This is a genomic window from Mucilaginibacter sp. NFR10, from assembly GCF_900100445.1.
GTDB classification, from domain to species: domain Bacteria; phylum Bacteroidota; class Bacteroidia; order Sphingobacteriales; family Sphingobacteriaceae; genus Mucilaginibacter; species Mucilaginibacter rubeus.
Genome location: NZ_FMTV01000004.1, coordinates 1 through 57671, shown reverse-complemented (window position 1 = coordinate 57671; position 57671 = coordinate 1). Strand labels below are relative to the sequence as shown.

Annotated in this window: 48 protein-coding genes (1 of these 48 running past the window's edge); 30 read left to right on the top strand and 18 right to left on the bottom strand. The window is 42.5% G+C overall.

All coding sequences use genetic code 11. The features are described from left to right. Nucleotides 1-896, bottom strand: the beginning of a protein-coding gene (locus BLP33_RS14605; protein WP_090529862.1) for an outer membrane beta-barrel family protein. Its footprint begins 1549 nt before the window's first position; only the first 896 of its 2445 coding nucleotides appear in the window; the start codon lies at nt 894-896; its stop codon lies beyond the left edge, outside the window. A 284-nt stretch (nt 897-1180) separates the two neighbouring features. Here BLP33_RS14605 and BLP33_RS14600 point away from each other — a divergent pair, with 284 nt between their 5' ends. After that, nucleotides 1181-2497 carry an alpha/beta fold hydrolase gene (locus BLP33_RS14600; protein WP_090529859.1) on the top strand — a complete coding sequence of 439 codons (1317 nt, stop codon included), beginning with the start codon at nt 1181-1183 and terminating at the stop codon, nt 2495-2497. Nucleotides 2498-2629: 132 nt separating this feature from the next. On the opposite strand, the gene BLP33_RS14595 is transcribed toward BLP33_RS14600, so the two are convergent. Then, entirely contained in the window at nt 2630-3100 is a 471-nt protein-coding gene (locus BLP33_RS14595) for a DinB family protein (RefSeq protein ID WP_090529857.1), read from the bottom strand. Between the two features lie 136 nt (nt 3101-3236). On the opposite strand from BLP33_RS14595, the gene BLP33_RS14590 reads away from it, so the two are divergent. Continuing rightward, on the top strand, nt 3237-5018 hold the full coding sequence (locus tag BLP33_RS14590) for a DUF885 domain-containing protein (protein ID WP_254780150.1): 1782 nt from the start codon (nt 3237-3239) through the stop codon (nt 5016-5018). Between the two features lie 84 nt (nt 5019-5102). Here the strand turns inward: BLP33_RS14590 and BLP33_RS14585 are convergent, their stop codons facing one another. Continuing rightward, a complete protein-coding gene (locus tag BLP33_RS14585; protein WP_090529851.1) occupies nt 5103-5345 on the bottom strand; it encodes a hypothetical protein in 243 nt (80 codons plus the stop codon). A gap of 153 nt (nt 5346-5498) precedes the next feature. On the opposite strand from BLP33_RS14585, the gene BLP33_RS14580 reads away from it, so the two are divergent. Continuing rightward, complete coding sequence (locus tag BLP33_RS14580; protein ID WP_090529847.1) at nt 5499-6419, top strand: DUF6263 family protein; 921 nt, start codon at nt 5499-5501, stop codon at nt 6417-6419. A gap of 67 nt (nt 6420-6486) precedes the next feature. Here the strand turns inward: BLP33_RS14580 and BLP33_RS14575 are convergent, their stop codons facing one another. Continuing rightward, nucleotides 6487-6822: a hypothetical protein gene (locus tag BLP33_RS14575; protein ID WP_090529844.1), complete on the bottom strand. Its 336-nt coding sequence runs from the start codon at nt 6820-6822 to the stop codon at nt 6487-6489. Between the two features lie 19 nt (nt 6823-6841). Then, nucleotides 6842-7456, bottom strand: a complete 615-nt coding sequence (locus BLP33_RS14570) for a TNT domain-containing protein (protein ID WP_090529841.1) — start codon at nt 7454-7456, stop codon at nt 6842-6844. A 199-nt stretch (nt 7457-7655) separates the two neighbouring features. On the opposite strand from BLP33_RS14570, the gene ligA reads away from it, so the two are divergent. From ligA to BLP33_RS14535, 7 genes are all read left to right on the top strand, one after another. Next, the gene (ligA, locus tag BLP33_RS14565) at nt 7656-9668 is read left to right on the top strand and encodes an NAD-dependent DNA ligase LigA (RefSeq protein ID WP_090531260.1); all 2013 of its coding nucleotides are present in this window, start codon (nt 7656-7658) and stop codon (nt 9666-9668) included. 128 nt (nt 9669-9796) lie between these two features. After that, the gene (locus BLP33_RS14560) at nt 9797-10027 is read left to right on the top strand and encodes a hypothetical protein (protein WP_090529838.1); all 231 of its coding nucleotides are present in this window, start codon (nt 9797-9799) and stop codon (nt 10025-10027) included. A gap of 83 nt (nt 10028-10110) precedes the next feature. Further along, nucleotides 10111-12561, top strand: coding sequence for a DUF5686 and carboxypeptidase regulatory-like domain-containing protein (locus BLP33_RS14555; RefSeq protein WP_090529834.1), 2451 nt, complete (start codon nt 10111-10113; stop codon nt 12559-12561). Between the two features lie 91 nt (nt 12562-12652). Beyond that, a complete protein-coding gene (locus BLP33_RS14550) occupies nt 12653-14596 on the top strand; it encodes a gliding motility-associated C-terminal domain-containing protein (protein ID WP_139159998.1) in 1944 nt (647 codons plus the stop codon). Nucleotides 14597-14783: 187 nt separating this feature from the next. Further along, on the top strand, nt 14784-15449 hold the full coding sequence (locus BLP33_RS14545) for a hypothetical protein (protein ID WP_139159997.1): 666 nt from the start codon (nt 14784-14786) through the stop codon (nt 15447-15449). 132 nt (nt 15450-15581) lie between these two features. After that, entirely contained in the window at nt 15582-16961 is a 1380-nt protein-coding gene (locus BLP33_RS14540) for a M16 family metallopeptidase (protein WP_254780148.1), read from the top strand. Between the two features lie 20 nt (nt 16962-16981). Continuing rightward, nucleotides 16982-18310 carry a M16 family metallopeptidase gene (locus BLP33_RS14535; protein ID WP_175490019.1) on the top strand — a complete coding sequence of 443 codons (1329 nt, stop codon included), beginning with the start codon at nt 16982-16984 and terminating at the stop codon, nt 18308-18310. A 92-nt stretch (nt 18311-18402) separates the two neighbouring features. Here BLP33_RS14535 and BLP33_RS14530 read toward each other — a convergent pair whose 3' ends face one another. Both BLP33_RS14530 and BLP33_RS14525 read right to left on the bottom strand, forming a co-directional pair. Then, a complete protein-coding gene (locus BLP33_RS14530; protein WP_090529820.1) occupies nt 18403-19524 on the bottom strand; it encodes an AI-2E family transporter in 1122 nt (373 codons plus the stop codon). A 201-nt stretch (nt 19525-19725) separates the two neighbouring features. Continuing rightward, on the bottom strand, nt 19726-21207 hold the full coding sequence (locus tag BLP33_RS14525) for a glycine--tRNA ligase (protein WP_090529816.1): 1482 nt from the start codon (nt 21205-21207) through the stop codon (nt 19726-19728). Between the two features lie 385 nt (nt 21208-21592). On the opposite strand from BLP33_RS14525, the gene BLP33_RS14520 reads away from it, so the two are divergent. Next, nucleotides 21593-22258: an FAD-binding oxidoreductase gene (locus BLP33_RS14520; protein ID WP_090529813.1), complete on the top strand. Its 666-nt coding sequence runs from the start codon at nt 21593-21595 to the stop codon at nt 22256-22258. 275 nt (nt 22259-22533) lie between these two features. On the opposite strand, the gene BLP33_RS27465 is transcribed toward BLP33_RS14520, so the two are convergent. After that, nucleotides 22534-22686: a hypothetical protein gene (locus BLP33_RS27465; RefSeq protein ID WP_175490018.1), complete on the bottom strand. Its 153-nt coding sequence runs from the start codon at nt 22684-22686 to the stop codon at nt 22534-22536. A 23-nt stretch (nt 22687-22709) separates the two neighbouring features. On the opposite strand from BLP33_RS27465, the gene BLP33_RS14515 reads away from it, so the two are divergent. The 9 genes from BLP33_RS14515 to BLP33_RS14475 all read left to right on the top strand — a co-directional run bounded on the left by BLP33_RS14515 (nt 22710) and on the right by BLP33_RS14475 (nt 31503). Beyond that, entirely contained in the window at nt 22710-23417 is a 708-nt protein-coding gene (locus tag BLP33_RS14515; protein WP_090529810.1) for an ATP-binding cassette domain-containing protein, read from the top strand. A gap of 178 nt (nt 23418-23595) precedes the next feature. Further along, nucleotides 23596-24102, top strand: a complete 507-nt coding sequence (locus BLP33_RS14510; RefSeq protein ID WP_090529807.1) for an outer membrane beta-barrel protein — start codon at nt 23596-23598, stop codon at nt 24100-24102. 100 nt (nt 24103-24202) lie between these two features. Next, nucleotides 24203-24712, top strand: coding sequence for a hypothetical protein (locus tag BLP33_RS14505; RefSeq protein ID WP_090529803.1), 510 nt, complete (start codon nt 24203-24205; stop codon nt 24710-24712). Between the two features lie 74 nt (nt 24713-24786). After that, nucleotides 24787-25377: a hypothetical protein gene (locus BLP33_RS14500; protein ID WP_090529800.1), complete on the top strand. Its 591-nt coding sequence runs from the start codon at nt 24787-24789 to the stop codon at nt 25375-25377. A 320-nt stretch (nt 25378-25697) separates the two neighbouring features. Continuing rightward, a complete protein-coding gene (gldG, locus tag BLP33_RS14495; protein ID WP_090529797.1) occupies nt 25698-28094 on the top strand; it encodes a gliding motility-associated ABC transporter substrate-binding protein GldG in 2397 nt (798 codons plus the stop codon). Between the two features lie 33 nt (nt 28095-28127). Next, a complete protein-coding gene (dnaN, locus tag BLP33_RS14490) occupies nt 28128-29252 on the top strand; it encodes a DNA polymerase III subunit beta (RefSeq protein WP_090529793.1) in 1125 nt (374 codons plus the stop codon). A gap of 113 nt (nt 29253-29365) precedes the next feature. Beyond that, nucleotides 29366-30052: a DUF4397 domain-containing protein gene (locus BLP33_RS14485; RefSeq protein WP_090529791.1), complete on the top strand. Its 687-nt coding sequence runs from the start codon at nt 29366-29368 to the stop codon at nt 30050-30052. Between the two features lie 8 nt (nt 30053-30060). Continuing rightward, nucleotides 30061-30801 carry a DUF4397 domain-containing protein gene (locus tag BLP33_RS14480; protein WP_175490017.1) on the top strand — a complete coding sequence of 247 codons (741 nt, stop codon included), beginning with the start codon at nt 30061-30063 and terminating at the stop codon, nt 30799-30801. Between the two features lie 45 nt (nt 30802-30846). Next, nucleotides 30847-31503, top strand: a complete 657-nt coding sequence (locus BLP33_RS14475) for a DedA family protein (RefSeq protein ID WP_090529785.1) — start codon at nt 30847-30849, stop codon at nt 31501-31503. Between the two features lie 91 nt (nt 31504-31594). On the opposite strand, the gene BLP33_RS14470 is transcribed toward BLP33_RS14475, so the two are convergent. The 5 genes from BLP33_RS14470 to BLP33_RS14450 all read right to left on the bottom strand — a co-directional run bounded on the left by BLP33_RS14470 (nt 31595) and on the right by BLP33_RS14450 (nt 38969). Then, nucleotides 31595-32956, bottom strand: coding sequence for a vWA domain-containing protein (locus BLP33_RS14470; protein WP_175490016.1), 1362 nt, complete (start codon nt 32954-32956; stop codon nt 31595-31597). A 4-nt stretch (nt 32957-32960) separates the two neighbouring features. Further along, complete coding sequence (locus BLP33_RS14465; RefSeq protein WP_090529778.1) at nt 32961-35072, bottom strand: LamG domain-containing protein; 2112 nt, start codon at nt 35070-35072, stop codon at nt 32961-32963. Nucleotides 35073-35462: 390 nt separating this feature from the next. Next, nucleotides 35463-36422 carry a zinc dependent phospholipase C family protein gene (locus tag BLP33_RS14460; RefSeq protein ID WP_139159996.1) on the bottom strand — a complete coding sequence of 320 codons (960 nt, stop codon included), beginning with the start codon at nt 36420-36422 and terminating at the stop codon, nt 35463-35465. Nucleotides 36423-36437: 15 nt separating this feature from the next. Further along, a complete protein-coding gene (locus BLP33_RS14455) occupies nt 36438-38123 on the bottom strand; it encodes a MutS-related protein (RefSeq protein WP_090529774.1) in 1686 nt (561 codons plus the stop codon). A gap of 87 nt (nt 38124-38210) precedes the next feature. Further along, entirely contained in the window at nt 38211-38969 is a 759-nt protein-coding gene (locus BLP33_RS14450; protein ID WP_090531254.1) for a class I SAM-dependent methyltransferase, read from the bottom strand. A 246-nt stretch (nt 38970-39215) separates the two neighbouring features. Here BLP33_RS14450 and rpsT point away from each other — a divergent pair, with 246 nt between their 5' ends. From rpsT to BLP33_RS14410, 8 genes are all read left to right on the top strand, one after another. Next, nucleotides 39216-39470: a 30S ribosomal protein S20 gene (gene rpsT, locus BLP33_RS14445; RefSeq protein ID WP_090529771.1), complete on the top strand. Its 255-nt coding sequence runs from the start codon at nt 39216-39218 to the stop codon at nt 39468-39470. A gap of 84 nt (nt 39471-39554) precedes the next feature. Next, a complete protein-coding gene (gene radC, locus BLP33_RS14440) occupies nt 39555-40253 on the top strand; it encodes a RadC family protein (protein ID WP_090531252.1) in 699 nt (232 codons plus the stop codon). 154 nt (nt 40254-40407) lie between these two features. After that, complete coding sequence (gene pheT, locus BLP33_RS14435) at nt 40408-42807, top strand: phenylalanine--tRNA ligase subunit beta (RefSeq protein ID WP_090529768.1); 2400 nt, start codon at nt 40408-40410, stop codon at nt 42805-42807. Nucleotides 42808-42885: 78 nt separating this feature from the next. After that, nucleotides 42886-43176 carry a hypothetical protein gene (locus BLP33_RS14430; RefSeq protein ID WP_090529765.1) on the top strand — a complete coding sequence of 97 codons (291 nt, stop codon included), beginning with the start codon at nt 42886-42888 and terminating at the stop codon, nt 43174-43176. 21 nt (nt 43177-43197) lie between these two features. Further along, nucleotides 43198-43488, top strand: coding sequence for a cell division protein ZapA (locus BLP33_RS14425; RefSeq protein ID WP_090529762.1), 291 nt, complete (start codon nt 43198-43200; stop codon nt 43486-43488). A 242-nt stretch (nt 43489-43730) separates the two neighbouring features. Then, nucleotides 43731-45296 carry a ribonuclease Y gene (gene rny, locus BLP33_RS14420; protein ID WP_090529759.1) on the top strand — a complete coding sequence of 522 codons (1566 nt, stop codon included), beginning with the start codon at nt 43731-43733 and terminating at the stop codon, nt 45294-45296. A 63-nt stretch (nt 45297-45359) separates the two neighbouring features. Beyond that, on the top strand, nt 45360-45905 hold the full coding sequence (locus BLP33_RS14415) for an Mpo1-like protein (RefSeq protein ID WP_090529756.1): 546 nt from the start codon (nt 45360-45362) through the stop codon (nt 45903-45905). A gap of 310 nt (nt 45906-46215) precedes the next feature. Then, entirely contained in the window at nt 46216-49527 is a 3312-nt protein-coding gene (locus tag BLP33_RS14410) for a TonB-dependent receptor (protein ID WP_090529753.1), read from the top strand. A 150-nt stretch (nt 49528-49677) separates the two neighbouring features. Here the strand turns inward: BLP33_RS14410 and BLP33_RS14405 are convergent, their stop codons facing one another. Next, nucleotides 49678-51432, bottom strand: a complete 1755-nt coding sequence (locus BLP33_RS14405; protein ID WP_090529750.1) for a lysophospholipid acyltransferase family protein — start codon at nt 51430-51432, stop codon at nt 49678-49680. 77 nt (nt 51433-51509) lie between these two features. On the opposite strand from BLP33_RS14405, the gene BLP33_RS14400 reads away from it, so the two are divergent. Together BLP33_RS14400 and BLP33_RS14395 are read left to right on the top strand one after the other, a co-directional pair. Beyond that, the gene (locus BLP33_RS14400; RefSeq protein WP_090529747.1) at nt 51510-52379 is read left to right on the top strand and encodes a ComEA family DNA-binding protein; all 870 of its coding nucleotides are present in this window, start codon (nt 51510-51512) and stop codon (nt 52377-52379) included. After that, nucleotides 52376-52903 (top strand): adenine phosphoribosyltransferase, encoded by a 528-nt coding sequence (locus tag BLP33_RS14395; protein ID WP_090529744.1) that lies wholly within the window; start codon nt 52376-52378, stop codon nt 52901-52903. The genes BLP33_RS14400 and BLP33_RS14395 overlap by 4 nt, the downstream gene beginning before the upstream one ends. Before the next feature lie 343 nt (nt 52904-53246). Here the strand turns inward: BLP33_RS14395 and BLP33_RS14390 are convergent, their stop codons facing one another. The 4 genes from BLP33_RS14390 to BLP33_RS14375 all read right to left on the bottom strand — a co-directional run bounded on the left by BLP33_RS14390 (nt 53247) and on the right by BLP33_RS14375 (nt 56751). Further along, nucleotides 53247-54140 carry a type IX secretion system protein PorD gene (locus BLP33_RS14390; RefSeq protein WP_090529741.1) on the bottom strand — a complete coding sequence of 298 codons (894 nt, stop codon included), beginning with the start codon at nt 54138-54140 and terminating at the stop codon, nt 53247-53249. Continuing rightward, nucleotides 54137-55339 carry a bifunctional phosphopantothenoylcysteine decarboxylase/phosphopantothenate--cysteine ligase CoaBC gene (coaBC, locus tag BLP33_RS14385; RefSeq protein ID WP_090529738.1) on the bottom strand — a complete coding sequence of 401 codons (1203 nt, stop codon included), beginning with the start codon at nt 55337-55339 and terminating at the stop codon, nt 54137-54139. The genes BLP33_RS14390 and coaBC overlap by 4 nt, the downstream gene beginning before the upstream one ends. 121 nt (nt 55340-55460) lie before the next feature. Continuing rightward, nucleotides 55461-55793 carry a DNA-directed RNA polymerase subunit omega gene (locus tag BLP33_RS14380; protein ID WP_090529735.1) on the bottom strand — a complete coding sequence of 111 codons (333 nt, stop codon included), beginning with the start codon at nt 55791-55793 and terminating at the stop codon, nt 55461-55463. A gap of 31 nt (nt 55794-55824) precedes the next feature. Next, nucleotides 55825-56751, bottom strand: coding sequence for an outer membrane protein assembly factor BamD (locus tag BLP33_RS14375; RefSeq protein ID WP_090529732.1), 927 nt, complete (start codon nt 56749-56751; stop codon nt 55825-55827). Nucleotides 56752-57671 lie beyond the last annotated feature (920 nt).

Sequence of the window (57671 nt, the reverse complement as noted above, 5' to 3'; positions counted from 1 at the left end):
TAATTACTCAGGGTTTCGTTATAAGTAATGTTACGGTTGGTTGTAATAGTGCGTGTGCCTTTATTATTATCGTAAGTGTAATTTCCAAAAATATTGAGCTTACTGGTGCGGTTGTTGAAAACAATGCCTGCTGTACTTTTGTAATACTTTCCATAACCCGCCATGGCAGTAACCGTACCGTTGGTGCCCAGGTTTTTACCCTTTTTTAAAATGATGTTGATGATACCTCCGCCCGAGGCGTCATATTTGGCCGACGGGCTGCTGATCATTTCAACCTGGTCGATAGTGCTGCTTTGCATACTGCGGAGCAAACTGGTAAGATCATCGCCGGTAAGGTTGGTAGGTTTACCGTCGATGGTTATTAATGCTGCTTGTCTGCCGTTAATACTTAAAGTTTCGTTACTGTTAACCCTTACCCCAGGCGATTGCCTTAGTATATCAAAGGCCGAATTTCCCTCGGCCAGGATGCTGTTTTGTACACTTAATACAATTTTGCCGGGCTTTACCTCTATGTAAGGCTTCCGGGCAACTACTTTAACTTCCTGCAGTTGGTTGTTTGAAAGTTTTAAAACAATATCATTGGCAGTTATTATTTGACCAGCGTTAACCTTATATGGCCCCGTATAAACTTTTACGTATCCTATTTTACTGATAAGTATTAAATAGCTGTCGGGCTGCAGGCCGGTAAATTCAAACTGCCCGTTTTTATTTACCAGGTTTGATTTTAATATAGATGAGTCGGCAGCCGCAAGGAGAATGGCTGTAGCTGCATCGGCGGGCTGGTTGTTTTCTGTTAAAACTTTACCCTGTATTATTGAAGATTTTGTTTGGGCGAACGAAATACAATACCCTCCCGCCAGGAATGCAAAAAATAAGCCTGCTATTAAAACCCTCATTAATCAGTAATGTAGAAATTTGCTATAGTTTAAAAGATTATAAAAATGTACCGCAATATAATACAATATATATAAAATTATATGTATTGTATTGGTATTTTAATTATATAATATAAAAGAATGTTGCAACATTAGTATGGATTATGCCGGGCAAAGGTTTTACATTAATGCCATTAAATATTGTTTGCAAAAACCATGCGACGGCATAAATAAACAAAACAACCTGATTTTTTCTTTATTTTCGGCCTCAATACATCATTGCACTGTATATTGACCATTATAACATGAAAAAACTTTGTCTGTTTATATTAGTTGCCTGTTTTGCAGGAAATTTATTTGCACAAACCCCTCCGGCCAATTATGCTACGGCCTTAAATAAATTTAAACAACTATACAATAACAATCAGCCGGATAGCATATACAGCTTGTTTGGGCCAGAAATGAAGAAGGCACTTTCACAAGCCGATTTCAAAAGTACAACTGTGCAGTTAAAAACACAATTGGGCTCATTGCTACAGGCTGATTTTGAAAGCTATGAAACCCCGATAGCGCATTATAAAGCTACATTTCAGAAAAGTGTTTTTTTATTAAATCTGTCGTTAAACGCCGATAATAAATTTACGGGCCTGTCATTGACACCGTACAAAGCGCCGGCTACAACTGCTGCGGCAAGTACCGCGGCGGGTACAACCATAGCTACCGATCCTTCTCTGGTCGAGTCGCCTGTAACGGTTAAAACTTTATTGGGTTCAATATCCGGAACATTAGCTATACCAAAGGGCGCTAGCGGAAAGGTGCCGTTGGTATTGATCATTGCCGGCTCTGGCCCTACAGACAGGGACGGTAACAGTCCAAAACTGGGCCTCCATGCCAATGTTTATAAGATGATAGCTAACGAGTTGGGAAAAAAAGGCATAGCATCCTTGCGTTATGATAAACGTTTGGTAGGGCAAAGCACTACATCCATTAAGGAAAACGAGATCAGGTTTGAGGATTATGTAGAAGATGCCGCCGCCTTGCTTAACATGCTTTCGTCAGATGAGCGTTTTTCACGGATAATTATTCTGGGACACAGCGAAGGTTCGTTGGTTGGCATGATGGCTTCGCTTGATGAGCCGATAAAAGGCTTCATATCAGTGGCCGGTGCCGGTGATTCGGCAGATAAGATTCTCACTGAACAGATGAAAGCGCAACCTGCTTTTATATCTGAAGGCTTTAACCGGATGCTTGATAGTTTGAAACGTGGTAAAACAACCGATAATATCGACCCCGCTTTGTATTTTATAGCCCGGCCGAGTATTCAAAAATATTTGATGTCATGGTTCAGGTATAATCCGCAACGCGAGATCAGGAAGGTAAAAGCACCAATATTGATCATCCAGGGAACCACCGATTTACAGGTAACTGTTGGTGACGCCGAAAAGTTGAAAAAAGCAAAGTCAGATGCTATACTTGATATTATCCCCAATATGAACCATGTGCTGAAAGAAGCCCCGGCAGATAAGGAAAAGAACAAGGCCACCTACAATGAGCCTGATTTACCATTGAAGCCAGAGTTTGTAACGGCGATAACAAATTTTGTGCTGAAAACAACGAGGTAACCTTATTAAACTTACGTCATTGCGAGGCACGAAGCAATCCCAAACTGTACAGAGAAACTTTACATAGCCGCTCTGCTAATTGGGGATTGCTTCGTTCCTCGCAATGACGGTTGTATATGGTTATCTTACATATCACCAAGCCCCCAATAACCTCCTGATCACGATGATCTCGGCAACGTGGTAAGCATTGTGATCGGCAGCCTGTAACGCTTCGCGGAGGATGGTTTGCCCATCACCATGGGGGATCTTTTTATAGATATCCCCGCTTTTCACCAGTTCTATTAGCTCTTCCAAATCGCTGTCAATCTGTTCAAGGCTGTTATCCCAGGCTGCATCATCTTTTGGTGCAAGCTCTTTTGGCCAGTAATCATCCGGCCAGTTTGGTGATTCGTGGCTGCCGTCTTTGCTAAATTCAAGCATATCCCACTGGGCTATCCGGATATGTTCAACCAGTTGCCATATAGTATAAGGAAGTTTATCAACTTTAACCCCGCGAAGATTGGGCGGTAAACCATCGAGCGCTTTTTTCAGATCTGCATGTGCGTTGCCACCTTGCAGCAAATGCACAATTTCATTTACTAAGATTTTATGTTCATTATTCATAGGTAATCCAAATTATAACGACTAATTCTCGCACCCCTTTAGGGGGCCGGGGGCTTAAAGTAACAAATTCGTCGCCGGTTTGATTTATTTGGCTTAAAAGTTTTAAGTTTATGCTTCATTGTAAAACTCATCAGTTGTGGTCAGAAACATATTCTTAAAATTAGCACTCGCCGTTGTTTTATTCATGGTTGCCTTTATCGGCTGTAAAAAAGATGGGGGCAGCGGCACCGGCCCATTGTTAGGGAAGGATGATGAAGCTTTTATTAAATACGAGAACACGTTTCTGGATAACTTCTGGAAGTTGAACCCCGATTGGGCAACTTCGGCAGGATATCACAAATACGATAGCTTGATGGTGTTGCCTAATGAGCAAAGCCGCGATAAACTGGTAACCTTTGCCAAATACCAGGTTGATTCGTTAAGCCGCTTTGAGGTAAACACTCTTTCTGAAGCCAATAAGATAGATTACAAGATTCTGCAAAATCAGCTTGAATACCTGCAATGGCAGGTGCGCCAGTTAAAACAATATGAGTGGGACCCATCGTCATATAACGTTATCGGCACCTTTGCTTACATCCTGAACGAGCACTATGAGCCTTTGCCTAAACGTTTGCGTCATTTTTATCAGCGTATGTCGTTTATTCCGCAGTATTACAAAGACGCCCAAAAACAGATTAAAAACCCGGTGGCCGAACTTACCAGCCTGGCTATTGAGCAAAACCTGGGTGGGCTTGATGTAATAGGAAAAGACTTCGCCGATTCGCTTAAGAAAACCAATATCCCCAAAGCTGAGCAAAAGTTAATGACCGACAGGGCTGCGCAGAGCGTGGTTGCCATTAAAGCCTATGCCGATTGGCTTAAAGCACTTAAAAATGATCACCCAAGAAGTTTCAGGCTGGGTAAGGATTTATATGAGGATAAGTTTAAATACGAAATTGTAGCTACCAACACTGCCGAGAAAATCTACAATGCTGCCGTTGAACGTAAAAAATACATTCACCGTGAGATGACTAAGATCAGCAAGCAACTTTGGCCAAAATACTTTGGTAAACAGGCTGCACCAGCCGATAGCCTGCTGATGATAAGCCAGCTGATAGATACCCTATCATCAAAGCATGTAAAGCCTGAAGATTTTCAGTCATCAATTGAACAAATCATACCAAAGCTTAATGCCTTTGTTAAAGCTAAAGACCTGTTAACGCTCGATCCGTCAAAACCATTGATCATTCGTAAAGAGCCTGGTTATATGGCGGGTGTGGCAGGCGCATCTATGAGCGGCCCTGGCCCGTACGATAAAAATGGTAATTCGTACTATAACGTAGGCAGCCTGGCCGGCTGGAGCAAGGAAAAGGCCGAAAGCTACCTGCGCGAGTACAACAATTATATTTTACAGATCCTGAGCATTCATGAAGCTGTGCCGGGGCATTATGTACAGGGCGTATACTCCAATAAAGCCCCAAGTATCATCAAAGCTGTATTTGGCAATGGTGCCATGGCCGAAGGCTGGGCCGTATACACCGAGCAAATGATGCTGGAGAACGGCTTTGGCAATAACGAGCCCGAAATGATGCTAATGTGGTATAAATGGAACCTGCGTTCGGTATGTAACACCATTTTGGATTATAGTGTTCATAGCGGCAGTATGACCAAAGATGAAGCAATTAAGTTATTAACCCGCGAAGCTTTCCAACAACAGGCCGAAGCTGATGGCAAATGGAAGCGCGTTAGCGTAACCAGTGTTCAGCTTACCAGTTATTATACTGGCTATAAAGAAATCATAGATTTGAGGGATGCCTATAAACAAAAAATGGGTGATAAATATAAACTGAAAGAGTTTAACGAAAAGTTCCTGAGTTACGGCAGTGCACCGGTTAAATTTATCAGAGAAGCCATGCTGGCTAAAACCAGCGGAAATTAATTGATAGTCCACGGGTATAAACTCATGGACTATGAACCATGGGTTTATCTCCCATGAACTATCAAATTCTTTTTTATTAACAGCTTACGCGTAATGATTTTTTATCTGGTGCTCAAGCTGGGCCATGACGTTTTTCTTTAGCTTACCCTTATAGCAGGTACAGCCGTCCTTATCCAGGTTAAGTTCGGCAATTGTCTTACCCTGGTAAATCACGCGGAAATTTCCTGCTTCGTTGGGTAAAATTGCCAAAATACGTTCATCTTCTCCCGAAAAATTGATCAGCACATGAAACTGGTGCTGTGGTATAAATGCTATCTGCTGTAACATAAAAACCTCTCTTTCCGCTAAATTAGGTGTGTGAAAAATTAAAGAGCCGAGCGCAGTATAAAGTTAACGAATTTGTTTTTAATTAATTGTTAGGAATTTTAAGTTTTTTGTAAGAGATATTATAATATATTTAGCGCTTACATATTACCAATCATGAAGAAAATTTTGATGGCCGGTTTACTGGTTATAGGAGCGGTAACCGGTTATGCGCAGAAGGTAAAACCGGCTTTAAAACTAATTAAAGGCAATAGTTATTACTTATCTACTACGGCACACTCTGTTGTAAAGCAAACTATAAATGGGCAGGTTAATAATATCGATATGACGATTGACGGCAAAATGTCATTCAAAGTATTAAATGCTAATGATTCTCTTTATTATATGGAGGTTAACTATACCAAAGTGGGTATGAAAATGCAGCTGCCTACGGGTAATGTAACTTTTGATTCTGATAATAAGGATACCACAAATATTATGGCCAGAATCATGTCGGGCATAACCAATAAACCATTTACGGCAACGCTAACCAAAAGCGGCCGGATTAGGTCGATAGAGAACGCCGAGAATATGATCACATCTATGATAGATGGCTTTAAGGAGGTGCCGGCCGAAAAGAAAGAGCAATTGAAAACGCAGCTAACCCAATCTTTTGGATCAGGGGCGCTTAAAAGCAACCTGGAAATGGCCATGTCGGTGCTGCCCGAAACGGCGGTGGCAAAAAATGATAAATGGACAATTAAAAATAACCTGGAAGGTGCTATGAGCGCGAAGGTCATATCTGTTTATCAACTGGTTGATATCACTCCGCAGAGCTACCTGATACACGGAAATGCCACACTTGAAACAGATAATACTGCCGGTTATAAAACCGTTAGTAATATGCCCATGAAATACAATATGAAAGGTACTATGGTAGCTGATGTTGTTGTTGACAAGGCTACCGGCTGGATCTCCAGTTCAAAATTAAAGCAAAACATTGACGGTACTGTCGAAATAAAAGATAACCCGCAAGTTCCGGGCGGTTTAACATTCCCTATGAGTGTTACCAGCGAAACATCAAGTACCGACCATTAATTAAAACAGATAGTAATAAAAAAACCTGCCGGTTACGGCAGGTTTTTTTATTGTATAAACAGTGGTATTACAATATCCAAAAGCCTTCAAAATAAAGTTTATACCTTGTTGGCTGAAACTCGCCATATGCGAAAACAGCAATAGAGTTCCCCTTTTTAGTATAATATAGCCTGAGCCTTTCGCTGCCCTTGTATAAATTAAGAAAGTCGGCATTAAAGCCGCCTGTTTTTACAATGGTTTTAAAGTCGTCGGGTGTAATTACCTTATGCAGATCTTCAAAATTATTATTGGCAAAATCACCGAACTTTATATCACCGGCAGGCAGTTTAAATGTTTTATGTATTACCTCGGCTTCGTCTCCATCAAACAACAATGATTTTGTTACTTCATATTTTGTGATCATATTTTAATATATCGCGTTTTTATTGTTTTACCTCTTCAATGTAACCGCCTGCTTTCAGGTCGTTAACAGTGGCTGGTACTTCATACTGGATACCCAAGCCCGGTTTGCCAAACCATGGAATAATTTTACCCTCCCTAACTTTGGCTATAGGCTTCAGGATCTTGTAAATTTTGTACGGCTTGCTAAGAGTATTGTCCGGCAAAGCACGCATTGGGAAAGGTACGCCTTTTGGCGATACAAAAGTGCCTTTATCCTGAAAAGTGCCGGTAGAATCGCTATAACCGCCATAGCGGTCAATCAACACACCCTTTTTTAGAGTAATGATGATAAGATTTACTGCGCCACGATTTGGAGGCCAGCCGCCATTAAGGTTGTTGGCGGTAAAGAATTTTTCAAGCGCGTCCCATTTTTCGGTTTTCCAGAGCAGCCAGGCCGAATCGGCAAGGGCTTTTTTACTGCTGGTGTCGGCAAAATCAGCAACCGAGCTTTTAAAGTCATCATAAGTAATGCCCCGTACCGGCAGTTTGTGATGGTTTGCAGCAGGGTTGTGGGCATGTTTTAGTGGTTTTGTTTGCGCGGTTGCCAAAAAAGGCATCAACCATACTGACAGGATCAGGATTTTTAGTGTTTTCATTCGATGTAGTTTTTTGTTTGATAAATCTACTATGTGCTCCGCGTTTATGAAAGAGATTTATCATATTTATTTTATTGGTATTATATGCAATATCATATGCTAATTATTGTTATTGCATGCCAAAAAAACATTATTGCCAAAAGCCGGTATTTACCGTGGTGAAAAGGATGAAATAAAGGAAATTATTACCTTCGTACCTATGTCATCAGCTGAAACAAAAAAACAAATAGAGGTATTAACCGCCGAACTTAAACAGCACAATTACAACTACTATGTGCTGGCTATGCCAACCATTTCTGATTTTGATTTTGATAAAAAACTGGAGTTGCTTAATAAACTCGAAAAAGAATACCCGGAGTTTGCTGACCCTGATTCGCCAACACAAAAGGTAGGCGGTGATATAACCAAGGAATTTGTAACCGTTAGGCACCGCTGGCCGATGTTATCGTTGGGCAATACCTATAATGAACAGGAGCTATTTGATTTTGATCAGCGGATCCGCAAAGCCATTGGTGATAACTTTGAGTACGTATGTGAGCTTAAGTTTGATGGTTTGAGCATGAGCCTCACTTATGAAGACGGCAAACTGGTGCGGGCCGTTACCCGCGGTGATGGTGTACAGGGTGACGAGGTTACCACCAATATTAAAACCATTCATACCATACCTAAGCGCCTGCATGGCGAAGGCTATCCCGGCTATTTTGACATCCGCGGTGAAGTGTTCATGCACCGCAAAGCTTTTGACAGGTTGAATAATGAACGTATCGAAAGTGGGGAGGTTCCTTATGCTAATCCCCGTAACTTTGCCTCAGGCACAGTAAAAATGCAGGATTCGGCCGAAGTAGCCAAACGCCCGCTTGATTGCTTCCTGTACTTTTTGTACACCGAAAAAACAGTATTTAAAACCCATTGGGAAAGCCTGCAGGCTGTTAAAACCTGGGGGTTTCATACCAATGAGCATAGTGAGCTTTGCGGGGATATTAATTGCGTTTTGGCATTTATTAATAAATGGGATAAGGAACGTTTTAACCTGAGCTATGATATTGACGGCATTGTTATTAAAGTAAATAATTACTCGCAGCAGCAGGAGCTTGGCTTTACCGCCAAATCGCCGCGCTGGGCTATATCTTACAAGTTTAAGGCCGAAAGGGTGGAGACCGAGCTCCTTGAAGTGACTTACCAGGTAGGCCGTACAGGTGCTGTAACCCCGGTGGCCAATTTAAAGCCTGTACTGCTTGCAGGCACTACGGTAAAACGCGCGACGCTGCATAACGCCAATGAGATCATCCGGCTTGACCTGCATGAGGGTGATACCGTTTTTGTTGAAAAGGGCGGTGAAATCATCCCAAAGATCATTAGTGTAAACCCTGAAAAACGTAAGGCCAACGCTGTGCCTGTTGTTTACCGCGTTACCTGCCCGGCCTGCGATACTCCGCTTGAGCGCAAGGAGGGCGAGGCTGCGTTTTATTGCCCCAATGATGAAGGCTGCCCGCCGCAGATTATTGGAAAGATGCAGCATTTCATTGGCCGTAAAGCAATGAATATTGATGGGCTGGGTGATGAAACTATCGAAACCTTATACAGCAAGGGCTTTATAAGCCACATCAGCGATATCTATGAGCTGCATACCCATGCTGCCGAATTGAAACAGTTAGGCCGCTTTGGCGAAAAATCGATCAATAATATGCTTGATGGTATTGAGGCATCCAAGAAAATGCCTTTCGAAAAAGTACTGTTTGGTTTGGGCATCCGTTATGTGGGCGAAACGGTGGCCCGCAAGCTGGCTTTCCATTTTAAATCGATAGATAGATTAATGGGAGCGTCGGCTGAAGAACTTACAGCTGCCGAAGAAATAGGCGAACGGATAGCCCAAAGTATAACCGAATATTTTGCAGGTGAAATCCACCGGCAGGAAATACAAAAACTAAGGGAGCAGGGCCTGCAATTTATTGCCGAAGAAAAAGAAGTTGTACTGGCCAGTGAAAAGCTTGCCGGGATGAACTTTATTATATCGGGAACATTCGGCAGCTTTTCGCGTGATGAGCTGAAAGATATCATTGAACAAAACGGTGGCAAGATATTGAGCAGTATCTCGGCTAAACTTAATTACCTGGTCGCGGGTGAAAATATGGGCCCTGCCAAGTTAGAAAAAGCTAATAAACTTAATATACCCATTATCAGCGATGACGATTTACTCGCATTGATAAAATAAGCATTCCCGTGTTGTTTATTTTGTTTATTAATGAGGAATTTTATTTTTTGAGCTCAGAAATTACGTTATTTGTATTACCGAAAGGACCCCATAATTAATTAAACGTACTAATGTTCGAATAATTTACTATGGAAAAATTTATACCTATACAAGAAAATATCTTTTGTGAACCCTGTAAGGAATGCGGCGAAAGGCCGGTTATAGAGCAGGTTAAAGGTAAATTTATTGTGAGGTGCCCTGAAAGCAAATCGCATTATCAAACAAAGCCAGGCCTGGTTGATATTAAGGATTGGAACATCAAAAATAAGCCACACCCGCCTCTTGGCAGCAAAGATACATCAAAGAAAAAGGCATCCTAACCGGGTGTCTTTTCACATTATTTAACAATTTGGCGCTGTAACAATCAATTAATAAGTTTCATCTTAGCATAAACATCTGCTTAATGAAGCCAGCCTTAGTTGCGTTATTTTTAATATTCAATTTTTCTTCATATGCCCAGCAATTCAGCATTAGCGGTAAAATAACCAACCAGGAAGGTAAGCCCGTCCCCTTTGCATCCGTTTTTATAAAAAATACTACTATAGGAGTATCTGCCAACAGCGAAGGAACCTACCTGCTGCGTTTAAATGGCGGCATGCGGGAAATTCAATATAAAGCAGTTGGCTATGCCCAGCAAAGCAAAATTGTTAACCTTACGGCTAACCAGGTTATCAACATCAGCCTGCAAACAGAAACTTACCAGCTTAAAGATGTTACTGTGCATGCAGGGGCTGAAGATCCAGCTTATGCAATTATGCGTAAGGCCATTAAAAAACGCAAAACCTATCTTAACGAAGTTAAAGCCTATACCTGCGATATCTACATCAAAGGCTTACAAAAACTATTGGCCGCACCAAAAACTTTTATGGGTTTTGATGTGCAAAAAGCTACCAGTGAAGCCGGCCTTGATTCAAATCGCCGCGGGATAGTTTACCTTTCTGAGTCGGAATCAAAATATAGCTTTATAAGGCCCGATAAGGTGCATGAGGAACAGGTGTCGTCAAAAGTGTCGGGCCGTAACCGGGCGTTCAGCTTTAACCGGGCATCGGATATGGCGGTTAATTTTTACCAGAACTATGAAACCTGGCGGGGTATGAGTAACCGCCCGCTGGTATCGCCGGTGGCTGATAACGCCATGTTTTACTATAACTATAGGTACATAGGTACCTCGGTTGAGAATGGCGAAACTATTAACAAGATCCAGGTAAGCCCTAAACGGGCACATGATCCATGTTTTGAGGGGTATATTTATATTTTGGATGATAGCTGGCGCATTTACGGGTTGCAGCTTTACATCACCAAAAAGGCTAACATCAATTTTGTTGATACTCTTAAAATTAACCAGCAGTTTTTCCCTGTTAGCGAAAAGATTTGGATGACATCCTCTGTTAAATTTGAATTTACAGGAGGTTTGTTTGGATTTAAATTAGGAGGTTACTTTATTTCGATCTATAAAAACTACAACCTCGACCCAGCATTAGACAAAGCCGATTTTAATGAAGTGCTCCGGATCGCCAAAGGCATCAGCAAAGATTCTGCTTACTGGAACCAGGCCCGGCCTATTCCGCTTACCGGCGAAGAGGTTACCGATTATACCAATAAAGATAAACTCGCCAAAAAGCGGGAATCAAAAGAGTACCTTGACTCATTGGATAAAGCCAACAATAAATTTAAACCAGTAAACCTGCTCTTCACCGGCATTGACACCCGTAACCGCTATAAAAAAGAATATTTTCACTACGACCCTATCGTTGGCTCCCTGCTTTATAACACGGTTGAGGGTTTAGCTATTGATTATGGTGCATCGTACAGCAAATTGATTGATACAGTCAATAACCGCTATTTTATGCTGAATGGCAAAGTGCGGTATGGCTTGTCCAATCACCTGTTAAATGGCTCGGGAGGTGTTGCCTTACCGGTAATGCAGCGTTTTACATTGAGTTTAAGCGGAGGTTCGGATGTGGTCGATCTGAATAGCCAGGCGCCTATGTCGACCTTTGTGAATACGGTTCATAGTCTGCTTTCGCAACAAAACTTTAAAAAACTATATCAAAAGCAGTTTGCTTTGGCTTCACTTTCGGGCAGGATAACAGGAGGGCTGCGCGGCAGCGCCTCCGTTGAATGGGCTAACCGTAAGGCACTGTTAAATACAGCTTCATTTAGTGTATTTGATCCGCACTCGCATCAGTTTACATCCAATAACCCGTTGGATCCTGATCATAATACGCTGTTATTCGCCGAAAATCAGTCGCTCACCGTAAACCTGCAGGCCAGTTATGATTTCAGCAATAAATACGAAACCTATCCTTCGGGTAGGCGTTATCTGCCATCCAAATATCCAACCATCAGTTTAAACTACGCTAAAGGCATCAGCAATGTATTGGGTTCGGATGTTAATTATGATAAAATCAGCGCTGAAATTTCAAGGGCAGATATTAGCATGGGTTTTTATGGCAGTAGCTCATTTTTTATAGGGGCCGGTAAATTCCTGAATGCTAAGAGCGTATTCTTCCCCGATTATTTCCACTTTGCAGGCAACGAGGTGCTTTCATACAAGCCAAGGTTAAACCGCTTCCTGTTATTGGATTACTACGATTTCAGTACGCCTGATAAATACGTTGAAGGACATTTTGAACACAACTTTTCGGGTTTCATCACCAATAAGATCCCGCTGATCCGCAAGTTTAAACTACAGGAGATCTTCGATGTAAATTACCTGTACACTCCCACGCTTAAAAACTATACTGAGCTGGGTTTCGGATTGCAATATCTTAATATCCGTTTGATGTATGGCGTATCATACAATGGGGGTAGCGAGGCAAAATCGGCAATAAGACTGGGGATAAGTTTGTAATATGCTAATTATTAATTGCACTTAATATGGTGTAGGTATTAGTAATACTGTATATTTGGTTTAAACTATTGTGCCTGAACATATCATCAACTTGAACCTTTTACTAAAAAGAGCTGCATTGCTGTTTGGTGTTATACTTTTAACTTTTGTTAAAGTGTATGGACAGCAATTTTATGCCGCTACCGACCAGGGAATTTTACAGCAAGTAACCATTACGCCTAACGGCGCTGTTTCAAAAAATGTTAACGGTTGTGGGTCGGGTTATTTTTCGATTGCGCTTTGGGGTAATAAGATCTATTATACCCTGGCTTTCGGTGGATTGAGTGTAGCTGATATAACCGGAGGTAATACCCCCCAGGTAACTAATTGCCAGTATTTGGCGTCGGTGCCCCCCGTAAGTTCAATGACGGTTGATAAAAACGGGATCTTGTACATGGCCAGCTCGAACTCGCTGTACAAACTCGATCCTAAAAATCCCGTGCTTGTTAACCTTGGAATTATGCCGTACGGGGCTTCAGGCGATCTTGTGTTTTATAACGATAAGCTATATATGGCAAGTTATAATGGCATCGTCGAAGTCTCTCTCGATGATCTCTCTCAAAGTAAATTAGTTATACCTATTACAGACCGGACTGTATATGGTTTAACATCGGTAGCTTCCAGGGGGGCCGTAACGGTATATGCTATTGGTGTAAACAATAACAGGTCGGAGCTTGTAGAACTCGACCTGAAAAATATGTTTATAAAAGGTATTGCCGGTTCACTGCCCTATATAGTTTATGATGCCGGCAGTACTGTTGAAACAGGTGAAGTACCGGTAATTAAGCTTCAAAGCATTAATGTGACCCGGGAGTGCAATGTGGTGAATAAAGGGCGGGCCGAAATTATTTGCGCCCCGCATGGAAATCAATACACTTACAAACTTAATACCGGAGAAAGTAACACAACGGGTATTTTTGATAACCTGCTTCCCGGTGATTACCGGGTTACTATTACCTCATTTGGTGGTGAAGAGCCTAAAACATATCCATTCACTGTTCCTGATTTTTCACTACAAGACCCTGTTGTTACTTTTAATAAAACGGATCCGGTTTGTGATATCGCGGGTTCAATTAAATTGGAAACAAATGCCGATAAAGCCTTATACCGGGTAAAATATAACAATGCGGTTTACCCCATTGACCATGTTTTTGCAAATTTAATCCCGGGTTTTTATCACTTTTCAATTATAACACCAAATGGCTGTTTGCTGTACGAAAAAGATTGTACCCTTGTACAGGAGGTATGCCCGCCAATTGTTGTAAATGATATTGTCATCAAGCCCGAATGCGACTTTTACGGCGAAGCAAGTGTTACCGTGCTCACAGCAGCTCATCCGGATAATTATACATATAGCTTAAACGGTATAAGCAATACTACCGGCGTTTTTAACAGGATGCTACCGGGTACTTATCAATTAGTAATCACTTCAGCTGGCGGGTCCCCGGTTGAAAAACAAGTTACTGTACCCGATTTTACCTTGACCAAACCCTACGTATCATATACCGCTAAAAACGCGATTTGTACATTAGCGGGACAGGTAAAGTTTAACACCTATGTAGAAGGGGTAGCTATCGGCGCTATTAAGCATGGCGACCAAAATTATACACCCGATGAAACAATAAGAGGTCTCAGCGCCGGCACCAACCACTTTGTCCTGCTGGACAAGCAAGGTTGTATCATTACCGAATTGGATATTATGATAACGCAGGATTCATGTGAGCCGGTTACGTTTTTTAATACTTTTACACCCAACGGCGATGGCGTAAACGACTTATTCAGGCCTAATCAAAGCAGCAATCCCATAGCGTATAAGCTTACGGTTTTTAACCGCCTGGGCCAGCGGCTATTTGAGTCGGAAAGTATATATGATGGTTGGAATGGCAATTATAACGGGAAACCTGTGCCTACAGGTGTTTACTACTGGTTGTGCAACTATACCATGGGCGATGGACAGGTTGAGGTTCAAAAAGGGCATGTAACCTTGCTGAGGTAGCTTAAATGTGTTTGTTTACAATAGGCGAGCTAAATGACAGGCTTAGTCTGTTTTTCCATGATCAGTGTTGCTGCAAATGGATATTATAACCGGGGCAAAAAAAATCAGCGAAATCAACGTCATCAAATTCAAACCAACGGTTTAACTTTGCCACATGATCAAGAATATCTTCGCTTGCTTAATAATCATGCTTGTAGCTTTTGGCTGCACTAAAAAAAATGTGCCGCATTACACCATATCAAGGGTTACCAAATCAGATACAGCCACCCGGTTAACCGTGAAAATAGATGACAGGCTTAAATGGACCGAACTGCTGAGCATTACCTCACAAATTAAAGCCGACAGCGCTAAGTTGAGCAACCTGCAGCTTAACTTTTTGCTTCCCGGTCATAATGATAAAAGTACTGGTGCTAATACCTTTTATGCTGTAGCCCGCTATCCTCAAGGAGATAAAGTTACTATGCAGGATACCACTAAAGATGCTGATGGCAATACCGTTAGGCTAAACATACTTGGCCTGTCGCCCGAAAAAGCAAAATACCTGCTTGATTTAAACCCTGCCGATCTCGACGGGAAAAATATCATAGGCAGGTTTATTGACGATAATAACCATACTGTTATTGTGCCGTTTACTGATATGGCAGGTGGAAAAAAAGAAACTTATATTATTGAGCTTGATACCACCGGCACAGTAGTATCCCGTACCATTCCCCTTATGGACAACCGCGATGGCATTGAAAAGCTGCATGTAAGCCAGGCCGGCGATTATATTACGATAAAAGACAGCGTGCTTACCCAATACGCCGCTCATGACATGGGTTTGCCTTATAATAGTATGAAAGCTGGTATTTAATTGCTGTTTGTAAATATGCCAAAATCACCACAGGCTTAATTTCGTTTGAAAAAATTAGGGATAAGCGGTTAAATCATTCATTTGTTTAAGATTATACCGATATATTTATAGTGTTAAAAATATTGTAAATATATGAACCGAAATTTTATCAAAATTTTTGCATTAAGCGTGGCCGCGGTTTTTAGCGCCGGCATGGCTACTGCCCAGGTGAGGTTGCCGGAAGGCTACTTCCTTAAAACATTGCCAAACGGCTTGGATGTGCTGGTGATTGAAAACAGCAAAGTACCTTTAACTACCATTGAAATAGCTGTTAAAAACGGCGCTTATACCGAAGGCCCGGAGTTTAGCGGCCTGTCGCACCTGTTTGAGCATATGTTTTTTAAAGCCAATAAAGATTATCCAACCCAGGAGAAGTTTTTAAAACGTACGCAGGAGCTTGGCGCCATCTGGAACGGTACCACCAATACTGAGCGCGTAAATTACTACTTCACTTTTGACAGGGACAGTCTTAAAGCAGGTTTAAAGTTCATGAACGCGGCTATCCGTTTCCCAATTTACCGCGAGGAGGATATGAAAAAAGAGCGCCCGGTGGTTGACGGCGAATTTCAGCGAGCAGAAAGCGATCCTGGTTTCCAGCTTTGGTATGGTATGCAGCAAAAGCTTTGGGGCGATCTCATCACCCGCAAAAATCCTATTGGTGTCCACGAAGTGATCAATACGGCTACGCCCGAAAAGATGATGATCATTAAGGATAAATATTATTTTCCTAACAATAGCTTGCTGACCATTTGCGGCGATGTTAAGCATGATAACGCTTTTGCCCTTGCCGAAAGCATTTTTGGCGACTGGGCCAACAGTGGTTTCGATCCTCAAACCAAATTCCCTATCCCGGCATTTAAGCCTTTAACCAAACCGGAATATTTTGTAAAGGAAGCCACCATTGCCCAAACACCTTATATGGAGTTTACCTGGCAGGGACCTTCATATCCAACGGATTCAGCTTCAACTGTTGCTGCCGACGTGTTTTCGACCATTGTGGGCTTAAACTCATCAAAACTGCAGCAGGCATTGGTTGATAAAGGTTTGGCCAGCGGCGTTTATGTAAACTATACTACCAGCCGTTATGTAGGCCCTATTGATATTTTTGTGGTGCCTAACCCTAACAAGCTGAAAGAGTGCTATACCGAGCTGATGAACCAAGTTAGCATGTGGAACAAGGACGACTATTTTACCGACGAGCAAATGGCTACCGCTAAAGCTATCCTGCACCGTAATGATATTAAAGCTAAAGAAAAACCATCATCGTTACCAAGCCAGATCAGCTACCAGTGGTGCAGCACCTCGTTTAATTTTTATACCGACCTGGATGCCAACTATCAAAAAGTTACCCGTGCCGATATTAAAAAGTACCTGGATACTTACGTAATTGGCAAGCCATATGCGGCTGGTATGATCATAGCGCCCGAGTTAAATAAAACAGTAAACGCGGCTTCATTTTTTGCAGCTAAGTAATTTAAAACTACCTCATCATGATGAAAAAATATATAATTGCCCTGCTGTTAGCAGCGGCTATAGGGAATACAGCCAAGGCGCAAAAACAGGCCTATGAAACCACGGTAGATGGCGTAAAGGTTATTGTACAGCCAAGCGGCAACGATATTGTGGAAGTGCAAACCATCATAAAAGGCGGTGTGCAAAACTATCCGGCTACCAAAGCGGGTATTGAGTCGCTGGCAATGAGCGCCCTTACCGAATGTGGTACTTTAAAGCATGATAAAAATAGCTTTAAAGACGAACTGGATAAAGTAAGCGCTACTGTTTACGGCAGCAGCAACAAAAACTATTCGGTAGTACGGATGAATTGTATTAAAGGCGACTTTGATATTGTTTGGCCGTTGTATGTTGAGGCTATAACCCAGCCCAAATTTGATGAAAAGGAATTTGCCCGCATTAAGCAGGATGCCATCAATAACATTAAACAGGAAGATTCACAGCCTGATAACGCCATTGATAAATATGCCGATAAAGTAGCTTTTGCCGGTACCAACTACGCTAAAGACCCGAGTGGAACCGTAGCTATTGTTACAGCCTTAACCCCTGCCGAAACAAAAGCTTATTATCAGTCCATACTGACCAAATCTCGCATGGTAATTGTGGTGGTTGCTGATCTTGACCAGGCTGCTATTGAAGCTAAAGTAAAGGGTATGCTGAGCGGTATTAAACAAGGCCCGGCTTTCGCGTTTAAAAAATCAACTTTCAGAGCCGACAAAAACAGTATCAATGTTGAAAAGCGTGATTTGGCTACCAATTATGTGGAAGGTATCGCGAGTGGTCCTGCCGCCGGTACACCCGATTTTAACGCTTTTAATGTAGCCATGCGCATCTTCTCGAACATGCACTTTTTGGAGGTGCGTACCAATAACGGTTTGTCATATGCCCCACAGGCCTGGTTTAGCGCGGGTCAAACCTCAACTGCCAAGTTCTCTGTTTCAACAACCGAGCCTGATAAATACATAGCTGTGTTTGATAAGCTGGTTGATAAAATTAAACGCGAAGGTTTTAAACCCGAAGATGTAGCCGATATGAAGGTTACTTACCTTACCGGTTTCTACTATAAAAACGAAACCAACAGCGCCCAGGCATCATCAATAGCAGCAAATGAAGTATTGCATGATAACTGGAAACGTTCATTAACCCTGGTTGATGATGTAAAGAAACTTACTCCCGATGATGTAAGTAACGCATTCCGTAAGTATATCAACAATATTGTATGGGTATACCAGGGCGATCCTAAAAAAGTAAACCAATTGCTGTACATTAACGGTACACTGCATAATGGAGATAATCCGGTGATGCACTAATTTAGGTAAAAGGTTAAAGGCGAAAGGTTAAAGGTAGCTGCATCTGTGCTCATCTTTAACCTTTCGCCTTTTTGTTTTTGGCCTTTCGCCTTTCAGCTTTTACCTTTCACCTCATCCTCCGGCAGCACCGCTTTTTTCCTGGTTTTAGTCCAACCGGCCCCTTTAGGCCTGGTGGGTACGGTGTCGCCCAGGAGTTTGCCCCAGGGTTTGAGGGTGTCAATCCTGTCGAAGATGATTTTGAGGACTGCTACAAATGGAATGGAAAGAAACATGCCCGATAAGCCCCAAAGTAAATTGCCTAACAACACAACCACAATGGAGATAAGCGCGTTGATCTGCACTTTTGATGATACAATGCGCGGTACCAGGATATTATTATCAATAAACTGGATAACAAGATAAGCTATGATCACCCCTAACTGCGTTGTGTAACCATCTTTGGTAACCGTAGCCATCAGTACAGGAAGAGAGATGGCTATAATGCCGCCCAGGTAGGGCAGCAGGTTAAGGATAGCGCCTATTACACCTATCAGGATGCCATACTTAACACCGAGTAATATCAGGGCCAGCGAATTCATGACAGCAACTATCACCATCTCAATCAATAAGCCCTGGATATAGCTTTGGATGGCCGATTTGGTTTCTTTCAAAACATCGGCAACCTGTTTGGAGTTTTCTTCAGAAAATACTTCGTAAATAAAATTCAGGAGCAGGGTTTTGTAAAACAATACCAGGAAAACATATACAGGTACCACAAATATCAACCCAAACGTGCTTAAAACGTTGCCGAGTGTGCGGCCTACCAGCGCCTGGCTGTTATCCATAGCGTCTTTGATAAGCTTATCCTGCTTTTGAACTGAGTAGTTAAAAGTGGTAGCTACCCAGTCTTTAAAGGTGATGAACATTTCACCAAACTTCTTTTTAAGCGTGGGCAGCGAATCTCCAAACTGGATGATCTGGGTAGAAAGAAAATAGAACAACCCTGTCAGTAAAATAGCGCCAAGCAGCATAGCCAGGCATATAGACAAAATTTTGGGCACTTTATGTTCCTGCAGCCAGTTGCTAACAGGGTTAAGCAAAATAGCAATAAAAGCCGAAAAGGCAAGCGGGATCATCACATCTGCCAGTTGGGCAAACACGTAAACCAATAATATCAATCCAAAAAGTATAACAGTACTTTTAAGGTAAAAGGGGTATTCTTTAACAGCAGGCATAGACGCAGGATTTTACACTGAAAGGAACAAGACAAACAATTGTTTGCTTCGCCGATAATTAGCCCGGAGGGATGCAGATCGGGTTGGTATAGTGTCCGTCCGTTTTGTGAACGAAATAGCCTGTCGGGAATTGCAAAAAAGCCTGCACGGTTAATGCAGGCTTTGGACATATTATAATGACTTGTTAATCTGTTAACCCTACTAACTTAATACATTCCGCCAGCTAACCAAATCGCCGATGATCTTGTCCAACTGATCGGCAGGAACGCGTTCCTGGGCCATGCTGTCGCGGTGGCGGATAGTTACGGTGTTATCTTCTAAGGTTTGATGATCTACCGTAATGCAGAATGGCGTGCCGATAGCATCCTGCCTGCGGTAACGTTTACCGATAGCATCTTTCTCTTCGTACTGGATATTGAAGTCGAGTTTTAGTTTATCCATGATCTCGCGTGCTTTTTCGGGCAAACCGTCTTTTTTAGTAAGCGGGAAAATAGCGGCTTTAACTGGTGCCAGGCAAGGGTGCAGGCGTAACACCGTGCGGCTGTCCTGTTTATCTTCGGTGCTTAGGTCTTCCTCTTCGTAAGCGTTGATCATGGTAAGCAGGAACATCCTGTCTAAACCTATCGATGTTTCAATTACGTAAGGTACATAGTTGCCAAAAGGCTTACCTGTTTCAGGATCAACCTCGGGGTCAAAGTATTGAAGTTTTTTGCCCGAAAATTTTTCGTGCTGGCTTAAATCGAAATTGGTACGGCTGTGGATCCCTTCAACCTCTTTAAATCCAAACGGAAACTCAAACTCAATATCATAAGCAGCATCGGCGTAGTGGGCCAGCTTGGTGTGCTCATGGTAACGGTATTTAGCAGCATCTGTACCCAAAGCAAGGTGCCATTTTAAGCGGGCTGCCTTCCACTGGTCGAACCATTCTTTTTGTGTGCCGGGGCGAACAAAAAACTGCATCTCCATTTGTTCAAACTCGCGCATGCGGATAATGAACTGGCGGGCAATCACTTCGTTACGGAAAGCCTTACCAATTTGCGCAATACCGAAAGGGATTTTCATCCTGCCCGATTTTTGTACGTTAAGGTAGTTTACAAAGATCCCCTGAGCAGTTTCAGGACGAAGGTAAATGGTATCGGCATCATCAGCTACAGCGCCCATCTGGGTGCTGAACATCAAGTTAAACTGGCGCACTTCTGTCCAGTTGCGGGTGCCGCTTACCGGGCAGGCAATTTCATGCTCAATGATCAGATCGCGCAGGCGGGTCAGGTCTTCGGCTTTCAGGGCTTCATCCATATCGTGCTGTAGCTTTTCTGCCTTATCAGTTTTGCCTTCGTTATCGTATTTGGCTATTTTATCTTCCAGTAACTGGTCGGCACGGTAGCGTTTTTTGGAATCTTTGTTGTCGATCATCGGGTCGCTGAAGCCATCAACGTGACCGCTTGCTTTCCAGATCTTAGGGTGCATAAATATGGCCGAATCAATGCCTACAATGTTATCATTCATTTGTACCATGGCTTTCCACCAGTAGGTTTTGATGTTGTTTTTGAGTTCGGCGCCATTTTGGCCGTAATCATAAACTGCGCTTAAGCCATCATAAATCTCGCTGGAAGGGAAAACAAAGCCATATTCCTTGGCGTGCGATATAACATTTTTAAAAAGTTCGTCGGTTGATTTGCTCATAATAGCTGCAAAGATAATTTTTGATTTCGGATTTGGGAATTTCGATTTCGGATTTACTTTGAGATAAGTGTTACCTAAAAATATCGTTTTCTTAAAAGCTGCTTCTAATAAAACCTTATTTCCCGGTACCTTCTTTTCTGAACGCGTATGGAGAGAGCATTAATAACTATACAAACCAGTCCGGTAAACAGGATTGCATTCATTGTTTGTTATCAAACGATGCTTTAAGGGGTGTTAACTTTTGAGAAACCTTACCTTCATATATTCCGCATATTCAGTCAGCCATTTCTCATAATTTGTAAACCATCTACAATTATTGTCAATAGTTATAAACTATTGGCTGTTTTGCATTATTATTGTATTAAGCCTACGATACCGATCACAAATGGAACAAATCGTAAAAATACTTTCCGCAAAATATGTTACCCACAATGTGAGGCAATTCAGGCTTGAAAAACCTGCCGGTTACAGCTTTATTCCGGGTCAGGCTACTGAATTATCAATCAATATGGAGGGCTGGCGTGATGAAACACGTCCTTTTACTTTTACTTGCCTTAACGATGATAATTACCTTGAGTTTACCATAAAAACTTATACCGACCATGATGGTGTTACCAACAGGCTAAGCAAGGTTAATGAAGGTGATGAGCTTATTATTCGCGACGTTTGGGGGGCTATTGAATATAAAGGACCCGGTTACTTTATTGCAGGTGGTGCAGGTATTACTCCTTTTTTGGCTATACTAAGGCAATTAAATAGAGATGGTTCAATTGCCGATAATAAGCTTTTCTTTTCCAATAAAACTGATAAGGATATCATTTTGAGGGATGAACTGAAAAGCATCCTTGGTGCAAACGCGCATTTTACTATTACCGGCCAAAAGGACAGTATGTATGATCAACGGCGCATAGATACCAAATTTCTGAAAGCTGAAATAAAAGATTTCTCAAAGCATTTTTATATATGTGGCCCTGACGCGATGGTTGCTGAGCTCAGCGATATATTAGGGCAACTCGGAGCTGATAGTGACTCCGTGGTATTTGAAAGGTAGTTTATGCGGAGACGCATCACGTGCGGTCTTCTATGCTTTGTCTTGCATGTTATCCCTGCATATTACAGACACATGTGGTGCGCCTCTGCAAAACACCTTTTATTATTGGTTGGCATTTATAAAGCTGTACTGTTGTCCGTCCGCCCCGGGGATCATACTCCGAAGGACAAAAGCAGACAAGCTTTATAAACTATTGAATTGTAATACGTTTTTTACAAAGCATATGTTGCCTTATCGCCTCAAAAGGTTTTCAGAATGACATTCACATGGACTTTTTAACCTTTGAGGTATATAACAATCTCCTGATTTTTAGGCTGTAAACTACCATCCGGAATGGTTTGCAGCGAACCGGCTCCTCCAGACGGACGGTCACCACAAAAGAACTCTCCGCTTTGCATGAATCTCAAATCTCCCGTCTCAAATCTCATATCTAAAGCATATTTTTACAGCCATGAGTATTAGTGTTGAGGCATTAACCAAGGTTTACGGTGTACAGAAGGCTGTTGATGGCATTAGCTTTACTGCCCAACCAGGCGTATTGGGCTTTTTAGGGCCTAACGGCGCCGGTAAATCAACCACGATGAAAATCCTCACCGGTTTTATCCCGCAAACATCAGGCACGGCGTCGGTAGGTGGATTTGATGTAGCCAAACAACCGCTTGAGGTTAAGCGCCGCATCGGCTACCTGCCCGAAAGCAACCCGCTGTATACGGATATGTATGTGAAGGAGTCGTTGGGCTTTGTTGCCGGCATTCATAAAATTCATGAGCCTGCCAAACGTATTGCCGATATTATTGAGCAAACAGGCCTCGGTCCTGAGCAGCATAAAAAAATAGGGCAGCTTTCAAAAGGTTACCGCCAAAGGGTAGGCTTGGCGCAGGCTATGCTGCATGATCCCGAAGTGCTGATACTGGATGAGCCAACTTCCGGCCTCGACCCTAACCAGTTAATAGGCATCCGCCAACTGATCCTCGATTTGGGTAAAACCAAAACCATCGTACTTTCAACCCACATTATGCAGGAAGTAGAGGCTGTGTGCAGCCAGGTGATTATCATTAATAAAGGAACTATTGTGGCCAACGATACGCTGCAGCAACTACGGAAAAACAACAGCGGCAAATCGTTGGAGGAGGTGTTTATCAGCCTTACCAATAATTAAAAAACAAACCACTCCGTATCCGCAAGGAAGTGGTAGAGTAATTATTATCTATAACTATTACCCATTTAATATTTTTTTAACATTTTTTGTAACGAATTGCTGGTTTGTAACATCTATATAGGCGAACCGGCAAGGCGGAGGTACCCCGCCATGCCAAACTTTATTACATTATTGTTATATGAAAAAACTATTATTATCATTAACCTTTTTAGGCTTTACCGCTATCGCGGCTCATGCCCAATCAGCAAATTCAGACGGCGGAAAATTCAGTATTGGTGTTGATGCAGGTTTGCCTGTTGGTGATGCCCACAAGATTTCAAACTTCGCTATCGGCGGCTCATTGAAGTATGATCATCCAATTGCCGATCAGTTATTTTTAACAGGTTCGGCAGGTTACACACGTTTCTTGTATAAAAAAGAGATCAAAGATTTTTTTGGTAAATCAGGAGCGGGTTTTATCCCGGTTAAAGCAGGTGTTAAATATTATTTTGACGATGCCTTTTTTGCCGAAGGTCAGTTGGGTGCGGTATTCGGTACAGAAAGTGGTGCCGGCACCGCGTTTGCTTACTCACCTGGTGTGGGCTATAGCTTTGCAGGTGGACTGGAAGCTGGTGTACGTTACGAAGCCTGGTCAAAAAACGGCACTACAAGCCAGGTTGCGTTGCGCGTAGCTTTTAGGTTTTAATTAAACTACTGTCAACCTTTAGAATAAGCCCGGGAAATGTTTTCCGGACTTATTGTTTTTCATAATTATTAGCCGGGCAATATTGTATTTTCGGCTCGATATGAAAAAACTGTTATTGCTGCTCCTTATCTTCCTTGCTTTTAAGACCTTCGCCCAGGACACACCGAAACCCTCAACCGCTTTTAGTGCCGGGGTGGAGTTTGGTATTCCCTCGCGCAGTTTGTACAATGTAGGTGTTGGTGCATCGCTAAAGTTAGAGCAGCCTGTTGTAAGCCCGGTAAGCCTAACGCTCACAGCGGGGTTCAGCAGTTTCTTTCGCAAAGATTCGCCTTTTAACAACGGTCATTCGGGCGGTGATGTCTTTGTACCGCTAAAAGCAGGTGTACGGTATAATGTAGGTTCGGGCGTGTTTTTGGAGGCCGAAGCAGGTAGCGCCATCGAACTTAATTATGACGAGCGTAAATTGTTCGCCTTTTCCCTTGGCCCGGCAATCATGATCCCTACCGGTACTGATAACCGCAATTTTGAATTGGGCTTGAGGTATGAAAGCTGGTCGGCCCATACGCTGCAGCAAACAGCTATCAGATTTGCTTACAGATTTGGCAGGTAAATATTTTATTTTTTGTAGCGATATATTGCCGAAGGGCGTATTTTCGTTAAAAAGCACCTGTAATCTTATATAACATGACTCATAAACCTATCCGCATCACATTCATTTTATTATTTACTGTATTTTCATTTGCAGCCAATGCGCAGCGGGGCAAACAAACATCGTTAAGCATAGGGTCTGGAATAATTGCACCGCTTAACATGAATTACCGCGATGATAACGGCACCGACTTTAATGTAGATGCCGGCTTTAGCATTAACCTGAAGCTGGAAAAACCGATCACCGAAACCCTGCGTTTTATAGCCGGCACCGGTTTTGTTTTTACCGAATCAAATCCGCAGTATTTATTTTCAAGTAACTCGTCAAACGTTTTCTACGATAATCGCTATCATGATCTGTATGCTTACCTGCCGCTAACCGCGGGTTTGAAATATTACTTTACAAAATACCTTTATGTAAATGCCGAAACAGGCAGCGCTTTCAGCATCAATAGTAGAGCACGTACCTCATTTATTTACGCAGGAGGGGCAGGAGCTGTTGTGCCTATTGGCCCTCATCACGGGCTCGATTTTGGCTTGCAGTTTGAAAGGGGATATAAAAATACCGATTACGACCATGCTATTAATCAGTTGGTGTTAAATGTGGCTTATAAGTATAGGTTTTAGGATTGGGTAGTTGTCCGGCTTTTGGCCACAGGTGGTTGGGTCCTGGAAACGGACGGACAGAGGTTTTAGTAGCAGATATTAAAGTGGCAGTTGCAGTAGTGTTGCCCCACAAGCTCAAAAGTCCCCCGGCAAGTTCAAGCGTCCTTCGCTTGAACTACGCTTTAAAAGGAGCGTCCACGCTTAAACCCGCAAAGGGGTTTTAAAATAATTAAATCCGATATCGAAAATCCGAAATCCGATATCTCTCCCCGATATCCGAGCACACTTTGCTTTGGCGCATTATTGTTGTAATTTCGGCGCTTAATACAATATAATATAACGTGCTGAGTATCCTTAAAAAAGAAATAGTATCCTACCTCAGTTCGCTGGTGGCCTATGTTACCATCGGTGTATTTTTACTGGTGCTTGGCCTGTTTTTGTGGGTATTCCCTGATTCAAGTATACTGGAGTACGGGTATGCCGGGCTCGAAAGCTTGTTCAGCACTGCGCCGTACCTGTTCATGTTCCTGATCCCGGCCATTACCATGCGCTCCCTTGCCGAAGAGCGTAAGGAAGGCACTTTTGAACTGCTGTTTACCCGCCCTTTAAAAGATTGGGAAATAGTACTGGGCAAATACCTTGCCTGTTTGTTAATAGTACTTTTTGCTTTACTGCCCACACTGGTTTACTATTATTCGGTAAGTGCATTGGGCATGCCGCAGGGCAATATTGATACCGGCGCAGTGATAGGCTCATACATCGGTTTGTTTTTATTGGGAGCAGTATTTGTGGGGATAGGTTTGTTTACCTCATCCATCACTAAAAATCAGATCATTGCCTTTACGATATCCGTTTTTCTGTGTTTCTTTTTTTACAGTGGGTTTGATTCAATTAGTCAGTTGCTCTCATTGCAGGACCTGGGATTGCAGAATTTAGGTATCACCCAGCACTATGATTCGGTAAGCCGTGGTGTGCTGGATACCCGCGACCTGGTTTATTTCATCATCACCACCGGTATATTTATATGGCTTACCCTGTTTGTGCTGGCAAAGCAGCGCCAAAAGGGGGTAGGCGGTACTGTGATGATCGGCGTTTTAGGAGTTTTGTTTTTTCTGGGGATCCTGTCATCATTTACTTTTACCCGTTTTGATTTTACTGCCGAAAAGCGTTATACCATATCGTCCATCAGTAGGCAAATCATGGATAAGCTGCCTAAAAAAGTAAAAGTGGTGGTGTATTTACAGGGCGATAACCTGCCGGGCGGCTTTAAACGCCTGCAAAGCGCTACACGCGATATGCTGAGCGATTTGCAAGCTTACAGTAAAGGTAAAATTCAGTTCGAGTTCCGTGACCCATTGAAAGGTTTAAACAACGATCAGCAGAACGAAGTGATCCAAAACATGGCTGCCGAAGGTGTTGAGCCAACCAACCTGAGCGTTAAAACTGATAATGGCGTAAGCCAAAAGCTTATATTTCCGTCGGCGTTGGTATCGGCAGATGGTAAGGATATCCCGGTAAAGCTATTGCTGAGCAGGATAGGCCTCTCGCCCGATGAAGTACTGAATAACTCTATCCAAAACCAGGAATATGCATTTTCATCGGCCATAAAAAAAGCGGTTAACGGGGGCAGGCCGCAAATCGGCTTTACCGAAGGCCATCATGAACTAACCGATTTACAACTGAACGATGCCATGAAAACCCTTGCCGATGGTTTCCAGGTAGGCCGGGTTGATTTGAATGCAATTTCCTTTGCCGATCTGCAAAAGATCAAATTGCTGGTGATAGCTAAACCAGATCAAAAGTTTTCGGAAATAGAGAAATTTAAGCTTGATCAGTATATCATGCACGGAGGCCGGGTATTGTGGACTATTGACCAGGTTAGCGCCGAATTGGATAGCCTTCGCGGGCATGGCGGCGAGCAGCTTGCTTTCCCAAAACAGCTTAACCTGGATGATCAGCTTTTCCGTTACGGCATCCGTATCAATTATGATCTGATTGCTGATATGAACTGCTCGCAAATTCCCATCAGCACCGGCAATGTTGGCGGGCAGGCGCAGATCCAGATGCTGCCATGGCTGTATTACCCGGTATTTATTCCGCTAAGCAAACACCCGGTGGTGAAAAATTTGGACGGCATCGGCAGCGAGTTTGCAAGCACTATTGATATCCTCGATACCAAAAATGTAAATAAAACGGTGTTGCTAACCTCATCGCCCTATAATAAAAAGTTAACAGCTCCGCACATATTATCATTGCAGGCTTTGGAGCAGGAGCCAAACCCTAAAGAATTTCAAAGTACACCTAAAATAACGGGTGTATTATTGGAAGGCAGTTTTGTAAGCGACTGGCAAAACCGTCCGCTGCCCGAAGGGCTTAAAGAGCAAGTTGCCATAAAGCAACAAAGCGAGCCTACCAAAATGATAGTGATTAGCGATGGTGATATTTTAAAGAATCAGGTAGGCAGCGATGGTTCGCCTTATCCGCTGGGTTATGATCATTATACCCATCAAACCTACGGTAATAAAAACCTGCTGCTTAACATAGCCGATTACATGACCGACGACTCGGGGCTGATAGCCCTGCGTACCAAGGAAATTAAGATCCGCCTGCTGGACAGGGCACGTATCCGCGGCGAAAAATTGTACTGGCAGCTGGTTAATACTGTTGCACCGCTGATTTTAGTGTTAATATGTGCTATTTTTCAACATTATTTACGCAGGCAAAAGTATGCCCGTTAAATTTTCTATTTTTGATAGATTAATTACAACCATATGAGATTTATTGTTTCTACCTCAACATTACTCAAACAACTGCAATCGGTAAGTGGTGCGTTAAGCAGCAGTACTGTGCTGCCGATACTGGAAAACTTTTTGTTCGAGATAAAGGATGGGAACTTGACCATTTCTGCTACCGACCTGCAAACCAGCATGACCACCTCTTTACCGGTTGAGGCTAAAGAGAACGGCAGGATTGCTATCCCGTCGCGTATATTGTTAGAGACCCTGAAATCATTACCGGAGCAACCTGTTGCTTTTTCGGTTGATGATAAAACCTTCGCCATTGAAATTAATGCAGGCGACGGTAAATACAAACTAAGCGGCGAAAACGGCGAGGACTTTCCAAAAATCCCGGTTGTTGAAAACGCTTCATCAGTAAATCTGCCTGCTTCAGTTTTAGCCGAAGCTATCAACAAAACTATTTTCGCGGTAAGTAATGACGAGTTGCGCCCGGCTATGACAGGCGTTTACTGCCAGCTAACAACATCGGCCCTTACTTTTGTTGCTACAGACGCACATAAACTGGTTCGTTACCGCCGTAAAGATGCAAAGGCTGCAAGCACTACATCATTCATTCTGCCTAAAAAAGCGTTAACCCTGCTTAAATCATCATTGCCAAGCGATGATGTGAATGTATCTGTTGAGTATAATTCCACCAGTGCTTTCTTCAAGTTTGGCAATATCAACCTGGTATGCCGTTTAATTGACGAGCGTTACCCTGATTACGAGGCGGTTATTCCTCAAAATAACCCTAATAAATTAAATATCGACAGGCTTACCTTCCTGGGGTCGTTAAACCGTGTGGCTATTTACGCTAACAAAACCACGCACCAGGTAAGGCTTAAAATAAATGGCAGCGAGTTAAATATCTCGTCAGAAGATATCGACTTTGCTAACGAGGCCCACGAGCGTTTAAGCTGTCAATATGAGGGCGAAGACATGGAAATTGGCTTCAATGCAAGATTTTTAATAGAAATGTTGAAGAATTTAAGCTGCGAAGAAGTATCTTTGGAAATGTCAACTCCAAACCGTGCCGGCTTATTACTGCCGCAGGGAGGTGATGAGAATGAAGACGTGCTGATGCTGGTTATGCCGGTGATGCTCAATAGCTATGCTTAAGTGTAAACTTAAATTATAAATCCAAAACTAAGTCCGGTATCATAAACCGGACTTTTTTTGTTCAGCACCCGATACCAAAAATTACAGTAAGCAGTTATAGCTTATAATTGTATATGAATATAAAGGTTAAAGTTTTATTGTTGATAGCCACGGCTGGTTGCTTTGCATCGTGCAAAAAAAACAACGATAAACCCGATGCGGTAGATTCGTCGACATCATCATTAAATGTTATTAATGCTACCTTCAATAATGTTAATATTTATGTTAATGGTACAAGAATAAACAATACAACAACATTTTATCCGGGAGGCACGCTCGGGTATATTTCGGTAAAAGCGGGTACACAAAGCTATTCGGTTAAATTAGATGGGCCAAATAATCCAAATCCGCTGTTTAGCCTGCCTTTAACTTTAAGTAAGGATTCTGTATATTCATTTTACGTAGCTGGTAATACGGTCGACCAGGTTTTTAAAACTACAGATGTATTGGTTGCCGATACAAATAAACAGGCAAAGATCAGGTTTGTAAATGCTTCGCCAGATGCCGGAAATATAAGCGTGCACTTTGAAGGTACAACAGCTGCCTTAGATACCCCAAAAATGAAAGATCTGGGTTTTAAAAGTACTTCAACTTTTTATTTGGTAGCGCCCGGGGAGCATAATATGGCGTTGCATTCGGCGGCCTTTCCGGGTACCATTGTAAGGGATACGGTATCACTAAGCGCCGGTAAGATATACACTTATTACGGTTACGGCAATAAAAGTACAGGCCTGGCAACCGGTTTGTTCATCAATCAATGATTACATTAATGGTTAATAAAAATAAAAGCAAGGTACTGGTTTCGTTTTTTATAGCTGTGCTATGCGGACTTTTCATCTGTGCTGTTTCTTCATGCGGTAAGGGGGGCAATGCATCATCAGTAGGCCTCAATACCCAGTTTCAAATCGTTAATTTAAGCCCCGATATCCAGCCGGTATACCTTTATCAGCATTTTATCAGGTATAATACCACTACCTATACTTATCCAAACAGTTCGGGATATTTTTACCTTTCAACACTTGAACCGCCGTTACAGTTACGTACAGCTACTGCGGCGCCGGTTATTTTGCTGCAATTTGATACTACGCTTAAAGCCAACAGGAAATACACGATGTTTATAACCGGCTTCAGAAAGGATAGTTCGTTTGTCAGTTCATTTATACTATCTGATAGTACCGGTTTGCCAGCCATAGGGAAAGGAAAGGTGAGGTTTGTACATACTTCACCCAATACATCAGCCCTGGATCTGCGGGCTAATGACACCCTTGTGGTTAGAGGTACTACCTTTAACAAGGTATCTAAATACGTTGAACTTACTGCCGGTAATTATAACTTTACCATTACCACTACCCGAACGCCCACGACAATTGAAACAACCCTGCAAAATGTAACTATACAGGACGGCCGCGCCTATACTATTTATACTAAAGGTATTGTTGGCAGCGCCGACTCATTGGCCTTTGGCGCGGGGGTACTTACTAATAATCTGCTTAGTAAGACACTTCAGTAGCTGCGTTTTGTTTAATATTTATATTTTTGGGCAAAATTTTAGCCTGTGGAAGTAATAAAAAGCATAATCGACTTTATACTGCATATTGATAAGCACCTGGTACAAATAACCAGCGCTTACCAGGGATGGACCTACCTGATCCTTTTCCTGATCATATTTGCCGAAACAGGTTTTGTAGTAACCCCTTTTTTACCAGGCGATTCACTGTTGTTTGCGGCTGGCGCGTTAATAGCCAGTGGTAGTTCGGGTTTGGATATCTGGCTGCTGGGCATCATATTAATTGCCGCTGCCTTTATCGGCAATACCGTCAATTATCTTTTAGGCAACTATTTAGGCCCTAAAGTTTTTAAAGAGGAAAATAAGATCCTAAAGCTCGAATACTATCTTAAAACCAAAGCTTTTTTTGATAAACACGGCGGCAAGGCGGTGATTTTTAGCCGTTTTATGCCTATTATCCGCACTATCGCACCTTTTGTGGCCGGTGTTGGCAGGATGCCTTTTTTAAAGTATAGCCTTTATAACATCGTCGGCGGTGCATCATGGATCATTGTGTTCCTGTTTGCGGGTTACAAATTAGGGCAGGTACCGGTGATAGCTAAAAACTTTTCGCTGGTAGGAGTGATCATCATTCTCATCTCGATATTGCCACCCATTTTTGCCGCTATAAAAGGCCGTAGCGCCAAAGTTTCTGAGGGGCAATAAAAGCCTGTTCAGCATTTTCAAATATCAAAAGCCTGTGCAGGATATAATTCCGACACAGGCTTTTTGTTTATTAAACAGGATGGTGGTTTATTCAATCGCCATCGGTAACCACTACATTAAAGCGACGACTTCTGGAAAACGGCGTTTTGGATTTGTCTGAAAATCCGGTTACTTCAAGTTCGATGGTGTAACTTCCGGCCTCGTGCGTTTCATGTATAGTACCGGCGTACCCACCTTGCTTTGCCGCTGACAGGATACTCCCGCCCTTTATGTGCGGCAAAAGGTCCTCCTCCGTCAACCGCTGCCTGTAAAGCAGATCGAGCTTCGCCAAATCGGGATGTTGTATAGTGTCCATTGTTTCTTCAGGCAGCTTTATGTTTTTAAGGTCTGATGCATAAGCTTTAATTGCGCTATTCTGACTTAGTTTGGGACGGGTAACCAAAGCACGTATTTGTTGTCCGGTTATCGGCTTTCCATCATCCGTTAAATGTGCATGATAAGTAATAGGCTGTCCTTTGCGTACAATAGCAGGGGCATCAACTGTAAGCTGAAGCGGAGCGGCATTGCCTGAAGGTGCGTATTCAAAAGCACCGCCTGTCAGGCCCTGCGGGGTTGTACCGCCATACATGATCTGGATATACCATAGGCCTACCGCCGGGTTAGGAATGTTAAATACCACATAGGCCCCTCCCTGTAAGGTAGGCATTGGTGTAATTACCACGCCGGCCGGCGTTACAAGTGTTACACTTAATTGATTAAGTCCGGGCTGGCCGTTTGTGAACGTATAATTAGGATCACTCCATACAACCGAAAACTGCCCGAGGTCGTTGCCTGCAGATACGGTGGCCGGAATCAGCAGGTAATCATAGGCCTGGGCTACTTTGTATCCGTTTGCAAGTAATTGTGCAGCAGGAGTTTGCGCCCTGATCTGGTTGTAAATTTGCATCATATTGAAAACATAGGGGGCATAATAATACTGGCCGCCGCTCTGGGTTGCAATTTGCTGCATTAAGTTTTGGTCAGACGCCGGCCCCATTGCACATGAATATACGGGAGGGGTGCCGGCAGGTAATGGCAGGGGATTGGTGCCGCAGTTTTGATAACCGTCAGAAAGCAGCACCAGGCCTTTATTTACACCGGCAGGAGCACTTGAAAGCATATTTACAGCGGTTTGAAGCCCTCCTCCCATATTGGTGCAGCTTCCGGTGAAACTTAGGTTTTGTACAGCTGCAGCTGCTGTAACCGGTACGGTAAGGTTTTGATCAACCTGTGCCAGGTTATAGGTTACTCTTCCGTTGGTGTCGTAGGATGCCACGCCAATATAATCGCCAGGGAGCGCATTGTTCAGGAAAGCTTTGGTATCGATGACTGTGATTGCGACATAATTTGAAGTTGTCATGCTATATGAAGTGTCTACCACAGGTATAGCGACAACAGGTGTTGAAGTTGGCATGGCTTTATGAATTAAAAGAAGGTGAAACATTAGTTGATTGGAGAAGCTGACCGCATGCGGTATTGTATTTAAGTGAAAGTATGGTAAGCTGAGTAGCCCATACAATAAAACCGGCAAGTATGGCGGCTGCTTCCAGGCCTGTTACTATGGCTATTACTTTACGAAGGATCCAGAATAAGGCATACCATCCTGCGGATGTCAGCACAAACTTGATAATGGTCCACATAAGTCCCTGCTGATATATTACACCTACAAAACCAATAGCGGCTGTGGCGCTGATTGCTTTTCCGGCCATTGAGCTCATGGCATTCATTACCGTTTGATTTGCACGGAGCAGATTATAAATACGCGTGGCGATATTGCCGGTGGTAGGTGCCAGCCCCACAGCCTGAAGGAAACCTACAGTAAGCGCAAAGATGAATTGGATCCACCAGAGCGTACAGTCTGATTCGGCGCCTATAGCCCCTTCGTAAACGAGCATGTCTGCCTTTACACCATGGTAAATAATACGGGTTATGCCATTGGTATCGGTGCGGGTAAAAACGCGGGACAGATTGGCATTTTCGTCAAACATTTGCCGGGCTTTTTCATAAGCGTTATCAAACTGCTGGCGAAAGCCTTCTGTTGCCGGGCCTCCGTTTTTACTGCCGAACCAATCTTCAAATTGTGCCCAGCTTTCCTCTTTATGATCTTCGGTAAAAACTTTGGGCTGACTGGCAAATAGGATATCAGTAGGCGGCGGTACAGGCGTTTCTACGTTTTGATTGAGATAAATAGCGTTGATGGATTGTGGGATGCCCAAAAGCGCAATCTGCTCGGTAGTTAAAACGTTTACGGTTTGGAGCTGCTGCACAGCACCGTTATCCAGTTCAAGGGTTGATTTGTCGGTTGTATCTATCGGCGGGTTAACGGTGAAATCAAAATTTGAAATTAAACGGTTATCGGTTATCACGTCATTGTACATCCATTGAACAATTTCTGATTGTTCCAAACATACATTCCAGATGCGCAGGTTTTGGATAGAACCGCCGAAGTTGTCGATGATATTTCCGTTCGAATCATATTGAGCGCCTACGAGTACATGCCCGTTTGGAACCGCGGTAACCGGCGAAGGAAAATAATCGATAGCCTGAAGGTTACCGTTTACGTACAAGCTAAGGGCTTTAACATCGCTATCATAACTTAGTGCAAAATGATAATAGCTTAGCGGCAAAACTGAGGCTGCTGATGCTAAAGAAATACTGTCGCTGTTACGCTGGCCTATAACCTGGTTGTTTTGATAGCTTACTTTGTATTCCCATGCGCCGTTCAGGCCATAACTTAACAGGATACCGTTGCTGCTGCTGCCCGGGAAGAACCAGCCTTCAATGGTATAAGGGGCGTTTCCGGGAATGCTGTATTCGGGAAAGGAGCCGCAATCAACATAACCATCCGCTCCCAGTACAACAGATGGAACATTGAACGCGTATTGTACATTGTTTTTGAAATTAAGGGCTATATTATTTCCGGAACTGTCTACCCCCGGCATTTCCGAAAAGTCGCTGTAAAATATAAGGTTGGGATTTTGGACAGCGCTATAATTATTCACCTGTACCGAATCATTAAGGATATCTTCAGCGTCGCGCACGCTATTCCAGATCATAATCCTTCCAAGCTGGCCCTGTAGGTACCAGATCGGGCTACTCTGCTGCATTACAGCCCCCAGCAGCATATTGGTACCGCTTGCAGGCAGCGTTCCCGAAAAGGTGCTTTGCGCAACAGCCACGCCATCAACATAAAGCGATAAGCTGGAAGTTGTACCATCAAATACAGAGGCCAGGTGGTGCCATTCGTTGACAGTGATGGGTAAAGTTGATTTGATCAGATACGGTGCGATGCCTACATAGGCGTAAACATAACCGGATTCAAGAAATAATTGGTATTGTCCGCCAACCGCATTGTCAACATTGCCAACTACGGATTGAAATCCGTTAAGGCTCGACACGTTTACCCAGGCCTCCAGGGTAAAGGAGGTTAAATTGTTTAGTACGGTTGGTGTACCGCAATCTACATAAGCGGTGTTTCCGAGTTGCAGCACACTTGATGCCCATCGTGGTGCTAAAGTTAAATTTGCCATAAGATGATAGTTTATAGATGTAAATATTCAGTGATATAAAATGCCAGTCACTCGATATGGCCTCCTGTTTATTTAATTCTCTATTAGGTTTAGGGCTTGTGGCTAAAAGGGGAGGTCAAATCAACTTCCTGATTGATTTAACTAAGTTAGGAGGGTTGTAAACCGGGTAATAGCGTATAAATACCTAATGGAAAAATTGCGTATAAATACCAATGATAACGGGAAATGAAGCAGATGAGGCAGCAATTTCTAATGATTGATTATGCTGCCATGTTACGATTGTTTCAGATAAGAAAGGTGATAACTGGTGTTAGCCCTTTCGCTGTTTTCGTGGAGCTGATACGGAGAATATAAAGAAGGCAGGGGAAGGCTGCCGGGTTTGATCGTTAACTATTTTATTATTAATGCTTTGCCTGATCGGTAAAGCATTTCTTCTTGCCGAAGCTTTGCCTTTTGTTCGATGCTTAAAGGCTGTGCGATAAGCTTGTTCAGGTCGGGCTGCCCTGCATCAACCCAGGCCGAGTACCAGAAACTACCCACGGAAAGAATAGATGCCCGCATTTGCCTTGCCACCATCCCCTTCAGCATTTTGTGATAAGTCAGGCTATAGGCCACGGAGTAATCGGTAATTTGCTTTTTGCCATGCTGTACCAACGCGTACTTTTTGTCCTGCGGGTAGGTTTTGTTCAGTATGCGCTCAAAGCGTAAAACCGTATCAACGGTTTTGTAAGTAGCCTTGCATATACGGAATGCTTCGTTCAACGGGTTTTCAATATACCGGGCCTTGCCAACGTAGTAATTATAATGATCGGCAAATAACTCGGGCAGGCGGCTTTCCCAAAGGGCATGGATGCCGGTTTGCCCCGTAAGCTGGCCGTTGTAGTTTTGGGTTAGGTGCAGCGGTACGTGTGCATCGGCAATATAATGCCCTAAATAGGCAGATGCATTAAGGATGGCCGTTGTATCATGGGCTTTCAAAGCCCGTACCAGCCTGTAATACTGGTACTGAATGGTCCAGGGAACAGTGCCGTATTTAATGATGGTATCTTTTGAGTATTTGGCAACGGCATCCTTCCATTTTTTAGGCATAGCCTCAAAGGGTTTTTTGCCGTAACGGTCGGCATCAAAGAAATGGCGTGGCGCTTCTGATGAGTCAACATAGCGGCGTTTGTCGGCGCTAACGGCATGTTCGGTTATATAATCGATATTGCATCTGTAAAAATCTGCCATGGCCTTCGGTAATGTGAAAACTGCCAGCCGGTTAATACGATAATGTGCAAAGAATCCCCATGATGAGCATAACATGATTAAACAGGTACCAGTTATGCTTAAAATTATGCGGCGGTTCATGAGGCAAAGATGCAATTAAAGGGGGAGTTTTAAATTATACTTCTCCCTTAATTGGCTGCTTACCTTATTGGCTTCATCAATAATACTCTCCGGGAAACCGACGCCTTTTAAAACAGCGATGCCATTTCGGTTTTTGAGCAATCCCTCTTTAATTTTATAATCAAATACCAAGCGGTCATCACCAATCACTTCCTCAAAAGAGAAAACTTTGTAATCGCTGCCCAGTAATTCGGCCAGTTCCAGATCGTGTGTAGATACAAAAACGAAGCTTTGATTGTGGATAAAGTAGCTTAGTACGGCTTTCGCGGCGGCTATCCGTTCAATGGTATTTGTACCCCTGAAAATTTCATCAATGATTACGAGGCTGTTTATGGGTTTGCTGGCAATGGTTTGTGCCACTATATTTTTAACAGCTAATGCCTCGGCCTGGAAATAGCTTTTATTATCGCCCAAATCGTCGGTCATATCAATGCTGGTAAATATTTTGAGCGGAGGAGCCTGGTATACTGTAGCAAAACTGGTGTTAATGGTTTGCGATAGCAAAGCGTTTATAGCAATAGCCCTGATAAAAGTGGTTTTACCCGACATGTTGGAACCAGTTACCAAAATGCCTTGTGTATTATCTATAGCGATAGAATTTGACACGCAGTTTTCAATAAGCGGGTGATAAAGATTTTTAATAATGATATGAGTATTGCCGGTTGTAAGTTGAGGTTTGCAATAATGAGCCGCGCCATCACGTACCGATTGGATGGAAATGGCAACATCAACCTCAGCCACCGCTTCATAAACAACTTTAATGTCACTAAGGTATTTGTTTACCTTGGTGATGGATTTTATAAATACCAGCGGCTCAATAAGCAGGAACATTTTCAGCCATTCGGTAACCAGGTAGTAAATATCGGTAGGGTCAATAGCGGCTTTATTTTGCAGGGTGATATAATTTAACGAATTTTTGAGTTTGCCCATATTAACCATACTGAGGCGGGTATTTTCATTATCCCTGAGCAGGTTGTGGTTCTTAAGCCAATTTGATACCTTGAATAAAACCAATAACTGCGGTAGCGAATGTGTGTAGTTCAGCATCTGGGTTTTATTACTGTAATGAATAACTACATTGGCTATCATTAATACCAGCAATAGCAAGAGCATAAACTGGTTGGGAACAATAAAAAGGCTAAATGCCACTCCAATGATCAAAAACGGCGCTATGCTGATATAAAAATTGCCAATTGCCGGAAACATGGAATGATGCGGTTTCTTAAAAAGCTCCGGTAAGTAGTAGGCATCACTGTTCCCTAACTCAGATAATTTAAGCTCGGCTGCCTCTCTCAATTCTTTGTCGGCGGTGACATTGCCGATCCGCTGTTCAAGCGTTTCAAAATACTCTTCTGAAATTTGCGGGGAGTGTAATTGCTTATATAGGTATTGTTGCCCGGGTTTTGAATTGGTACGGTCGATAAATTCAAATACGCTGTCGATGTCAAGGTCGGTGGCAGTATCGGCAGAGATCCCGCTTGAGCCGCCATAAGCTGTAAGGTAGGTGCTGATCGGTTTGAAATTTCTGCTTGCAATTATGGGTTTGCCCCAGCGTTCTTTTATTTCGGTAAGTTTCTTTTTTTGTTGGGCTTTGTTTTTTAAATGGCTTATTAAAATAAATATAAAAGGCAGCAGTATTATAATAATGATCCAGTATATCATGTTTAAGTAGTATTAATAAGCCACTGTGTTTGCTAATTAGATAATACCCGCGTGCAATTGTTTCACCGATACGAAATAATGTTGATCTTACAGTTTCCCCGAATAAACCTTCGTATCGTAATTAATAACGATAACGCCATCCTGCTGAAATTTATCAAAAAGTGCATGCAAATCGTTAATCATTGGCCCGTACCCCTCATCGCCACGTGCAGGCATGTATGATGATGACAGCAGCCTGCCTTTTAATCCTTCAAAATCAAATACCTGTTTATTGGCGAATATTTCCAGGTGAACGGGTTGCGGCTTAAAGAAAGCAGCGATATGTTCGGTATCGATGTTGCGGTGATCAACCTTTACGTAATCGCGGGCATGTTTTACAATGAGTTCATCATATTCCTGTTCAAAGGCCGATGTTGTTTTTCTTTCATTCCAGATGAGGGCAACAATGCCATCCGGTTTCAGGATCCTTTTAAATTCAGCACAGGTTTTTACGGCATCAAACCAATGAAAAGCCTGTCCGGCTATAATAGCATTAATGCTATTACTCTCGATGCCGGTATTTTCTGCAGTGCCGTTTCGGGGGATAAAACCGTTATATGAACCGAGTAACTCGATAGCTTTTTCGCGCATCTCCAAATTTGGTTCAATGGCAATTACCCGGTAGCCTTTTTTCAGGAACAATGCGGTAGAGATCCCTGTACCTGCACCAATATCGGCAATGAGCTTATCCTGTGTTAAGCCGTAAGCGTCATGTAAAAACTTAACAAGTTCGTCGGGGTAGCCGGGACGGTATTTTACATAATCTTCAACCCGGTTGCTGAACCTGGTGGTGCTGTTGGTAACCATAAACGCAATAGTTTTAATTAATAGTAACGCAGCAAAAATCATTGTGTTGTATAAACACTTCGTGAATGCGGGGTTAACAGCTTGTTAATTTGAGAGGTCTTCACGTCTTAAGGGTTCAGGTAATCAATCACATTATCAACCTAATCATCCTGAAATATAAATCAAAAAACCACTTGCATATTAAATTTAATCGCTCTATATTTGCAGTCCTTAAAATAAGTAGAAAAGAATAACAAGCTATACGAGATGGCAAATCATAAATCATCATTAAAAAGAATCAGGGCAAACGCTGCGAAGCGTCTGCGCAACAGGTACCAGGCTAAAACAACCAGGAACGCTATTAAGAAATTAAGAAACACTACTACCAAGGCCGATGCTTCTGCACTGTTGGGTAAAGTGATTTCAATGCTTGACCGTTTAGCTAAAAAGAACGTTATTCACAAAAACAAAGCTTCGAACAATAAATCAAAGCTTACTAAATTTGTTAACGGCTTAAGCTAATCTTAGCTATTAAAATATACCAAAGGGGATAGTGTACCAACGCTATCCCTTTTTTTGTTTGGCGCTTTTTCATACTTTAATGCCGTGGAAAACTACGAAAGCAAGATCAGTATTAAATCATGGGCTGAGGAAGACCGCCCGCGTGAAAAACTTAGTGGACAAGGGCGCCGCGCCCTTACCGATGCCGAGCTGATCGCCATCCTTATCGGCTCGGGCAGCCGCACCGAAACCGCGGTTGAACTGAGTAAGCGCATCCTGCGCAATTATGATAACGACCTGAACAAGCTTGGTAAGGCTTCCATAGCCGAATTATCCAAGTTTAAAGGAATAGGGGAAGCCAAAGCTATATCTATTATTGCCGCGCTGGAGATCGGCCGCCGCCGTAATGAATTTGAATCGGGCGCCATTGAGGTGATCACGTCAAGCAGGGATGGGTACAATATTATGCGTCGCCATTTGATGGACCTGAACCACGAGGAATTCTGGATCATACTATTAGGCCGTTCCAACAAAGTATTAGGGAAGGAGCTGATCAGTAAAGGAGGTTTGTCGGCTACGGTATGCGACCCGAAGATCATCTTTTATTCAGCCCTGCAATACCAGGCCAGCGGCCTAATACTGGTGCATAACCACCCATCGGGTAATCTGAAACCCAGTAACGAAGACATTCAGCTCACCAAAAAAATAAGCGCCGCTGGCCGGATGCTGGACATGGGTGTGTTTGATCATTTAATCATTACCGATGCCGGCTACTTAAGTTTGGCCGATGAAGGGTTGATGTAGTTTCGATTTTAAGATTTGAAAATGAGGCGATTTGAAATTGACCTAACATTTTCAAATCTTCAAATTAGATTAATTTTTAAATAAAATACCTTTTACCTTTCGCCTTTAACCTTTCAGCCTAAATCGTATCTTTGCCGATTATCATTTCGGAATAATGAAAATATCTTATAACTGGCTTAAAGAATTTATTGATACTGATAAAACGCCCCAGGAAATTTCCATCATCCTTACCGGTACCGGTTTGGAAGTTGAAAGCCTGGAAAAGGTACAGGCTGTTCCCGGCGGACTGGAAGGCCTGGTAATCGGCTATGTGAAAGAGTGTGTTGATCATGCCAATTCTGATCACCTGCATGTTACCAAAGTTGATATAGGCGGGGCAGAAGACCTGCAGATTGTTTGCGGTGCTGCTAACGTAGCCGCCGGGCAAAAAGTAGTAGTGGCGGTGGTTGGCTCTACAGTTTATCCAACCAGCGGAGAACCTTTTGCCATCAAAAAATCAAAGATCAGGGGCGAAGAATCTCACGGGATGATCTGTGCCGAGGATGAGATAGGTTTAGGAACCAGTCATGCCGGTATTATGCTATTGCCGGATGATGCTCCTGTAGGTACTCCTGCTAAAGAATACTTTAAGCTGAACGACGATTACATGTACGAGATAGGCTTAACCCCTAACCGTGCCGATGCGGCTTCGCATTTAGGTACTGCAAGGGATATTGCCGCTTTCCTGAAAATTGGTATCAATAAGCCCGATGTAAGTGCGTTTAAAGTTGATAATACAAGCCGTACTATAAAGGTTGTAGTGGAGAACGAGCAAGCTTCACCGCGCTATTCTGGCTTAACCATCAGCGGTGTTGAGGTTAAAGAGTCGCCACAATGGTTAAAGGAGCGTTTGGCTGTTATTGGCATCCGTGCTATCAATAACATTGTGGATGTTACCAACTATGTACTGCATGAGCTTGGTCAGCCCTTACATGCTTTTGATGCCGATGAAATAACCGGCGGTAAAGTGTTGGTGAAAAACTATGCTGAAGGCACTATATTTAAAACTTTGGATGATGTTGACAGGAAACTATCTGCCGATGACCTGATGATTGGCAATGCCGAAGAGCCAATGTGCATAGCAGGTGTATTTGGCGGTGCTAAATCAGGTGTTAAAGAATCAACCAAAAATATCTTCCTGGAGAGTGCCTATTTCAATTCTGTATCTGTTCGTAAAACTTCAAAAAGGCATGGTTTAAAAACCGATGCTTCATTCAGGTTTGAGCGTGGTACCGATCCGGACATGACCGTTTTTGCATTGAAACGTGCTGCATTGTTGATTCAGCAGGTGGCAGGTGGTGAGATATCGTCAGAAATCTCCGATCATTACCCAGCACCGGTTGCTCCCTTTGCTGTGGAAATCACCTACAATACCATTGATAAGCTGATTGGTAAAAAGATTGGCCATGATGAGATCAAAGGTATTATCACGGCACTTGATATCAAGATAGTGAATGAAACTGCGGATTCATTATCGTTACAAGTGCCTCCATATCGTGTGGATGTTACCCGCGATGTGGATGTGGTTGAAGAGATCCTGAGGATCTATGGTTATAACAACATCGAGATCCCTACACAGATCAGGGCATCCCTAAATAACTCCATTCGTCCGGAGAAAGATACCGTTCAAAACCAGTTATCTGATTTGCTGAGCGCGAATGGTTTTAACGAGATCCTGGCTAACTCACTTACAAAATCTGCCTATTCGGATAACCTGGATACTGCCGTTAAGATTCTGAACCCACTGAGCAGCGATCTGGATGTAATGCGTCAAACCCTGCTGTATTCTGGTTTGGAAGCTATAGCCTATAATCAGAATCGCCGTAGCTCAGATTTGAAATTTTACGAGTTTGGAAAGGTGTACAGTGTTAAAGATGATAAGTACACCGAAACCCAGCGTTTCAGTATTTTGATCACCGGTGCTAATACTGCCGAGCAATGGAACCAGAAATCAAAACCGGTATCATTCTATAATATCAAGGCTGTGGTTGATGGTGTTTTGCAGCGCCTGGGCATCAGCAACTTTACAGTTGAGGATGCAACGTGTAAAAAAATGTCGTTTGGCATTCAATACATGTTAAATGGTAAGCAATTGGTGAAATTTGGGTCGGTAGCTGCAGCTTCTTTAAAAAAGGCGGATGTTGACAAAAAGGTATTTTATGCTGATTTTAATTTCGACCTTGTGCTGGCAGCTATCCGTAAGAATAAGATCGTTTACCAGGAGGTTTCAAAATTTCCGGCTGTTAGGCGCGATCTTTCTATGTTAATAGACCAAAGCGTATCATTTGGCCAGTTAAAGCAAATTGCCCAGCGTACCGAGCGTAAATTGCTGAAGGAAGTTGATGTGTTTGATGTTTACCAGGGTGATAAGCTGCCTGCAGGTAAAAAATCATATGCTTTGAGTTTTATCATCCAGGATCTGGAAAAAACGTTAACAGATAAGGCAATTGATTCTATTATGCAGAAATTAATTTATAATTTAGGAAAAGAAGCCGGAGCAGAAATTAGAAAATAGTGAATGGTTGATTGGGTGAGTGGTTGATCTGGTAGTTTAACCATTCACTCAATCAACTTAATCAACCAATAACCAAACATGGCCTCATTAGCAGAGCAGTTAAATAAAATTGTAGATAAAACCGAGCGCCTGATTGAACTGTGCGCTGCTTTGCAGGAGGAAAATGACCTTTTAAAACTGGAAAGTGAGGCACTTACGGTAGCTCTGAACGCCAGTAAGGCCAAGACAAAAGAACTGGAAGAAAAATTAAAAGTTGTTAAAGTTGCCAAGTCTTTTTCTGAAACAAATGAAAAAAGTGTTGACATTAAGCAAAAAATTAACGACTTTGTGCAAGAAATAGATAAGTGTATTGTATTATTGAAAAAATAGTACAAAAAGTGAAAAGCTCAAATGGGAGAAATCTCAATAAAAATAAATATTGCTGACCGTGTTTACCCCTTAAAGGTTAACATGGAGGAAGAAGAAATAATACGCAGGGCGGCTAAGCTGATCAACGACCGGATAAAAGAATATCAGGAAAATTATGCGGTTAGGGATAAGCAGGATTTACTTTCAATGTGTGTGCTGCATTACGCAACGTCATCATTGAAGGCAGAAAAGAAAGTTACCGTTGAGGATACAGAGGTGACTGAAAAAGTTTATCATTTAGATCATTTGTTGACCGAATTTTTTTCGAAGTAATAAACGTTCTTTACATAAATATACAAGAGCACATTAAGATTTAACCGCAGTTAAATTTTAGGTTTCACTATTAAAAACTTAACGCTTCAATATTAAGCGGATCAAGAGGCATGCGTTAGTTGCGATTAACGTTAACCAACCCATGGTCCCCAATATCCGGAATGAGGTTTTAAATACATGATACTTAAAAATTAGTTGCGGTTTTTTTATTTACATACATATATAACACCACCAAACCTAAAATGGACATATTACTATACGTCATCATCGGCCTGCTGGCAGGCGCCATCATTGGCGTGCTCATAGGTCGCTTCCTATTATTAAAGCTTTTTAAAGACCAGGAAACATCGGCTCAGAATAAAGTGAAAAAGATCTTAAAAGACGCTGAAAACAATGCCGAGATCCTGAAAAAAAACAAATTGCTTGAAGCTAAAGAGAAGTTTTTACAAATGAAAGCTGAGCATGAGCAGGAAGTAAATAATAAAAACAATGCGGTAAATCAGCGCGAAAATAGTGTTAAACAAAAAGAGCAATCATTAAATCAGCGCCTGGAAAATGTTAACCGCAAGGAGAGCGAACTTGATAACACCCGCAAAAATCTTGAAAAACAAACCGAAATAGTTGTTAAAAAGCAAGACGAGGTAGAGCACCTTAAAAACCAGCACATTCAACAGTTGGAAACCATTGCCGGCCTATCGGCCGAAGATGCCAAAAACCAATTGGTTGATACCCTGCGCGAGGAAGCCCGTACCAAAGCGATGATCCAGATCAAGGATATTGTTGACGAGGCTAAGCTTACCGCTACCAAAGAGGCAAAGAAAATAGTGATCCAAACTATCCAGCGTACTGCTACCGAAAGTGCGATTGAGAATACAGTGTCTATTTTCAATATTGAAAATGATGAGATCAAGGGCCGTATCATTGGCCGTGAAGGGCGTAATATCCGTGCACTGGAAGCCGCAACAGGTATCGAAATCATTGTTGATGATACCCCCGAGGCTATTATCCTTTCGGGTTTTGATCCGGTAAGGCGCGAAATTGCCCGTTTGGCTATGCACCGTTTGGTTACTGATGGCCGTATCCACCCGGCACGTATTGAAGAGGTAGTTGCCAAAACCAAAAAGCAAATAGAAGAAGAAATTGTCGAGATAGGTGAGCGTACTGTAATTGATTTGGGCATTCATGGTTTACACCCTGAACTGATCCGGATGGTTGGCCGTATGCGTTATCGTTCATCTTACGGGCAAAACCTGTTACAGCACTCACGTGAGGTTGCCAACTTCTGTGCTACCATGGCTGCCGAACTTGGCTTGAACGTTAAAATGGCGAAACGTGCGGGCTTACTTCATGATATTGGTAAAGTACCTGATGATAATCCTGAACTGCCGCACGCTATTTTGGGTATGCAATTGGCTGAAAAATATAAAGAACACCCTGAAGTTTGCAATGCTATAGGTGCCCATCATGATGAAATTGAGATGACCTCAATGTTATCGCCGATAATCCAGGCTTGTGATGCTATATCAGGCGCACGTCCTGGTGCACGCCGCGAGGTTGTTGAAAGCTACATTAAACGTTTGAAAGAACTGGAAGAGCTGGCATTATCATATCCGGGTGTCGAAAAAACGTTCGCTATACAGGCCGGCCGTGAGTTACGTGTTGTGGTAGAGAGCGAAAAGATCAGCGACGCGCAATCAGAAGTTTTGGCTGCTGATATTTCAAACCGGATCCAGACAGAAATGACTTATCCTGGTCAAATTAAAGTTACCGTTATCAGGGAAACTCGTTCGGTAGCATTTGCCAAGTAATCATTATAAAAATTAAACGAAACCCTTTCGGCACAAAACCGAAGGGGTTTTTATTTTTACAACGTGGCAGCAAAAGCAAATACCAAACAGAAGGCAGCAGTTAAAACTACTGCAAATATTGATGAACGCCCTGTTGATCGTTATTTCAGGGAATATGAAGAAGCTCACCAGGATAGGGTTAACAAAATCATACACTATGTCTGTATCCCAACATTGGCATTTAGCCTCTTTGGATTGATCTGGGCTATTCCTTTTCCTCATTTAGGCTTTTTAGGAACATATAATGGCTATTTTAACTGGGCTTCCTTTGTTATAGCTATTGCCATCTACTTCTATTTAAAGCTATCGCCAATTATATCTTACTTCATCTTATTTATTTTATTAGGGTTTAGTTACGGTATAATGGAACTTGTAGCGTGGCAGCAAGCGGGAGGGCCCGTTATGTGGCTATTATGTGTTTCTGCGTTTATTCCCTCTGCAAGCGCGTTACTTATCGGCAATAGCCGTGAGCCGCAGTTTGCAGCAAACGGACTCAACATTAAATCATTAGCCGTAGCGCCTGCTTACTTGCTGAACCAATTGCTTAATAAATTGAGAATCAAAAGTTGATTTTGGTATTTACGTATTAAGTATTTGTTAAAATGCTCATTACCGTTGCCCTTTAAATACTATATAATAGGGACATTTTTTAGCTGTGACGAACATAATTGTGTAATTTATCCCCGATAGTGGATAAATAAAAACTTAATATTTCGGCGCATTAGTTTTTTTATTTTATTGATAATCAGCATTTTTAGATTAGTTTTCGGGCGTCTGTGTCAGGTAAAGAAGAAATCATTAAGTAGTTGTTAATATAATAATCTGATGTTAATGTAGAATTAACATTGGTAGGGCAATTTTGTGCAATAAAAATTCACAAATGAAAAAGCTCTACTTTATTATTTTAACACTAATAATTATTGGGGTTGGGAGCGTTGCAGACGCTCAGATCACCACCTCGGTACTTACCGGTAAAGTTACAGATCAAAAAGGTACCACTCTTCCGGGTGTAACCATTACTGTACTTAATACCAGCACAGGTACCAGGTATGGTGCACAAACCAACGGCGAGGGCCGTTTCTCGGTTAATAACATTAACCCGGGTGGCCCTTACACGGTAACCGCTACTTTTATCGGTTATAAAAAAGACGAAAAAAGCGATCTTACCCTTCAGTTAGGTAATGCTACTTTAAACTTTGTATTGCAGGATGCAACTACAACCCTGCAGGAAGTTAAAGTAAAAGCATCTGCTGGTCCGGCTAAAACAGGTGCAAGTACCCGCATTGGTCAAAACCAGATCCGTACTGCTCCCTCAATTAACCGCAGCTTGCAGGATTTAACCAGGAATACCCCTCAAAGTAACAATAACTCATTCCAGGGTACCAACTACCGTTATAACAACGTAACACTTGACGGTGCTATCAATAACGACGCGATCGGTTTCAGCCCATCATTAGGTGGTCAGAACAATGCGTCAGGCCAGGTAGGCAGCAGTACCCGTACAAGTCCTATTTCCCTTGATGCTATCCAGGATATCCAGGTTTATGTTGCCCCTTACGATATCAAAATCGGTAACGTATTAGGTGGTAGTATCAACGCCGTAACCCGCAGCGGTACAAATAACTTCAGCGGCGCGGTTTACGGTTACGGCCGTGGCTCGTTCATGGTGGGGCCAAACAACGCAGCAACTGCTTCTGGCGGTGATGGTTCAAAGCTTAATGATTTTCATGATTACCAGGCCGGTATTCGTTTAGGTTTCCCTATCATTAAGAATAAATTATTCTTCTTTACCAATGAGGAGATCGCCCGCAGGCAAGATCCTGTTATCAGAGGCCTTGACCACAACGGGGCGTCTAATATACTAAGTCAGGCTGATGGCGATAAATTGGTTACCGCTTTTAAATCATTTACAGGCGGTTTGGATCCGGGTACATATAACAATACCACGATTTTCTCTAACTCAAACAAATTCTTTAACCGTTTGGATTGGAACATCGATGACCACAACCAGTTAACTATCCGTAACAATACCATCAGCTCAAAAGCTACTAACTTAGAGCGTGATCAGCAAAACTTCCGTTTCAGCGGTATTGATTACACTTCGCACAATAACTCAACTTCAACTGTTGCTGAGTTAAAATCAAGGTTCAACAGTAGCCTAAGCAATAGCCTGGTATTAGGTTATTCAAATGTGCATGACTACCGCGATCCTAATTCAGATCCGTCTTTACCACAGATCGAAATCACAGGCCGTACTCCTGGTACAACTATTTTCATGGGTACTGACCGTGAGGCCGCTATTTTTGACATGCACCAGAAAACAGCTGAGTTCACTGATAACCTAACCTGGACAAAAGGCAAACACACTTTTACTTTTGGTACACACAACGAGTTTTATAATATCACCTATAATTTCGTAAACTCATGGAACGGTAGGGTAGCTTATAGCAGTATTGAAGATTTTATCGCCAATAACCCCAGCCGAGTACGTACCAACTTTAATTACACCAATAATACCCGCGATTATATCCTGGCTAATCCTTCTGCTCAATTTAAAGTTAACCTAATGAGTTTGTATGGACAGGATGAAATTCAGTTAACAGATAACTTAAAGTTAACGGTAGCTTTACGAGCCGACTATGCAGGTGTGCCTAACAAACAACCGTTAAGCGATAAAACAACCAACGCACCGGTTGATCCTAACTACGGTAACACTTATACTTATACCAAACCGAAAGATATTAAACAGAATTATCTGGGTAATATAGAGTGGAACCCACGTGTCTCATTTAACTATGACCTAAACGGCGATCAAAGCGTTGTTTTACGTGGCGGTAGTGGTTTCTTCACTGGTCGTGTTCCATTTGCATGGTTTGGTTACGCATTTTATAACAACGGCAGAACGTATGGAGCTTATGACGTAAAAGCTCCAAGTTCTGGTATTTCAGGCCAAACACCAGGTACCAACCCAGTACAAACTGCTGCTAATGGCGAACTGAATTATGTTAACAAGCAAGTACCTGCTGTAAATACCTCCGCTTCAGGTGCAACGCAAGTTGATATGATCGACAATAACTTTAAAATGCCACAAGTTTGGAGAAGCAGTTTGGCTGTTGATTATACTACTGATGATCAGTGGAAATTTACCGGCGAAGGTATTTATACTAAAGTTATTCACGACTTGAAATTTCAACAGGTAAACACGCTTGATCAGGTAACTTATTACGTATACGATACACAAAAACAACAGCCCATATTTAATAATACAGCCACTGCCCTTAATAAAGGTAAGATCAATACGGCATATACCAATGCTTACCTATTATCAAATACAAGCGAAGGCTACCGTTACAGCTTAACCGCACAGATAGCTAAAAACACGCAATTTAGCCCAACCAGTGCTTTGAACGTGTCTGTTGCTTATACTTTTGGCCACTCAAAAGATGTTACCAATGGTATCCGTAACTCAATGGAATCAAACTGGCAATTAAACCAGGCTTTAAATCCAAACAACCCGGGTATAGCCAATTCAAACTTTGATATTCGTCACCGTATCGTATCAAACTTGAATTTTAAACATGATTGGGATGCGGCTCAAAAATATACTGCAAACTTTACGTTTTTCTTTAGCGCACAATCTGGTAATCCATATACTTATGGTTTCTATCCAAGTGCTATCGATGGAACTGGCCAGCAAGTTAGCTTAGCTTATATCCCTAAGCATGGCGAAACAGTGAATTTCTTCTCTGATATAGTAGGTGGTCAAACAGCCGCACAACAAGCAGCAGCATTTGATGCATTTATTGACAAAAACTCTTATTTGTCATCTCGCCGCGGTAACTTTACCGAGCGTAATGCCGCGTTTACACCTTGGAATAACCAGTTGGATTTCCGCTTTACTCAAGACTTTAAATTTGGTGGCAAACACAAACAAATGATCACGTTTACTTATGACGTAATCAATTTGACCAACCTGTTAAATAAGAAATGGGGACAATATTATTTCTCGGCTAATACATATAATTCAACGTCAAGTGTTGGTTTAACACCTGCAAAAGGTGGAACTCCTTCATTTGAAAATGCTCCTACAACTTATCCTAAATATGTATTTAAGGATCCAGGAGTACCATACTCAGTTGATTTGTTCGCTTCACGCTGGCAAATGCAATTTGGAGTACGTTACAGCTGGTAATCGTAAAACAAAATATAGTTAAGAGTAAACAACAAAGCGCCTCCGATATCATTGGGGGCGCTTTGTTGTTTAATAGAAATTAGCTATTAGCAAAAATGCGAGGCATATCATAAATGCCCCGCATTTGCTTTATAACTTTTAAAATTGCAGTTACAAGTTTTTCCCCAATTTATCCAGTATATCCTGCGGTACTTTTTCAAGATCGAGTACCAGGAAACCGTCAAGGCAGTCGGCAAATTTAGGGTCGATGTTGAAGCTGATGATCTTAGCGTTAAGGGCAATGTATTGACGGAGCAGTACAGGTACTTTCATATTGCGGGTTTCTACTTCCGATATCAGGTTGTCGAGACCTTTAAAGCTGTCTTCACCGGCCATAAGCAGGTCGGTATCAATTTTGGCAAAATCAACCTTGAATTTTTTGCGTGGTTTAACATACTGCGCCATTTCATGGTCAAAGTGGTTCCGGTTAATATAATCGACAATAAGCGATTTGGAAAACTTAGAAAAGGAGTTACTGATACTTACCGGGCCTATCAGGTAGCGGTACCTGGGGTTATCTATCAGGAATTTAAGGATGCCTTTCCAAAGTAAAAACAGCGGAAGCGGTTTAGTCTGGTATTCTTTGCGGATCCATGAGCGGCCCAGTTCAAGGCTGCGGCGTAACACTGGTATAAACTGGGTTTTAAGTTTAAACAGCTCATTTACGTAAAAGCCCTTTTTGCCTACGCTGTAAAATATCTCGTCGCCCAAACCAATGCGGTAAGCGCCTACAATCCGTTTGGCTTCAAAATCCCAGATGAACAGGTGATGATAATAAATATCATATTCATCAAGGTCGATAGCTTTGTTTGTACCTTCACCAACCTCGCGGAAAGTGATCTCGCGTAGCCTGCCTATTTCCCGTATCACATTAGGGATGGTTGACGTCGGAACGATGAACACCTCGTAGTTCTTCTCAGTCCAAACTTTATAGGTTTCGCGCAGCGGTTCAATTTCTTTCTCAAGAATGGCGCTATCTATTTCAGGAGAAACCTCTTCGGCTTCGCGTTTAATTTTAAACAGGTTTCGCGGGTTGAAGATCTTTTTTTCCTCTTCCAAGCCTGTGCCTAAAGCATAGGTACGGGCGCGTAAAAAGTTGAGCAGTTTGGCACTGTTGGTATAGTCGGGGATATCGGTCACATTAATGGGTTTCCCAATGCGCAGCTTAATAGTATGCCCATGTTTGTTAAATAACTCTGACGGTAATTTTGCCGTACGCAGGGTAGGGTGCAGCAAGCTAAGAAAGTTAAATAACAGGCCATTATTGCCGTGGAAATAAATAGGCACCACCGGGACTTTGGCTTTGGCAATGATCTTACCTACAACCGGGTGCCACATACGGTCGGTCACCTGTTTTTGTTCTACCTTAAAGGTTGATACCTCGCCGGCCGGGAAAATACCTATCGGGGTGCCTTGGTTTAACAGCTCAAGGGTGTTTTTTAGGCCGCTTATGCTTGATGAATGTTCAACATTTTCAAAAGGGTTTACCGCTATAAAATAGTCGGCAAGGTTGGGGATTTTTTTAAGCAGGAAGTTGGCCATCAGCTTTGAATCGGGGCGGGCCATGCACAGGACTTTTAATAACACCATACCCTCAATACCTCCGTAAGGGTGATTGGCAATAGCTATAAAGGCTCCGTCTTTAGGTATGTTGCGGAGCTCACGCTCATCAAACTCAACATCAATACCACAACCTTCTAATATGGCATCAACAAAGTCGGGGCCTTGCTTGGGCTGTGCCTGGGCAAACAGGTCATTAACCTGGTTTATTTTCATTAGCTCCATCAATAAAGCGGCCAGGCCCGGCATTTTCAACTTATCCAGTTTGGTGGCTTTGGCAAACTCTTCGGTGGTTATAACTTTCATTGTTTTTTATAGCAGTATGTTTTAACAAATAAATATCCTAAATTTTTATTTAATTTAACGCCTGGAACATATCATAAATGAGGCCGCAAATTAAAAACTACCTGTCTGTCACAAAAAAAGAGTGGAACGGAATGGTAGTGTTGATTATTTTAATTGCAATAGTTTTGCTGGCCCCCTATATGTTTCAGGCAAACCGCAAAGATAATATAATAAATTTTAAGGCTTTTGATAAAGCGATAACCGATTCCGATAAAACGGAATATCTCCCGGCAAGAGATGAAGCTTCTGCGGGTAGTCGCAATGTCCGTCCTGCTGCACTCTTTAAATTTAATCCCAATAACTTACCTCTTGCAGGTTGGATAAAGCTTGGCCTTACTGAACATCAGGCAGAGGTAATTAAACATTACGAGCAAAACGGCGGACGATTTTATACCAAAGGCGATGTGCAGAAAATGTACAGCGTTAGCCCGGCAGAATATAAAATCCTTGAACCGTATATTAACCTGCCCGATGGGGCTGCTTATCACACAAAAAAAGTTAAACCGGGAGAAGCAATAGAAATTAATACCGCCGACTCGGCGAGGCTTACCATGATCCATGGGATTGGCCCTGCATTTGCCCGGCGTATCGTACATTATCGCGAACGGGTTGGCGGCTTTTATAATAAGGAACAGTTAAAAGAGGTTTATGGCATCGACGAACAAAAGTATAACCAGATCAAGGCTGATATTGCTGTTGATGGTAGGCATGTTATTAAAGTGAATATTAACACAGCTACTTTTAATGAGCTTAAGCGCTTTCCCTATCTCAGTTACAAACAAATGGATGCTATTGTAGCTTATCGCGATGAGCACGGTAACTATAGTGCCCTGAACGACCTGAAAAATATTGCAATACTTAATGACGGAATTTTGCGTAAAATTGGGCCTTATTTAGTTTTCAAATGATAGCCCAGCAAATTAAAGCAGCCATAAGGGATATTCCCGATTTCCCGAAACCGGGAATTGTTTTTAAAGATATCACGCCCATACTGAAAGACCCCGGATTATGCGAAGGCATCATCGATGCTTTTGTTGAACAATTGCAGGGAACCCGAATTGATGCGGTGGCCGGTATCGAAAGCAGGGGCTTCCTGTTTGGGCTTACGCTTGCAACCAAATTAGGGGTGCCGTTTGTACCCGTGCGCAAAGCAGGTAAGCTGCCTTTCACTATAAAACAAAAAGCTTATAAGCTGGAGTACGGCACCGCCACCATCGAGCTGCATACCGATGCCTTTGAACCCGGTCAACATATATTACTTCATGACGATTTGCTGGCTACCGGTGGTACAGTAACTGCGGCCAGCGAGCTTATCAAGGAAATGGGCGGTATAGTTGCCGGTTTTTCCTTTGTAGTGGGGCTTGGTTTTTTGAATGGTAAAGAAAGGATTACGCCTATTTGTGATAAGCTGATAGTGCTGGCGGATTATTAAGCCGTAACAAAATGGGGTATCCATTTTGTTGATTCTTTGTCGGAGGGCATGGACAACGATTGTCCTGCTTACAGTTGCGGGCCTGTGCGGGGGCGCGTTAGATTGCAGTGAAAAGCCCGCAGTGCGCGGAGGCTTTTGCAATGGGAACGGGAGGACTTGCAACGGAAAGCCCGGGCCGCAGGCAACGCCCATGTTATAAAGTCAATCGAAATAACACGCTCAATAATCAGTGACTTACAAATTGTAATTATCAATAAGCCAAACTAAAAAGCCTGCTCTTGTAAGTAGGGATTACTTTGCCGTTCCTCAACTTCTTTATTTGTTTTCAAACTAACAGTAAGGATTATTTCTGCAACGTTTGATATTTATTCCCATTCGCAGGGTCGAGCTTTAAAAATAGGTTCATGGCGGTTAACCGTTCCTGGTTATCGGCCTTGCTATAAATGGAAACCAGTTCATCACTTTTTGCTGTGTAAAATATAAGCGGAAGCATCGCGCCCACACGTTGCCGGTCTATTTGCTGTAGTAAAGGTAGCAGGGCATCAATAGCTTTGCGACCTTTGCTCACATTATCGGCCATCAGATCGAGGCCGTTGCGGTGATAATCATACAAAAAGCTGCGCAGCGGATTATATAGTTTATTATTCAGGTTTTCGGATAACCAGTAACGGTTTACATTGCCATCAAAGGCTTTCCAGCCACCGTATGATGATGTTTGCGCATTGGTTACGATGGTCTGTGCAGCTAAAAAATATGGCGTGCCTCCAAACTTTGAAAACGTGTCATAATCAAGGCCGATAATAATGTTGGCGTAAAAAGCCATGATCGAACTTAAATTTCCCTGAAAATTTTGATCGGTATAGTCAATGGTCTGACCCTCGGTATAACTAAAGCTAATATCTTTATCATTAAGATTTAACAGGGTGGAGGTGTATGATGTGCCATAAACCGGCCGGGATGATTGTACCTGCAGTTCGCCGGTAAAATTACTGCTGCCATCCCAGTTGGTAATGTTCAGCACAAAATTGCAATCTATTCTCTCCTGCGGCAAAATTGGATCAGCACTCCATTTGCGGCCGTTCAGGAAATCCTTCATGGCAGTTTCCAACGTTTGAAAAACGCGCTTATTCGCAACCTGTATCTTGGGCGATAACACTTGTATACGTGCATTCAGGTCCTGGGCTACAGTTCGGCAGCAAAGAAACATCAGCAAAGTACAAAGCAGCAATTTTTTCATCCGTTTATCAGTTGGGCAACTCTATTGCAAATATCGCGGGCTACCGCTTCCTTGCTTTTCAGGTCGAAAGTAGTTTTCTTAAGCTCACGATCAATAATGGTTATTTTATTGGTATCGCCTGCAAAACCGGCACCCGCGTCATTGAGCGAATTTAGTACAATAAAGTCGAGATTTTTCTTTTGCAGCTTGGTTATCGCGTTCATTTCCTCATCGTTGGTTTCCAAAGCAAAACCAACCAATATTTGTCCTTCGCGCTTAGCCTCGCCAAGAGTTTTTAATATATCAGTGGTTTTCTTCAATTCTATGCGGAGATCGTCGTCTCTTTTCTTGATCTTTTGAGTGGCAACATCAGCCGGGGTATAATCGGCAACGGCAGCGCTCATAATGCAAGCCTTCGCATCGCCATAAGCGGTTAAGCAGGCCTCTAACATTTGTGCCGCCGAAATAACATTAACCCGTTTTATATTTTGCTGCTTGCTGATTTGCGCAGTAGGACCGGTCACTAAAGTAACTTCGGCCCCCATCAAGGCCAGTTCATCTGCGATAGCAAACCCCATTTTGCCCGACGAATGGTTGCCGATAAACCGTACAGGGTCTATAGCTTCATAAGTTGGCCCGGCGGTTACTAGTATTTTATGACCGGCTAAACGGAGTTTTTTTTTTGATTCAGCTTCCAGGAAAGCAACAATTTCTTCAGGTTCGGCCATCCGGCCTTCACCATGCAAACCGCTGGCAAGTTCGCCGTTACCGGGCGGAATCATGATGTTATCAAATGATTGCAGCCTGCTTACGTTTTGGCGGGTCGCCGGGTGCAGCCACATATCCAGGTCCATAGCCGGAGCAAAATAAACAGGGCACTTGGCCGAAAGATATACCGCGCTAAGCAGGTTATCGCAAAGGCCGTTAGCCATTTTAGCAAGGGTGTTGGCCGTGGCGGGGGCAATAACCATCATATCAGCCCAAAGCCCAAGTTCAACATGGTTGTTCCATTCGCCGGTATCAGCCTTAAAATAATCAACCAGCGCCGGGTTTTTTGAAAGCGTTGAGAGTGTAAGCGGTGTAATAAAGTTGGCGGCATCGGCAGTCATCACCACTTTAACGTTAGCGCCTGCTTTAACCAGCAGCCTAACCAGCAGTGCCGATTTGTAGGCTGCAATACTGCCGCAAACTCCTAAAACAATGTTTTTGTCTTTAAGCATAAGCTCAGATCCGCCAATAGGCGAAAGGATAAATATAGGCTAAAATAGAAAAAACTCCCGATAGGGGAGTTTTTCACGATATAAATAAATTTCCGAAGCTGCTTTTTTAGGAGCCGGGAGACTAAACTTCTTTAGTTGGGTTACGGTAGTATACTTTACCATCTAAAAATTCCTGAACGGCAACTAATGACGGTTTAGGCAATTTTTCGTAGTATTTTGAAATTTCAATTTGCTCACGGTTCTCAAACACTTCTTCAAGGTTATCATTTGATGATGCAAATTCAGAAAGTTTCTGGTGAAGCTCTTCTTTAATGTTGTTTGAGATCTGGTTTGCCCTTTTTGACATAATCACAAGCGACTCATAGATGTTCTCTGTTTTGGTATCCAGCTCGCGTAAATCGCGGGTTACAGTGCTGCTGGCTGCTGCTGGTTTATTACTGTTGTTAGCTGTCATATCTTAATTTAAACTCTTTAATATATCTTAATTAATATGGTATTTTTTGCGGCTGATTTTTTTCAGATGGCGATGTTGTTGTTACAGTATCTTTCTTTAAAAGTTTCTTAGCGGTTTTTTCATTGCTCATTGCTTCGGCAATTAAACGCTGCGCCTGTTTTATGCCCTGCTGGCTGTCTTTTACATATGCCTGAGTTTCGTGCAGGTATTTACTGTTCGGATATTTTTCGGCAAACTGGTCGGCATAAGCTATAGCCTGGTTAAAACGGTCTTCCTGTTTGGTTTCAAAGCTATGATAAGCATACTGATATTGCGCTTTAACAATAAGGTATTCCATTTCTTCGCCATATTTGGTATCAGGATAGTCGCGCAGTGCATTGTTGAACGCAATTACTGCCGATTGATAATCGCTGATGGTTAAATAAAGTTTGGCGTTGGCATAAGCTTTGGTTTCCAGTTTGTCACGCAGGTTCTGGATCAGCTTGCTGGCCTCGGCTACACGGTCGCTTTTGGGATAAAGGTTAATAAACAACTGCAAAGCGTCGATAGCTTTTAACGTATTGTCCTGGTCAAGCGAATATATCGGCGAATCAAGGTAGTAGCAATAAGCAGAGAAAAAGCGGCATTCCTCAGCCCTTGGGCTTGAAGGATAGGTATCGGCGAACGTTTTAAAATGATATCTTGCCGATGTATAATCTTTTTGTTTGTAATACGTAAACGCGTAGTAATAAAAGAGGTCTTCTGCCCCTTCACGGCCACGGTATCGCTCCACCAATACCTCAAATAAACCTAAAGCTTTGTTATAGTCCTTTTTATTATAGTACTTAATAGCTTCCTGGTATTTTTTAGCGTAATCGTTACTGGCTTTTAACTTTTCGTATTTGCTTTTACAACTGCCAAGCGTAATAATTACGATAGCTAAAACACTGGCTAATAACGTTAGTTGCTTTTTAAACATTCTGCAAAGATAGTTAATAATATAAATCAATCAATTTTTATTTAGCTGCTAATATATAACGACGCTTTGGCTCGATGCCTATATATAAAGCGTATTTAACATCTTTTAACTATTGCGGGTTTTGATGTGGTGTACTTGCTAAACTAATAGGATTAAAATGGTTGTTTCTTATATGATGAAGGTCGGTTTTTGAAAGTTTCATTAAGCGGAAAGCTATATGGTCTGGGCGATGTTAATGATGTATTCAGTGAGATTGATTGCGAATGCTTCGTGTTTCAATAATATTAAATGGCGACACCAAGCCATATACAGAACAAAAGGTTTTACTTATAAATCTCTCTAAGTAATTTGATAATGACATTGGATGATGATACGGCCAGCTTTAGTAAATAACAGAAAATAAAAGTATATAAATTAAAGAATCGGCCGGCTGCACCAGAGGTGCAAAAGGTTTGCAGCGAAAAAAATATTTTGGTGCGCCGGCGGCACACAACTGCAGTTTGGTTAAGCATCATGCTGGTGGTAGTGAATGTTGCTTGATTTCAGCTTTACTATTAAATAAGATTTGGGCGTTGCCTTCGGCCGGGCTATTCGCTCATACGCCTGCAGGCATTACGCTCGTTGGCCGGTACCCGCTGCTATCCCTAACGCTGGTTTTCGAGGCTTGTATAAACTTTTTTGCCTGATGTATAGTATGTTAAGGAAATCCTTAAGAAAATAGATAGAAATAATTTGGAGAAGGCGTAAAAGTGGCTACCTTTGCAGCCCGCAAACGAGGAAGTGAGTTAGCGGGTTAGTACATTAAAAGGATAGAAAAGTAAAGGAAAAAAAAGATTGAAAATCTTTTTGTGGGAATGAAAAAAAATCCACACCTTTGCAGCCCGCAAACGAGGAGAAGAGGGGAGTAAAGCGGGTCTGAA

What these genes read in the sequence shown, in the direction of transcription:
- BLP33_RS14600 (WP_090529859.1), top strand. Translation starts at nt 1,181, where the DNA reads ATGAAAAAACTTTGTCTGTTTATATTAGTTGCCTGTTTTGCAGGAAAT.
- BLP33_RS14595 (WP_090529857.1), bottom strand. Translation starts at nt 3,100, where the DNA reads ATGAATAATGAACATAAAATCTTAGTAAATGAAATTGTGCATTTGCTG.
- BLP33_RS14585 (WP_090529851.1), bottom strand. Translation starts at nt 5,345, where the DNA reads ATGTTACAGCAGATAGCATTTATACCACAGCACCAGTTTCATGTGCTG.
- BLP33_RS14580 (WP_090529847.1), top strand. Translation starts at nt 5,499, where the DNA reads ATGAAGAAAATTTTGATGGCCGGTTTACTGGTTATAGGAGCGGTAACC.
- BLP33_RS14575 (WP_090529844.1), bottom strand. Translation starts at nt 6,822, where the DNA reads ATGATCACAAAATATGAAGTAACAAAATCATTGTTGTTTGATGGAGAC.
- BLP33_RS14570 (WP_090529841.1), bottom strand. Translation starts at nt 7,456, where the DNA reads ATGAAAACACTAAAAATCCTGATCCTGTCAGTATGGTTGATGCCTTTT.
- ligA (WP_090531260.1), top strand. Translation starts at nt 7,656, where the DNA reads ATGTCATCAGCTGAAACAAAAAAACAAATAGAGGTATTAACCGCCGAA.
- BLP33_RS14560 (WP_090529838.1), top strand. Translation starts at nt 9,797, where the DNA reads ATGGAAAAATTTATACCTATACAAGAAAATATCTTTTGTGAACCCTGT.
- BLP33_RS14555 (WP_090529834.1), top strand. Translation starts at nt 10,111, where the DNA reads ATGAAGCCAGCCTTAGTTGCGTTATTTTTAATATTCAATTTTTCTTCA.
- BLP33_RS14545 (WP_139159997.1), top strand. Translation starts at nt 14,784, where the DNA reads ATGCTTGTAGCTTTTGGCTGCACTAAAAAAAATGTGCCGCATTACACC.
- BLP33_RS14540 (WP_254780148.1), top strand. Translation starts at nt 15,582, where the DNA reads ATGAACCGAAATTTTATCAAAATTTTTGCATTAAGCGTGGCCGCGGTT.
- BLP33_RS14535 (WP_175490019.1), top strand. Translation starts at nt 16,982, where the DNA reads ATGAAAAAATATATAATTGCCCTGCTGTTAGCAGCGGCTATAGGGAAT.
- BLP33_RS14530 (WP_090529820.1), bottom strand. Translation starts at nt 19,524, where the DNA reads ATGCCTGCTGTTAAAGAATACCCCTTTTACCTTAAAAGTACTGTTATA.
- BLP33_RS14525 (WP_090529816.1), bottom strand. Translation starts at nt 21,207, where the DNA reads ATGAGCAAATCAACCGACGAACTTTTTAAAAATGTTATATCGCACGCC.
- BLP33_RS14520 (WP_090529813.1), top strand. Translation starts at nt 21,593, where the DNA reads ATGGAACAAATCGTAAAAATACTTTCCGCAAAATATGTTACCCACAAT.
- BLP33_RS27465 (WP_175490018.1), bottom strand. Translation starts at nt 22,686, where the DNA reads ATGAGATTTGAGACGGGAGATTTGAGATTCATGCAAAGCGGAGAGTTC.
- BLP33_RS14515 (WP_090529810.1), top strand. Translation starts at nt 22,710, where the DNA reads ATGAGTATTAGTGTTGAGGCATTAACCAAGGTTTACGGTGTACAGAAG.
- BLP33_RS14510 (WP_090529807.1), top strand. Translation starts at nt 23,596, where the DNA reads ATGAAAAAACTATTATTATCATTAACCTTTTTAGGCTTTACCGCTATC.
- BLP33_RS14505 (WP_090529803.1), top strand. Translation starts at nt 24,203, where the DNA reads ATGAAAAAACTGTTATTGCTGCTCCTTATCTTCCTTGCTTTTAAGACC.
- BLP33_RS14500 (WP_090529800.1), top strand. Translation starts at nt 24,787, where the DNA reads ATGACTCATAAACCTATCCGCATCACATTCATTTTATTATTTACTGTA.
- dnaN (WP_090529793.1), top strand. Translation starts at nt 28,128, where the DNA reads ATGAGATTTATTGTTTCTACCTCAACATTACTCAAACAACTGCAATCG.
- BLP33_RS14485 (WP_090529791.1), top strand. Translation starts at nt 29,366, where the DNA reads ATGAATATAAAGGTTAAAGTTTTATTGTTGATAGCCACGGCTGGTTGC.
- BLP33_RS14480 (WP_175490017.1), top strand. Translation starts at nt 30,061, where the DNA reads ATGGTTAATAAAAATAAAAGCAAGGTACTGGTTTCGTTTTTTATAGCT.
- BLP33_RS14470 (WP_175490016.1), bottom strand. Translation starts at nt 32,956, where the DNA reads ATGCCAACTTCAACACCTGTTGTCGCTATACCTGTGGTAGACACTTCA.
- BLP33_RS14465 (WP_090529778.1), bottom strand. Translation starts at nt 35,072, where the DNA reads ATGGCAAATTTAACTTTAGCACCACGATGGGCATCAAGTGTGCTGCAA.
- BLP33_RS14460 (WP_139159996.1), bottom strand. Translation starts at nt 36,422, where the DNA reads ATGAACCGCCGCATAATTTTAAGCATAACTGGTACCTGTTTAATCATG.
- BLP33_RS14455 (WP_090529774.1), bottom strand. Translation starts at nt 38,123, where the DNA reads ATGATATACTGGATCATTATTATAATACTGCTGCCTTTTATATTTATT.
- BLP33_RS14450 (WP_090531254.1), bottom strand. Translation starts at nt 38,969, where the DNA reads ATGGTTACCAACAGCACCACCAGGTTCAGCAACCGGGTTGAAGATTAT.
- rpsT (WP_090529771.1), top strand. Translation starts at nt 39,216, where the DNA reads ATGGCAAATCATAAATCATCATTAAAAAGAATCAGGGCAAACGCTGCG.
- pheT (WP_090529768.1), top strand. Translation starts at nt 40,408, where the DNA reads ATGAAAATATCTTATAACTGGCTTAAAGAATTTATTGATACTGATAAA.
- BLP33_RS14430 (WP_090529765.1), top strand. Translation starts at nt 42,886, where the DNA reads ATGGCCTCATTAGCAGAGCAGTTAAATAAAATTGTAGATAAAACCGAG.
- BLP33_RS14425 (WP_090529762.1), top strand. Translation starts at nt 43,198, where the DNA reads ATGGGAGAAATCTCAATAAAAATAAATATTGCTGACCGTGTTTACCCC.
- rny (WP_090529759.1), top strand. Translation starts at nt 43,731, where the DNA reads ATGGACATATTACTATACGTCATCATCGGCCTGCTGGCAGGCGCCATC.
- BLP33_RS14410 (WP_090529753.1), top strand. Translation starts at nt 46,216, where the DNA reads ATGAAAAAGCTCTACTTTATTATTTTAACACTAATAATTATTGGGGTT.
- BLP33_RS14405 (WP_090529750.1), bottom strand. Translation starts at nt 51,432, where the DNA reads ATGAAAGTTATAACCACCGAAGAGTTTGCCAAAGCCACCAAACTGGAT.
- BLP33_RS14400 (WP_090529747.1), top strand. Translation starts at nt 51,510, where the DNA reads ATGAGGCCGCAAATTAAAAACTACCTGTCTGTCACAAAAAAAGAGTGG.
- BLP33_RS14395 (WP_090529744.1), top strand. Translation starts at nt 52,376, where the DNA reads ATGATAGCCCAGCAAATTAAAGCAGCCATAAGGGATATTCCCGATTTC.
- BLP33_RS14390 (WP_090529741.1), bottom strand. Translation starts at nt 54,140, where the DNA reads ATGAAAAAATTGCTGCTTTGTACTTTGCTGATGTTTCTTTGCTGCCGA.
- coaBC (WP_090529738.1), bottom strand. Translation starts at nt 55,339, where the DNA reads ATGCTTAAAGACAAAAACATTGTTTTAGGAGTTTGCGGCAGTATTGCA.
- BLP33_RS14380 (WP_090529735.1), bottom strand. Translation starts at nt 55,793, where the DNA reads ATGACAGCTAACAACAGTAATAAACCAGCAGCAGCCAGCAGCACTGTA.
- BLP33_RS14375 (WP_090529732.1), bottom strand. Translation starts at nt 56,751, where the DNA reads ATGTTTAAAAAGCAACTAACGTTATTAGCCAGTGTTTTAGCTATCGTA.